The sequence below is a fragment of the Tamlana sp. 2_MG-2023 genome (genome assembly GCF_030548465.1).
Lineage (GTDB): Bacteria > Bacteroidota > Bacteroidia > Flavobacteriales > Flavobacteriaceae > Pseudotamlana.
Genome location: NZ_JAUOSF010000008.1, coordinates 1 through 57671, shown reverse-complemented (window position 1 = coordinate 57671; position 57671 = coordinate 1). Strand labels below are relative to the sequence as shown.

Annotated in this window: 40 protein-coding genes and 1 pseudogene (1 of these 41 running past the window's edge); 35 read left to right on the top strand and 6 right to left on the bottom strand. The window is 35.5% G+C overall.

Annotation, left to right across the window (positions count from 1 at the left end):
• The 3 genes and pseudogenes from Q4566_RS13570 to Q4566_RS13560 form a co-directional block, all read left to right on the top strand.
• Positions 1–120: the 3' portion of a hypothetical protein gene (locus Q4566_RS13570; protein ID WP_303422157.1), read on the top strand. It extends 1620 nt beyond the left edge of the window; the window shows 120 of its 1740 coding nt (coding positions 1621–1740); its start codon lies off the left edge, out of view; its stop codon occupies positions 118–120.
• A gap of 160 nt (positions 121–280) precedes the next feature.
• Positions 281–712, top strand: a complete 432-nt coding sequence (locus Q4566_RS13565; protein ID WP_303422155.1) for a hypothetical protein — start codon at positions 281–283, stop codon at positions 710–712.
• 133 nt (positions 713–845) lie between these two features.
• Positions 846–2331: pseudogene (locus Q4566_RS13560) on the top strand (IS1182 family transposase); the annotation flags it as partial.
• A gap of 144 nt (positions 2332–2475) precedes the next feature.
• Here Q4566_RS13560 and Q4566_RS13555 read toward each other — a convergent pair.
• Entirely contained in the window at positions 2476–3525 is a 1050-nt protein-coding gene (locus Q4566_RS13555) for a T9SS type A sorting domain-containing protein (protein ID WP_303422153.1), read from the bottom strand.
• Positions 3526–4132: 607 nt separating this feature from the next.
• On the opposite strand from Q4566_RS13555, the gene Q4566_RS13550 reads away from it, so the two are divergent.
• The 22 genes from Q4566_RS13550 (at position 4133) to Q4566_RS13445 (ending at position 34263) form a co-directional block, all read left to right on the top strand.
• The gene (locus tag Q4566_RS13550) at positions 4133–4996 is read left to right on the top strand and encodes an AraC family transcriptional regulator (protein ID WP_303422150.1); all 864 of its coding nucleotides are present in this window, start codon (positions 4133–4135) and stop codon (positions 4994–4996) included.
• A gap of 146 nt (positions 4997–5142) precedes the next feature.
• The gene (locus Q4566_RS13545; protein ID WP_303422147.1) at positions 5143–6537 is read left to right on the top strand and encodes a sulfatase-like hydrolase/transferase; all 1395 of its coding nucleotides are present in this window, start codon (positions 5143–5145) and stop codon (positions 6535–6537) included.
• Between the two features lie 171 nt (positions 6538–6708).
• Positions 6709–7029, top strand: a complete 321-nt coding sequence (locus Q4566_RS13540; RefSeq protein ID WP_303422144.1) for a hypothetical protein — start codon at positions 6709–6711, stop codon at positions 7027–7029.
• A 35-nt stretch (positions 7030–7064) separates the two neighbouring features.
• Positions 7065–7739 carry a bifunctional 4-hydroxy-2-oxoglutarate aldolase/2-dehydro-3-deoxy-phosphogluconate aldolase gene (locus Q4566_RS13535; RefSeq protein WP_303422141.1) on the top strand — a complete coding sequence of 225 codons (675 nt, stop codon included), beginning with the start codon at positions 7065–7067 and terminating at the stop codon, positions 7737–7739.
• 7 nt (positions 7740–7746) lie between these two features.
• Entirely contained in the window at positions 7747–8835 is a 1089-nt protein-coding gene (locus tag Q4566_RS13530) for a sugar kinase (RefSeq protein WP_303422138.1), read from the top strand.
• 3 nt (positions 8836–8838) lie between these two features.
• The gene (locus Q4566_RS13525; RefSeq protein ID WP_303422135.1) at positions 8839–9825 is read left to right on the top strand and encodes a family 16 glycosylhydrolase; all 987 of its coding nucleotides are present in this window, start codon (positions 8839–8841) and stop codon (positions 9823–9825) included.
• Between the two features lie 8 nt (positions 9826–9833).
• Positions 9834–10877 carry a family 16 glycosylhydrolase gene (locus tag Q4566_RS13520; RefSeq protein WP_303422132.1) on the top strand — a complete coding sequence of 348 codons (1044 nt, stop codon included), beginning with the start codon at positions 9834–9836 and terminating at the stop codon, positions 10875–10877.
• Positions 10878–10930: 53 nt separating this feature from the next.
• The gene (locus Q4566_RS13515; RefSeq protein WP_303422129.1) at positions 10931–11278 is read left to right on the top strand and encodes a hypothetical protein; all 348 of its coding nucleotides are present in this window, start codon (positions 10931–10933) and stop codon (positions 11276–11278) included.
• Between the two features lie 236 nt (positions 11279–11514).
• Complete coding sequence (locus tag Q4566_RS13510; RefSeq protein ID WP_216067774.1) at positions 11515–12645, top strand: mandelate racemase/muconate lactonizing enzyme family protein; 1131 nt, start codon at positions 11515–11517, stop codon at positions 12643–12645.
• Positions 12646–12672: 27 nt separating this feature from the next.
• The gene (locus tag Q4566_RS13505; RefSeq protein ID WP_303422123.1) at positions 12673–14127 is read left to right on the top strand and encodes an NAD-dependent succinate-semialdehyde dehydrogenase; all 1455 of its coding nucleotides are present in this window, start codon (positions 12673–12675) and stop codon (positions 14125–14127) included.
• Between the two features lie 2 nt (positions 14128–14129).
• On the top strand, positions 14130–15983 hold the full coding sequence (locus Q4566_RS13500) for a hypothetical protein (protein ID WP_303422121.1): 1854 nt from the start codon (positions 14130–14132) through the stop codon (positions 15981–15983).
• Positions 15984–16000: 17 nt separating this feature from the next.
• On the top strand, positions 16001–17890 hold the full coding sequence (locus Q4566_RS13495; RefSeq protein ID WP_303422118.1) for a CRTAC1 family protein: 1890 nt from the start codon (positions 16001–16003) through the stop codon (positions 17888–17890).
• Between the two features lie 12 nt (positions 17891–17902).
• Positions 17903–19468 carry a sugar porter family MFS transporter gene (locus Q4566_RS13490; RefSeq protein WP_303422115.1) on the top strand — a complete coding sequence of 522 codons (1566 nt, stop codon included), beginning with the start codon at positions 17903–17905 and terminating at the stop codon, positions 19466–19468.
• A 46-nt stretch (positions 19469–19514) separates the two neighbouring features.
• Positions 19515–21488, top strand: a complete 1974-nt coding sequence (locus Q4566_RS13485; RefSeq protein ID WP_303422113.1) for a glycoside hydrolase family 127 protein — start codon at positions 19515–19517, stop codon at positions 21486–21488.
• A 322-nt stretch (positions 21489–21810) separates the two neighbouring features.
• Positions 21811–23340: an energy transducer TonB gene (locus tag Q4566_RS13480; RefSeq protein ID WP_303422110.1), complete on the top strand. Its 1530-nt coding sequence runs from the start codon at positions 21811–21813 to the stop codon at positions 23338–23340.
• A gap of 359 nt (positions 23341–23699) precedes the next feature.
• The gene (locus Q4566_RS13475; protein WP_303422107.1) at positions 23700–24446 is read left to right on the top strand and encodes an HpcH/HpaI aldolase/citrate lyase family protein; all 747 of its coding nucleotides are present in this window, start codon (positions 23700–23702) and stop codon (positions 24444–24446) included.
• A gap of 233 nt (positions 24447–24679) precedes the next feature.
• A complete protein-coding gene (locus Q4566_RS13470) occupies positions 24680–26338 on the top strand; it encodes a sulfatase (RefSeq protein ID WP_303422104.1) in 1659 nt (552 codons plus the stop codon).
• A gap of 32 nt (positions 26339–26370) precedes the next feature.
• Positions 26371–28008, top strand: coding sequence for a T9SS type A sorting domain-containing protein (locus Q4566_RS13465; protein WP_303422101.1), 1638 nt, complete (start codon positions 26371–26373; stop codon positions 28006–28008).
• A gap of 4 nt (positions 28009–28012) precedes the next feature.
• Positions 28013–29863 carry a CRTAC1 family protein gene (locus tag Q4566_RS13460; RefSeq protein ID WP_303422099.1) on the top strand — a complete coding sequence of 617 codons (1851 nt, stop codon included), beginning with the start codon at positions 28013–28015 and terminating at the stop codon, positions 29861–29863.
• Between the two features lie 10 nt (positions 29864–29873).
• Entirely contained in the window at positions 29874–30899 is a 1026-nt protein-coding gene (locus Q4566_RS13455) for an SMP-30/gluconolactonase/LRE family protein (RefSeq protein WP_303422096.1), read from the top strand.
• Positions 30900–30961: 62 nt separating this feature from the next.
• A complete protein-coding gene (locus Q4566_RS13450) occupies positions 30962–33343 on the top strand; it encodes a beta-galactosidase (RefSeq protein ID WP_303422094.1) in 2382 nt (793 codons plus the stop codon).
• Between the two features lie 2 nt (positions 33344–33345).
• The gene (locus Q4566_RS13445) at positions 33346–34263 is read left to right on the top strand and encodes a family 16 glycosylhydrolase (RefSeq protein ID WP_303422092.1); all 918 of its coding nucleotides are present in this window, start codon (positions 33346–33348) and stop codon (positions 34261–34263) included.
• Positions 34264–34420: 157 nt separating this feature from the next.
• Here Q4566_RS13445 and Q4566_RS13440 read toward each other — a convergent pair whose 3' ends face one another.
• Positions 34421–36031 (bottom strand): hypothetical protein, encoded by a 1611-nt coding sequence (locus Q4566_RS13440; RefSeq protein WP_303422089.1) that lies wholly within the window; start codon positions 36029–36031, stop codon positions 34421–34423.
• Between the two features lie 137 nt (positions 36032–36168).
• Between Q4566_RS13440 and Q4566_RS13435 the strand changes: the two genes are divergently transcribed.
• The 9 genes from Q4566_RS13435 to Q4566_RS13395 all read left to right on the top strand — a co-directional run bounded on the left by Q4566_RS13435 (position 36169) and on the right by Q4566_RS13395 (position 48892).
• On the top strand, positions 36169–37809 hold the full coding sequence (locus Q4566_RS13435) for a sulfatase (RefSeq protein ID WP_303422085.1): 1641 nt from the start codon (positions 36169–36171) through the stop codon (positions 37807–37809).
• Positions 37810–37821: 12 nt separating this feature from the next.
• Complete coding sequence (locus tag Q4566_RS13430) at positions 37822–39744, top strand: FAD-dependent oxidoreductase (RefSeq protein ID WP_303422082.1); 1923 nt, start codon at positions 37822–37824, stop codon at positions 39742–39744.
• A gap of 55 nt (positions 39745–39799) precedes the next feature.
• Positions 39800–40861, top strand: coding sequence for a hypothetical protein (locus Q4566_RS13425; protein WP_303422079.1), 1062 nt, complete (start codon positions 39800–39802; stop codon positions 40859–40861).
• 18 nt (positions 40862–40879) lie between these two features.
• On the top strand, positions 40880–42319 hold the full coding sequence (locus Q4566_RS13420) for a carbon starvation protein A (protein WP_303422077.1): 1440 nt from the start codon (positions 40880–40882) through the stop codon (positions 42317–42319).
• A gap of 45 nt (positions 42320–42364) precedes the next feature.
• Positions 42365–43843: a sulfatase gene (locus Q4566_RS13415; protein ID WP_303422074.1), complete on the top strand. Its 1479-nt coding sequence runs from the start codon at positions 42365–42367 to the stop codon at positions 43841–43843.
• A 348-nt stretch (positions 43844–44191) separates the two neighbouring features.
• Positions 44192–46102 carry a sulfatase-like hydrolase/transferase gene (locus tag Q4566_RS13410; RefSeq protein ID WP_303422071.1) on the top strand — a complete coding sequence of 637 codons (1911 nt, stop codon included), beginning with the start codon at positions 44192–44194 and terminating at the stop codon, positions 46100–46102.
• A 502-nt stretch (positions 46103–46604) separates the two neighbouring features.
• Positions 46605–47630: an XdhC family protein gene (locus Q4566_RS13405; RefSeq protein ID WP_303422069.1), complete on the top strand. Its 1026-nt coding sequence runs from the start codon at positions 46605–46607 to the stop codon at positions 47628–47630.
• A gap of 17 nt (positions 47631–47647) precedes the next feature.
• On the top strand, positions 47648–48250 hold the full coding sequence (locus Q4566_RS13400; RefSeq protein WP_303422067.1) for a nucleotidyltransferase family protein: 603 nt from the start codon (positions 47648–47650) through the stop codon (positions 48248–48250).
• Positions 48251–48577: 327 nt separating this feature from the next.
• Complete coding sequence (locus Q4566_RS13395) at positions 48578–48892, top strand: cytochrome c (protein ID WP_303422064.1); 315 nt, start codon at positions 48578–48580, stop codon at positions 48890–48892.
• Between the two features lie 73 nt (positions 48893–48965).
• On the opposite strand, the gene Q4566_RS13390 is transcribed toward Q4566_RS13395, so the two are convergent.
• From Q4566_RS13390 to Q4566_RS13375, 4 genes are all read right to left on the bottom strand, one after another.
• Positions 48966–51152 carry a xanthine dehydrogenase family protein molybdopterin-binding subunit gene (locus Q4566_RS13390; protein WP_303422061.1) on the bottom strand — a complete coding sequence of 729 codons (2187 nt, stop codon included), beginning with the start codon at positions 51150–51152 and terminating at the stop codon, positions 48966–48968.
• 2 nt (positions 51153–51154) lie between these two features.
• On the bottom strand, positions 51155–51613 hold the full coding sequence (locus Q4566_RS13385) for a (2Fe-2S)-binding protein (protein ID WP_303422058.1): 459 nt from the start codon (positions 51611–51613) through the stop codon (positions 51155–51157).
• A gap of 222 nt (positions 51614–51835) precedes the next feature.
• Positions 51836–53548, bottom strand: coding sequence for a RagB/SusD family nutrient uptake outer membrane protein (locus Q4566_RS13380; protein WP_303422056.1), 1713 nt, complete (start codon positions 53546–53548; stop codon positions 51836–51838).
• 12 nt (positions 53549–53560) lie between these two features.
• Positions 53561–56767: a TonB-dependent receptor gene (locus tag Q4566_RS13375; RefSeq protein ID WP_303422053.1), complete on the bottom strand. Its 3207-nt coding sequence runs from the start codon at positions 56765–56767 to the stop codon at positions 53561–53563.
• Between the two features lie 529 nt (positions 56768–57296).
• On the opposite strand from Q4566_RS13375, the gene Q4566_RS13370 reads away from it, so the two are divergent.
• Positions 57297–57566 carry a transposase gene (locus tag Q4566_RS13370; protein ID WP_303422051.1) on the top strand — a complete coding sequence of 90 codons (270 nt, stop codon included), beginning with the start codon at positions 57297–57299 and terminating at the stop codon, positions 57564–57566.
• Positions 57567–57671: the final 105 nt, after the last annotated feature.

Below are 57671 nucleotides of genomic sequence, written 5' to 3'. Positions count from 1 at the left end.
GGAGATGCGAACAGTAGATCTACCTTACGTGTTCTAGATTCAGAAAATCCTGGTGTAACGGGGCCGCAATTAATGTATTTTGATGAATTATCATTAATAGCTGTAGAAGTTAGACCATAATTTAAATATAAAGAGGTGTAAAGCTTCCATAATTCTAAATTAGATCCTTAAGGAAATGATTATATGGAAGCTAATTGCCTTGCTGTGAAAGGCGAAGTATGTACACCGAAAAAATAAATATAAACACATGAAAAATATAAATAAAATAATAGGGCTGTTATTGCTAGTCGTTTCGATAGTGTCTTGCGAAGAAGAAAGCAAATTCCCAGAATCTAATATTGCACTAACACCAGTTTATAGTATTACTAATATTAGTAATGAATCGACTATTAAACAAATTAATGTTTATAAAGAGCAGCCACTTACCGTTGAGTTTTTGACAGATGTTAATTTACTAAGTTTTGAATCAACTGGTTATAACGATGCATCTACTGATACAGATTATGTAATTAGTTGGACGGTAGAAAAAGAGATAATCACAGAAGATAGTGATGGCAACGAAGTTGTTGAAAAATTTTCTGTTGAGCGCTTAGTGAATGCAAGTAAAATAGATGGTATTGGTACTATGGATGTTGTAATTAATTATGCCGATAATTCTACGGTTACTACATTGCATGATGTGACTGTACTTGAAGATGAAGTCTATAATTAACTATATATAATTAGAAATTAAAAGAGGCTGTCTGAAAAGACAGCCTTATTTTTTGTCTTTTTTCTACTCATTCATAAATTTAAGAATGAGTAGAAAAGTAGTTTTTAAGACCTATAAGCAAGACTAGTTAAGTCTTTTACCTCCCAATTATGATGATTTAGTTCCTGTTAATCATCCAGTTCGTGTTGTAATACGATTTCGACCATATTGACATTAGTGCTTTAGATAAAAGTTATAAAGGTGGTGGAACCTCAAGCTATCATCCACGAATGTTGCTTAAAGTTATTATCTATACTTTCTGACGTAATTTGTATTCTTCACGTAAAATAGAAGAGGCTTTAAATGAGAACTTCCATTTTATGTGGCTCAGGGGGCAAAATAAACCAGATCACAACATGATCAATGACTTTAGAGGAAAACGTTTACAAGGTCATTTAAAGAAAATTTTTCATCAAGTCGTTTTACTTTTAGTTGAACAAGGTGTTATTAGTTTAAAAGATATTTATGTAGAAGCGACTAAGATAGAAGCTAATGCTAATCGTTATACCTTTGTTTGGGACTAGTCAATATAAACAAGTAAAGAGCGTATTAAAAAGCAGTTGAATGAACTTGGTCTTATGTAGAAAAAGTATATAAAGACGAGCAATATATCCCAAATACATCAGATTTTGAAGCGATTGATGTAGATAAAATTGAAGTCACCATCAATCAAATTAATGATGCACTACAAAGAAAAGAGGTTGATAAAAAAGTAAAGCAAAAACTTAATTATGCTAAGAAAAATTGGCCAACAAACATGGCTAAATACCAAAAGCAGGAAGCTATATTAAAGGAAAGAAATAGTTACAGTAAAACAGGTCCTGAAGCCACTTTTATGAGAATGAAAGACGGCCATATACAAAACGGACAACTTAAACCTGGATATAATGTACAAGCTTCTACCAATAACCAATATCTAACCAATTACACCTTAGCTCAGACCACAGCAGATACCACCACGCTAAAAGATCAGCTAGCAGAGCATATTGAAGATTATGATGAAACACCACAAACATTAACCGCAGATGCAGGTTATGGTAGCGAAGAAAACTATACGAATTTAGAAGATAAAAAGATCACTAGTTTTGTAAAGTACAATTAGTTCCACAAATAACAACAAGACAAAAAGAAAGGAAAAATAAACACCTTTCATGCTCACCAGTTACACTATAATACAGAGACTGATACCTATTACTGCCCCATGGGGCAAGCCATGACAAAAATAGGTGTCTACAAAAGGAAAACAATAAATGGTTTTGAGCAAGAAATACATCGTTTCCAATCTCAAAACTGCCAAGGATGCCACTTAGTAGCCTCTGTCATAAATCTAAATACAATCGTATCATAGAACGTAATTACAACCTTATCCGCCTAAAATCACAAGCAAAACACGGCTTCTTAGTGCCCAAGGCATAGCTAAGAGAAAGTAACGATGCTGGGGTGTTGAGGCTGTTTTTGGTAATATCAAACATAACATGAACTTTAAACGGTTTATGTTAAGAGGGATTGAAAAAGTAAATGTAGAAATAGGACTAATTGCTATGGCACATAACCTTAAAAAGTACAGTTTAGTACTCTAAACAAACTTGACTAATATTAATCACCTTTTTTTAAATCAAAATTTAAAGAAAATCAGAAAGCAAAATATTTTACAAAAAGAAAATCGCCTAAAAATTGCTTTTTAGACGACCTCTTCGAACTAAATAAACTTAGTATAAACTAAACTATTCTTTTATGAATTTTTTTGTGGATACGTTACCATTATTTAAAGATAACTTTACAATATATATAGCGTTTTTCAATGAAGATACATCTAAGAAATCATTAACATCGCTAGCCTCTAAAACGATTCTTCCTAACGCATCAAGAACAGAGACTTTAGATATAGTTTCTTTTGTGTTGATAAATAATCTATCTTTTACTGGGTTAGGATACATTGAAAACTCAAAAGAATTTTTACTGCTAGTTGATAATAATGCATCATTCTTCGTAATAGACAGATGTCTTAAGTCTAAGCGACTTATCTCACTGGATGCAAAACCAAATCTTAATGCCCAGTTAAAAAAGTACGCTCCACTTCCAGTAAGTGCATTATATACTTCTGTCGAGATCCCTGAAGATACTGTAGATGTAGAAGAACCATTTGAGCCATTGATACTTGAAATTCTAGCAACTTTTGAAGAGGTGCCTTCATTAGTTCCAATGGTATACTCAATGACAACTTCGTATATATGTGCAGCATCTTCAGTTGTTAAAATTGCCGAGGCTTCATCAAAACCCGTTCCTACTCCATTATTTTTTAATGCAATCTGATTAGTAGACCCTTTGTTAACAACCATTACGCCTTCTCTATGTACGCCATTCCCATCTGCTCCTGAAGCCGGGGCATTTTGATCTAAAAGTCCTGTAAAGATCATGGCTTCATCGGCTTCTGTTCCATAAGACTGCCCAGAAAACCCATAATCAGTAACCGTTCTAATTGTAATAACGTCACCAGCTATTGCTGTAATAGGTTTACTATCAACAATAGCATAAGTGAAAAACGCTCCAGTATTAACAACATCTTCGCCACTAATGGTTTGAAAAGCCGACCATGTACTAACATTAGTAAAATTACCTGCATTCCAATCTGCATGGGCATTCAAATCTGCTTCAACAGCAGTAACGCCTGTATACGTTCCGTCAGAAAAATTGGGTTCAAAAATGGTTTCTTGAGCGGTTCCTATAGCTGTGAAAGCAATAGTAAACAAATAAAGTGTGTAAATTTTTTTCATAATAAAAAGTTTTATGTTAAGTGTTAGTTTAATATGTTGCTAATTTACAGTTGATTATCTTGATTAGGTTATTCGATTTTACCCCATACCTATCGTAGTTTATCTTGAATAATTGTTTGGCTGCTAATTGTGAAGATTATAAAACTTGGAGCGTAATAAGAGCTTATTTATAACCAATTTGAATTCTAGTTGATTCTATTTCTACATTGAATTAAATAGCTAAACACGGCTTCTTATTTTTTTAAGTAATGCCAATTATTGTTTTGTTAACTCTGAGTTTTTTTCGAGAAAGACACATAAAGTAGTAAAAGTTCTACGAGGCAGGTATATTAATGTTAATGTCGTTGATAAAATGTTATGAAATCATTACTTTCGTAAGTAATACGTCTTAATAACCTTATCCGCTGTTTTTTTCGGTTAAGTGTGTTTGTAAAAACACATCGATGTTACATTTAGGATGTAAGTTTTATAATTATGAATCGTCCATTTCTATGGTGCTATTCTTAAGTGAGTCATTCTCTAGAGAGTAACATGCTTAGGTGTTGAGTACTTACACTGTGTCTCAGTATAGGCTCTTTTAGGGATGAACAAAAAAATAGTTAGCCCCGTGAAATTAGTTTTAAAAAACCTAGAAGGCTTTACAAGCCAAAGAATAAATATTATTAAAAAGGAGATGCCTTGTTTGGATACGGCATGGCATTACCACTCGGAATATGAGCTTTTGTATATTTCAAAAAGTACAGGCATTCGTTTTGTGGGTGATGATGTGTCTCCATTTTCAGCAGGCGATTTAGTTTTAGTTGGTTCTTATTTACCACATTTATGGCGTAATGACGAAGTGTATTATGAAATGAAAGAGGATTTAATGGTGAAAACCATTGTAATGAAGTTTACAAAAAACTTTATGGGAGAAGGTACCTTTGATGTTCCAGAATTTACATCTATTAAAAATTTATTGGAGCAATCTAATTTTGGCGTTAGTTTTAATAATTCTATTGGGAAAACTCTGCATGATGATATCATGGGAATAAGCAACCTTTCTGAAGGTGAGCAGTCCATAAAATTAATGGATATTTTGTATAAATTATCACAATACGAAGATGATCAAAAAACCATATTATCTTCAACTGATATGCGGCAATTTACTAAAGATAGACCAGATCGTTTGGATAATGTTATTCGATATATTTCAGATAATTATAAAACAGAAATTTCTCTTAGTGATGTCGCAGATGTTGCCTGTATGACAACCAATTCATTTTGTAGGTTTTTCAAAAAAATGACAAACAAATCATTTACTGAATTCTTGAATGAAGTGCGTATACGAAACGCCTCTAGAATGCTTATCCAGGAAGATATACCTATTTCCGAAATTTGCTTTAGCGTTGGGTATAAATCGATTCCAAATTTCAATAAGCAATTTAAAAATATTATGGGCGATACCCCTAAAGCCTATAGATACAAGTTGTAAAGTTATTCTAGTTTTTTTTGATGCTTGCCATTTGGGTAATCTAGTAGGGTTATTGGGTAAGTTTTGGGATGGAAATTGTTTTCTTCTCGTGTTATTTTGCGTGATCAGTTGATAATAATTTTAGCTGGATGTAAAAAATACGAATTATGGATAGAATTAAACTTGTTGTATTGATTTGTTTGAGTATGCAATTAAGTGTTTTTGCTCAAGATCAACCTAACATTATTTTATTATTTGCAGATGATGCTGGATATGCAGATTTTGGATTCCAAGGAAGTAAAGATTTAAAAACTCCCAATCTTGATAATCTCGCAAAAGACGGCGTCATTTTTCAACAGGGTTATGTTACAGATGCCGTTTGTGGCCCTTCGCGAGCCGGTCTTTTAACAGGTAAATATCAACAACGTTTTGGGTATGAGGAAATAAATGTAGTAGGGTTTATGAGTGAAAACTCTGGTCTTAAAGGGGAAGATATGGGTTTGCCCTTAGATCAATTGACCATGGCAGATTATTTAAAAAAGCAAGGTTATAAAACCGCTTTATACGGCAAATGGCACCAGGGCGATGCCGACCGTTTTCATCCCATGAAAAGAGGTTTTGACGCGTTTTATGGTTTTAGGGGCGGTGATCGTAGTTATTGGGCTTATAAGGATGTGTTGGCCGAGAATCACAAGGATAAAATGATGGAAAGTGGATTTGGTGATTTTCAGGAACCAAATAGATATGCTACCGATATTTTTGCTGATAAAGCCATTGATTTTATTGAAAAAAACGAAAACAACCCCTTTTTTATAATGCTTTCGTTTAATGCGGTACATACACCTTTAGAATCAAAACCAGAAGACTTAGCTAAATTTCCTAATTTAAAAGGGAAGCGAAAAGAACTTGCCGCCATGACTTTAGCCTTGGATAGAGCTTGTGGTAATATCATTAAAAAATTAAAAGACTTAGGGTTATATGATAATACTATTATTGTTTTTACAAACGATAATGGAGGGCCGTCAGATAAAAATGCTTCTATCAACTTGCCCTTGAGTGGCACGAAATCAAATTTCTTAGAAGGAGGAATCCGTGTGCCTTTTACCATGAGTTGGCCAAAACAAATAAAGAAAAATTCAACCTACAACTATCCAATCAGTACTTTTGATTTGTTACCAACTTTTTATGCCGCTGCAGGCGGAGATGTAAGCGAATTAAAAGATATTGATGGAGTTAATGTATTACCTTTTATAAAAGGAGAAAACAAGAACAGACCCCATCAAAAACTTTTTTGGAAAAAGGAAAATCGCGCTGCCTATAGAGATGGCGATTGGAAGCTGATTCGTTTTCCCGACAGGCCAGCTATGCTTTTTGATATTTCTAAAGATACAGCTGAATTACATAATCTCGCCAATGAATACCCAGAGATCGTAAAAACCATGTACAAAGAGCTTTTTGAATGGGAACTTACCTTAGAAAGACCACTATGGTTATTAAAAAGAGAGTATGAAAAGTACGATATTGATAGGATGGACAAATACTGGGACCTTAAATCCGAATAAATCCGCTTGAATTTGTAAGAATTTAAGCATTATACATAAAATTATAAGGTAATATTATGTATGAAAGAGGTAAATTATGCCTAAATAAAATTCGGAATTTTTTCTTTTTTTGTATACCCCAATATGTTTTGAAGGAGCAAAGTGCCTTCAATATAAAAAAAGATAACGATTATGGATTATAAATTTAGTCACATTGGAATCCCTACAACCGAAGAAAAAAAATGGGATGGTTATTGTGCGTCTAGAAATTTCCACTACACGGATTTTTCTAAAGACGAATATAAAGTGGAATGGGTGAAGTTCGATGAAAATAGTGATGCTCATGTTATGGTAAAAACATTCCCCCATGTATCATATTTTGTAGATGAAATCGAAGATGCTATAAAAGGGAAAGAACTTTTAGGAGATATATTTTCTCTAGCTGAAGGTATACGTGTAGTTTATGTAAATCAGTTGGGTTTTCCAGTGGAGTTTTTAGAAATTTCTGAATAGTATAAAGTAGAATAAAATAATTTTAATAAAAGAGAATGCAACCAGTTACACAACAGGCCATGCCTGAAAATATGATTAAAAAAATTGACGATTCAGGCGTAATTGCTGTATTAGTGATAGATGAACTTAAGCATGCCGTTCCGTTAGCAAATGCTTTACTTAAAGGCGGGGTTGATTCTATTGAATTAACACTTAGAACCCCTGTAGCCATTGATGCTGCTAAAGCGATAAAAAAGGAAGTGCCTGAAATAACGCTAGGCTTTGGAACTGTGCTCACCACGGATCAGGTGAAGGCTGTTGTAGATTTGGGTGCAGACTTTGCTGTAGCGCCAGGGTGTAATCCAAAAGTAATTGCTGAAGCAAGAAAACAAGGCTTGCCTTTCGCGCCAGGAATCATGACACCTACAGACATTGAAATGGCATTAGAAGAAGGGTGTCGTGTATTAAAATATTTCCCTGCCGAAACTTCTGGTGGTATGGAAAATTTAAAAAGTATGGTGGCGCCTTATCAGTATCTAGGGCTCAAGTTTATTCCGTTAGGCGGATTAAATATAAATAATGCAAGTACCTATTTAGAGTCATCATTAATAACAGCAATAGGCGGTTCATGGATTGCAAAAAGCGATCTTATTCATGCTGAAAATTGGAGTGAAATAACTAAGAACGCTCAAGAAATAAGAGATTTAATAACAAGTATACGATCTAAATAATATAAAAATGAATATAGTAGTAACCTTTGGAGAAATAATGGCAAGAATTGCAGCTCCAGATAATTTAAGATTAAGACAAACCCGTCAATTTGATGTTACCTATGCAGGAGCAGAAGGGAGTGTGGCTGCTTCAATTTGTAATTTTGGAGGTAAAGCACGTTATGTCACAGCATTGCCGAAGCACGCTTTGGCAGAAGCTACTATAGATGCAGTTAGAGCAGTTGGTGTAGATACCCAATATGTTTTACGTACAGATAAGGGGCGTTTAGGACTCTATTTTTTAGAAACTGGTGCTAATCAAAGGCCAAGTAATGTCATATATGATCGTGCTGATTCCGCGATAGCGATTACGCCAGCGGAGTCTTATAACTGGGATGCCATTTTTAAAGGCGCTAGCTGGTTACACTTGAGTGGTATTACCCCAGCACTTTCTAAAAATGCTGCAAACGCAACATTGGTTGCTGCTCAAAATGCAAAAAAAGCAGGCGCTTCGGTGTCCATTGACTTAAATTTTAGAGGAAAACTTTGGGATTGGGATGACTCAAAATCGGCTCGTGAATTGGCACAAGAAACCATGCGCGAAATTTTACCTTTCGTTGATGTGGTTATTGGAAATGAAGAAGATTGTCACGATGTTTTGGGTATCAAAGCTGGTGATACTGATGTGCATGCTGGAAAATTAGATACGTCTCGCTACCCAGATGTCGCGCGTCAGGTTGTTAAGCAATTTCCTAATGTGAGCAAGGTAGCCATAACATTACGTGAAAGCTATTCAGCATCTCATAATAATTGGGGAGCAATGCTTTATGATGCTAAATCGGACAAACCGTTTTTTGCACCCCTAGACGGTGAGGGTAATTATGAATCCTACAAAATTAAAAATATTGTTGATAGAGTAGGTGGAGGCGATTCGTTTGCTGGGGGTTTAATATTTGCTTTAACTACTTCTGAATTATCTGAACCTCAAACAGCTGTTAAGTATGCTGTAGCAGCGTCTTGTTTAAAACACTCTATTAAAGGTGATTTTAATTTTTCAACACGTACTGAGGTTGAAGCGCTTATGGGTGGTTCTGGTTCTGGACGAGTAATACGATAGAAAATGATAGATATAAAATTAAATTACAAGTGGATTTACATTAGTACAGCCGTTTTTTTTATGGCATTTACAGGTTGCTCTAGCAGTGATTCTGATGAGCTTGAAATACAGGATGATGTTGAGGTAAAGGATGAAGTTGAAGTTGAAGTAGAGGAGGAAACAACACCTCCAGACAATACTCCAAACGATAGTTACCCATTGTCTGACCAGTCAAATTCAGGAAATTGGATTTTGAATAATGAAGTTAGTGATGAGTTTCAAGCGGATTCTTTAGATGAAGAAAAATGGCTTATTCAAGGTAGAGATGGCGTCTATCAATCTAATTTTGTAGGACGTCCGCCATCTCAATTTTCAACCGATAATGTGCGTTTGGAAGAAGGTAAATTGAAAATTCAAACCAGATGGGAGCCTGATTACAATTTTAATCCAAAAGTGCATCCCAGTACTGGAGAAGCTTTTGAAAATATTACAACGGCAGCAGTTATTACGAAAAAGTTATTTCAGTATGGCTATATGGAAATAAAATGTAAATCTGCAAAAGCACAAATTACTAGTTCATTTTGGACAACAGGTAATAAGTCTGAACTTGACATGTTTGAAATGTTTGGAGGACACAAAACAAGTGGTTCTTGGAGAAAGCGATTGAAATTTAATATGATAAGTTGGGATCCTGATAATTACTATTATTTACCTGACGGAAAAGGCCCAGCATATTCAGACAATATTCAAGTTGAACATAATACGGCAGATGATTTTCATGTGTATGGCTTTGAATGGACTTCTGAATATATTAAAATTTATGTAGACGGAGAACTGCACCCAGACGGAACAATTTTAAAATCAACATTAGGTGAAGAAAAATGGGTTACAGATGTGCCATATAGAATATGGTTTGATTCTGAAACGTTCCCTTGGTTAGGCATTCCCGAAGAAGCTGATTTGCCGGTTGATTATGAAATTGAGTATATAAGAGTTTGGCAAAAAAGCTAAAACATTAAATGAATAAATTTATAAGCATGGCTTTAATAAAGAAAACAACAATTTTATTGACACTGTTTTTTGTTTTTGGACTATATTTTAACTGCAAAAGTAAAGATGTATCTAAATCAAAGAATAACGAAATTCATTCTGTCCTTCCTTTTTCCGATCCTTCTAACGCCGGAAATTGGAAACTTAATACGGAAGTAAGTGATGAATTTGATGCGGCTACGATTGACGAAAATAAATGGTACATAGTTGGTAAGTTTGAAAATGGAGCACCGTTTTATAAGCATCCAGATAAACCAAATAAAAAGGTTTGGACGGGTCGTGCGCCATCGCAGTTTTCTGGTCGTAATTACAGATTAGAGCAAGGTAAACTGATTCTTGAAACACGATGGGAACCCGATTTTCCTTTCATAAAAGAGGTTAGAAAACCTGTGTTTGGAGAGGCATTGCCTTATGAAAATATTACCACAGCATGTTTTATTGGTCGTAAGGAATTCAAATACGGTTATATTGAAATTAAAAGTAAAGCTGCAGACGCCCCTGTTTCTAGTGCATTTTGGGCTATGGGAGACATGCTTGAATTCGATTTTTTTGAATTATATGGTGGTACGATAAACCCAAACAAAAAACATTTAGACAGTCAGTTATGGTGGTCAATAAGAGATTGGAACAAACCCGTTGGTGGAAAACCTACTTATACTGAACGAAAAGATGTTGGATTTAGAGTGGCAGACGATTTTCATATTTGGGGTATTGAATGGGACGAAAAAGGTGTGAAATATTTTATTGATGGTAAACTGTTTTCGCAAGTTTCTAATGATGAAGTAACCGCTTGGGCCAAAGAAAACAGAAAAAAAGTGTCTTTGCCGGATGATTATAATGGTTATGTGGCTACCAAACCCATAAGTCTTTGGTTGGATCAAGAAACTTTTCCTTGGAACGATATCCCAAAAACAAAAGCTGAACTGGAAGCTAATAGTCCAGTTGGGCAAAAGGAAGATGGAGTGGTAGATTTTGAAATCGAGTATGTAAGAGTTTGGCAAAAAGTCAAATAAAAATGTGCTGATAAAAAAACGAAATATTTTATTAACATTAAAAATTTTAAATTATGAAACGTGTTATTTTAGGAATTTTATTTTTACTTACCATAACTGTAACCTTCGGTCAGAGTAAATGGGACCAAAAAAAGATTGACTATTTTGTAGATGAAGCCGTGAAAGAATTCCATTTGGATAAGAATCAACAAAATGAACTTTTTAAGGAACGCACAAATTACATTCTTGACTATAAGGCAGTTAGCAAAAAAGCGAAAGCAGGAGAAATCACAGGAGAAGAGAAAAAAGCTCAGCTTAATGAGTACAACAAAAATTTTGTTGAAACCTTAAAAACAATTTCAGGAGAGGATAACGTTCAACCATTTTTGGCACGAATGCGAGACGAACTGAAAAAGGTTTAGTGTCAGAAAATTTTAATATCGATTTTGGTATTAAAAAAGAAATCGTCTAAAAAGTTAGGTTTTTAGACGATTTCTTTGTTTTCTAATTTACGGTAATAAGGTAATATTGGTTATTTTGTAGGTAAATAAAGAAGGCTTTAAGTACCGGTCAAGAGGTATCTTAGACAAGAAAATTAGGGTTCAATTATGTTATATAATTGGTGTCAATTTAAAAATAAAAAATTAAATCATATAAAATGGTAATTGAGAAAATAGAAACCTTTATACTTAAAGATAAACTATCAAAAAGCTTTTTCTTTTCCCAGTGGGAATATTCAGAACGTTGTATTTGTGTTGTTAAAGTGACAGCTTCAGATGGTACCTATGGCTGGGGAGAAGGCTATGGTCCTGCAACGGTTCTAGAAGCAGGAATTAAACTTTTAGCACCTTTTGTAATAGGCGAAAATGCCTTGCAAAATGAGGTGGTATGGAACAAAATGTATCGTAAAACATTAGATTTTGCTAGAAGAGGTATTTTGGTAGCTTCAATGAGTGCTATTGATATCGCTATTTGGGATTTAAAAGGAAAAATTTTAGGCTTACCTGTTTCAACTTTATTGGGAGGTGCACACAGAAATAGGGTGCAACCTTATGCGACTGGTCTGTATTTTACAGATCATAGTAACCCTTCAAAAGATTTTGAGGAAGAAGCAAAATTATATATTTCTCAAGGGTTTAAAGCTATGAAAATGAAAGTTGGATTAGGTATTAAAGCTGATGTTGAGAATGTTGCTAAAATGCGAAATGTTATCGGTCCAGACATAAAATTAATGGTAGATTCTAATCATGCTTACACTTTAAGAGAAGCAACAGAATTGGCTAGAAAAATAGAGCAATATGATATTGGTTGGTTTGAAGAACCACTATCCCCAGAGTTTTATGAGCAATATAGTGAGTTAAGGCAGAAAACCTCAATTCCAATCTCTGGAGGAGAATGTGAATACTTAAGATTTGGGTTTCAACAATTGATTCAAAATAAATCGGTAGATATTATTCAACCAGATATTTGTGCGAGTGGTGGATTAACCGAGGCAAAGCGTATTTCTGCTATTGCCAGTGCTAATGGTGTAGATATTGTTCCACATACATGGGGGACCTCTATAGGTATTCATGTAGCCCTTCATTTCATATCAAATATAGAATCTGTTCCAGGGCGTATGTATCAACCAGACTTCTTAATGGAGTATGACCAAACAGAAAATGGTTTGAGAGAAAAACTTACCTTTCCTTCAATTGAAATGAAAGATGGTTTTATTGCGGTTCCAGACAGACCGGGTCTTGGAATTGATGTGAATGAGGATGTACTGAAAGAATTCTCAGAAAAATAATTAAAATTATTATTAAAAAATAAACGAATGAATACTGAAAATTTCGGATATAAAAAATTATATATAGATGGTGAGCTGGTAGACGCCGTTAGCGGTGAAAGAGGTGATGTTATTTGTCCAGCAACAGGTGAAGTTATTGCACAAGTTGCAAGGGCAGGAAAGGAAGATGCAGAAAAAGCCTTGAAATCTTCGCAAAAAGGATTCAAATATTGGTCTAAATTATCTTTGACAGAGCGTACCCAATGGATGAACAAATTGCGTCTAGCTATTTTGGAAAAAGAGCATGAACTTAAAACGGCTATGGTTCATGAAATGGGAAAAACCTATGCAGGTGCTCAAGAAGATATAGATAGGTTAACCGAGGCACTAGAGTGGTATCCAGCTGCGATGCAAAACATGAGAGAAGAACAAATTCCTGATTATGATAATTCTCATACGCATAAAATGATAGCCAAACCAGCAGGTGTTGCCGTGGCTTATTTAGCCTGGAATTTTCCATTACTTAATGTGGGTTATAAAATTGGACCTGCGCTTGCAGCAGGTTGCTCACTAATTATTAAGCCTTCTGACATGTCGCCATTATCTGCATATATGGTTGGCGAGATTATGCATAGTATTAATTTTCCAGCAGGCGTGGTGAATATTATATCAGGCCCAAGCAGTGAAGTAGCAACAACGATGACTAAAAGCCATATTCCAGCTGTTATAACGATGATTGGTTCAACGCAAACAGGTTTGCGTGTTATTGCTGATAGTACGACTTCTATTAAAAAATTCGGATTGGAATTAGGTGGAAATGCCCCTTTTATTGTTTTTGAAGATGCCGATTTTGACAAAGCTTTAGACCTAGGTATAGCCCTTAGATATGGAAATTCTGGACAGGTTTGTGTTGCTGCAAATCGAATATTTGTTCATAAAAGTATCTATGATAAATACGTTAAAGCCTATGCTAAAAGAGCGTCTGAAATTAAACTCGGATTTGGAGTAAAAGAAAATGCAGAGGTGTTTATGGGGCCAGTTGTGAGTAAAAAAGATAGAGATAGAATGTTTGATTTGGTTGAAGACGCGGTGAGTAAAGGCGCTACTTTAGAATATGGCGGAAAAATACCGGAGGGTTTCCCTGAAGGAGGAAACTGGATTGAACCAACAGTAGTCTCAGGTGTCACTACAGACATGAAACTATTTACTCAAGAAACTTTTGGACCGGTAGCTGGTATCATGCCATTTGAAACAGACGATGAAGTTCTGGAATTGGCTAATGATACGGAATTTGGATTAGCATCTTATATCTTTACTAACGACCATAAGAGAATTGAACGATTTACTGAAGACTTAGAATTTGGTGAAATTCAAATTAATGGTGTGAAATATGCTATTTATTTACCTCATGGCGGTTATAAAAATAGTGGTATAGGTCACGATTGTTCACATTTAGCACTAGAGGATTATTTAGTAAAAAAACGTGTTTCTACAGCTATTTAATTATGATGGAGCCATTAGCGAAAAAAGGGCGATTTCTGTTTGTTTGGTTATTTCTAATCTGTGGATTGGGTATTCAGGCACAGGAATTTATTTCCATACCTAAAAATATTAAGCCACAAGACAGAATAGCTTTTGCGCTTTATACGGTGCACGAAAACACCTTGAAGCTAAACGCTCAATTTTATCCAATAATAAATTTTGAACCTTTTGAAGCGATTTTAGAAATTGAAGAAAATGGTGAATGGGTAAAACGAGCGACATCGCCTATTCGATATCCAGGATATACCTCGTTATTTAGAATTGAGAACTGGGATGATACTAAAGAGGCTAAGTATAGGGTAGTTCATAATAATAAGGCCTTTTATGAAGGGCTTATTCGTAAAAATCCTATTCATAAAGATACATTTGTACTAGCAGCCTTAACTTGTAACTCTGTTTACCCAAGACACGGTGGTGATATTTCTAGAGAGGATATCGTAACAAATTTAAAAAAGATTCAACCCGATTTAATTTTCTTTTCAGGCGACCAAGTTTATGACCATAGCCAGCATTATATATATTGGTTGAAATTTGGGATCGACTTTGGTGAGTTATTAAGAAACACACCAACCATTTGTATTACGGACGATCATGATGTTGGTCAAGGAAATATCTGGGGGGCAAACGGTAAAAAAACAGAAACTAGAAGTGGTGTGTCTGGCGGCTATTACATGCCAGTAGAATACGTTCAAGAAGTGGAAAGGGCACAAACGAGTCATTTACCAGATCCTTACGATCCTACACCAATTGAGCAGGGTATTGGGGTGTATTATACCGATTTGAAATGGGGCGGATTGAGTTTTGCCATCTTAGAAGATAGAAAATTTAAGTCAGGTTTACTGGATTTACCCAAGTACGCACCAGACATTTTTCCTGACGGCACGAAAGACGCACTTTTTGATCCTAATATTGATACTAGAAAACTAGATATTCCAGGCGCGAAATTATTAGGAGATCGTCAATTAGAGTTTTTAGAAGATTGGACAACGGATTGGGAAAATGCCGAAATGAAAACGGTTTTAACTCAAACGGTGTTTGCCATGGTAAATAACTATACTGGAAAACACGACCGTGAAATTATAGCAGATTTTGATACTAATGGTTGGCCACAAACAGGCAGAAATAAAGCTCTGGCCACCATAAGAAAAAGTTTTTCTCCTATGATTGGTGGTGATCAACATCTGGCAACTCTTGTAAAACACGGTATTGACGATTGGGGTGATGCAGGATATTCTTTTATTACACCAGCCATAGCAAATTATTGGATGCGTTGGTGGGATCCTAAAGAACCAGGGAAAAACAAAGCTAAAAACGCGCCTTATTATACTGGTGATTTTTTAGACGGTTTTCAGAATAAAATTACGGTAGAAGCGGTAGGAAACCCTTCCGAGGAGCAAAAAAGTGAAGGCGGTAAATTATCTACAAGAGTGGCCGGGTTTGGTGTCATAAAATACAACAAACCTAAAAGAAATATAACTTTTGAATGTTGGCCAAGAAATGTTGATATCACCAATCCGGAGAGCAAACAATATCCAGGGTGGCCAATAACCATTTCACAATCGGATAATTTTAATCCTAGAGACGCTTATTATTTACCAACCATTCAATTGTCAAAAGAAAATCAAGTGGTTACAGTAAGAGACAGTAAAACACGAGAGGTTGTGTCTTCAATAAGAACAAACGGAAAAAACTATCAACCAAAGGTTTTAAAATACGGGACTTATAACATTGAAATAGGAGAAGGCGATACACCAATCACTTATTTTGAAATCCCATCAGAAAAAAAGAACAAAAAATCCTTAAAAGTAAATTTATAATTACAATTAGTAAGTCAATGAAAAAGAATAAGTACATAGAATTTTCATTTGTAATGGCCTTGGCCTTGTATTGTTTAACTCCTCTGATTGGTGAGGCTCAAACAATAAATACATCTAAAGTAGCTTTTACAGAAGTATCCAAAGATTTTCCGATAAAGGAGAAAAACCTTAGAAAATGGGATGCCCCTGTTATTGCCGATTTAGATCAAGATGGGTACCCAGATTTGTTAATAAATGATCATGGTTATGGCGTTCAGGTTTGTTGGAATAATAAAGGAAAATTTGAAAAACCGTTTGATATCATTATTGGCGATATACACGGTGTTTCTGTTGGTGATTTTGATAAAGATGGCATTTTAGAATTAATCGTGTCACGCGGAGGCGGTTCAGGTAGCAATGCAAGAAATTCAAAAATATTTAAGGTAAATAAGCAACGGGAGTTTACCGATTTACCTGACTTTAAAGAACCTTTGGCCTTAATGAGAGGTCGAACGGTTAAGTTTTTAGATGCCGATAATGATGGCGATTTAGACTTATTGAATTTTGCGTTTCCTGATAAAGACAGAAATGGCGAAAGTGAGAATTATATTTATAAAAATAATGGACAGGGTGAACTAATATTACATTCAACATTACCCGCTATTAAGGCAGACGGACAAAAAATACTGGTTACAGATTTTAACGGCGATCAGGTTTTTGATCTTATCATGTATGGAGATGGTCATGTAAAAGCATACCAAGGAAAAGAACATATGACCTATGAAGATGTAACCGATAAAATGTTTCCATATAAAATTGATAAGACCACTAGTGTTGTACAAATAGACTATGATAATGATGGTGATTTGGATCTCTTTTTTACACGTAGCCAAGAATTTGAAATAGGAGAAACATTCTATGATGGTGATTCTGAAACCTGGGGCTTTTTCACGAAAAGAGGTGCGTTTAAATTCGATGATTTAGAGATTGGTGATGTTTTGGATATTGAGAATTTTCAATCGCAATGGCCTAATAATGACACATTTTTTATTGGTGAATCGGCTTACGATTATGAGTTTCCAGGTGAAACACATTCAGGGAAAAACATAAGATTGGTCAATAGTAATGCATTGGGTTTTCCAGATGATTACAGTGAAAAAACAGGAACATATATTGGTTATGTTGGTAATAATAACTGGAGAATTGCAGGATCGCTTTGGGCACCAGCAACAGGTGTGGTTCATGGCGTGAAAGATTATCCGAAATATGATCACCCTAAGGCTCCACATGATATTTTATTGGAGAATAAAGGAGGAAGGTTTGTTGATGTTACAAAAAAAGCGAATATGTTTTTTGAAGATTTTACCGAAAGTGCCACAGTGGCCGATTTTGATAATAATGGTTTTCAAGATATCTTGATGGTTCGTCGGGGGAATTTAATCCATAAAAATAAATCTGTCATATACTTAAATCAAGGAGATGCCAGCTTTGAACTTTTAAAAGAGCATGGTGTCATAACAACAGAGTTGGGTGCAATTGGAATGGCTGTTGGTACTGTTGATTATGACTTGGATGGTAAAGTAGATGTCGTCATTGGAAACGAAAGAGGAAAATGGCATCTGTTTAAAAACAATTTGAAAAGTACGGATAAAAATAATTTCACTACTGTAGTTGTTGGAAACTCAAAAAAAGGAAATGCAAGTCCGCTTGGTGCTTTAGTCACCATAAAATCGTGTAATAATACGCAATCCTATACCATTGGAGATACAGGAGCTGCTTATTCATCAAACTACAACACTTTTGTTCATTTCGGAGTGGGTTCCTGTGATAAGCCAGTAAAAGTAAAAATAACCTGGACTAATGGAGAAACAGAAGAAACGACTATAAAATCATTGAACACTAAAGTTTTCATTGGGACTAACAACTAAATTAAATTAATTATGAGATCATATAAAAAGAATGCCTATATCTATTCAACCATCGTCGCTATTGGAGGCTTTGTTTTTGGATTGGATGCCGCACTTATTTCGGGTACTGTTAAATTTATTTCTCAAGAATTTGCTTTGAATGAAATCCAATTGGGAATGGTTGTTGGAGCACCAGCCCTAGGGGTTTTATTGGCATTATTTTTTGCTGGATATGCTTGTAATAAATATGGACGACGAAAAACACTACAAATAGTGGCTTTGCTTTATGTGGTTTCTGCCGTTGGTTCATCTCTGTCTCCAAACTATTGGAGCCTCTTATCTTTTCGATTTTTAGGCGGATTAGCTTTTACATCCATTTCATTAGCGGCCATGTATATTGGTGAAATTGCGCCGCCTAAACTTAGGGGGAAACTGGTAACAATGATTCAAATTAACATTGTTATAGGTTTATCTGGGGCTTATTTTATAAATTATTTAATTCTACAATTAGGAAGCTCTGATGCCGCATGGGTTAGAGGTTTAGGAATAAATGAACATACCTGGCGTTGGATGCTCGGTTCAGAAATATTACCTGCACTATTATGGTTAATATTATTGTTTTTTGTGCCTCGTAGCCCAGCTTGGTTGTTTTACAATGATAAAGCTGACGAAGCCAGACAAACCTTAAGAAAACTTTTGCCAGAAGACAAGGTATCTGAACATATGGAAGAAATGAAAATTAGCATGGATAGTAGTTCAGGCGATAAGTCGGTGCTTTCTCAGTTATCAGAAATATTTAGTAAGCCGCTTAGGGTAACCTTTATAATAGCTATGACCTTGGCTATAGCTCAGCAAACTTCTGGTATTAATGCCATCTTGTTTTATGCACCTACTGTTTTTGAGCAAATTGGTATCGGGACCGATGCTGCGTTCATACAAGCCATTTGGACGGGTTTAACCGCTTTAGTATTTACCTTTTTAGGCTTGTTATTGATAGATAGATTAGGTCGAAGACCGATGATTATTGGTGGTATGGCCTGGATTGTTGTAAGTTTAGGAATAGCCTTTTATGGTTTCAATACCGCAACTTATACGCTTACAGAAGAAGCTATTTCAGAAATGACCGAAATTCAAAATACCGATAGGCTAAGCAATATGATTGATATACAATATGACAGTGATATCGCCCTCAAAAATGCACTTATAAAGTCTTTGGGAGAGGAAGACACTAGAGAACATTCTAGCTTATTAATTCAAAAATCTGCTGATATCAACGCAGTTTTAGTTTTAATTGGTATTCTCAGTTTTATAGCGGCATTCCATTTTTCAATAGGGCCTGTCATGTGGGTTCTGTTTTCTGAAATTTTTCCAATTTCCATAAGAGGTATCGCTATTCCTTTCTTTACCTTGATAACTAGTACTGTAAGTTGGTTGATTCAAATGCTGTTTCCAACACAATTGGCCACATTCGGCATAAGCAATACCTTGCTTTTTTATGCAGCAACCGTTTTTATTGGTATGGTTATTTTATATAAATATTTAATAGAAACGAAAAATTTGACGATTGAAGAAATTCAACTAAAACTTGAAAAAAAGTAAAAAGATAATATAAGATCAACGGGATTAAAAAAAACGAATACAACAAATGAATACGCATAATAAAGCAATAACAAATACTACAGAAAGCCCCTTTGTGAAACTTAAAAGCATCAACTTTGGTGACTGTGCATGGACTTCAGGGTTCTGGGCTGAAAAGGTGAATACGGCAAAAGATAAAATGCTTCCTTATATGGGAGATTTACTTTGTGGTGACATAGGTCATGGCTTAAATAACTTTAAAATTGCAGCAGGAGAAAAAGAAGGTGTGCATAAAGGGTTCTATTGGCATGATGGCGATTTTTTCAAATTCATGGAAGCTAAAACCTATGTTTATGGGTTGACTGAGGATGAAACCATTTTAAAAGAGCTGGACGAATATATTAGCCTAATTGGTAGAGCGCAAGAGGACGATGGCTACATTCATACTCACGTTCAAATTACTGAAGGTGTAGACCGATTTGAAAACCGTAAGTACCATGAAATGTATAATTTTGGGCACTTATTTATTGCGGGTTCTGTGCATTATCGCATTACAGGGCAGCGTAATTTTTTAGATATTGCTGTAAAGATGGCAGATTTACTATACACGTATTTTATGCCTGATACCAAGCATTATCAACGTTTCGGTTTTAATCAAACCCAAATAATGGGCTTGGTGGAGTTGTATCGAACAGTAAAAGATGAACGCTATTTAAAATTAGCCGAAAAATTCATAAATAGACGAGGTACTTTTGAAATTGAGCATGATTCAACAACCATTGGATACCCTATTGGTGATATGGTACAAGAAAGAACGCCTTTTAGAGAATCAAAAGAGGCTGTAGGTCATGCTGTTTTAGCTTTATACTATTATGCAGGAGCTGCCGATGTTTATGCAGAAACAGGAGAGACCGCATTAATTGATGCCTTGGATAAACTATGGGAAAACGTTACGGGTAAAAAAATGTACGTAACAGGAGCTGTTGGTCAGGCGCACTATGGCGCTTCAACCAATTTAGATATGATTGAAGAAGGCTTTATAGACGCTTATATGATGCCAAATATGACCGCTTATAATGAAACCTGTGCCAACCTGTGTAATGCCATGTTCAGCCATAGAATGATGGGTATTCATGCCGAATCTAGATATGCTGATATTATAGAACTTGTATTATATAACAGTGGACTATCTGGTATAGGAATAGAAGGAAAAGATTATTTCTACTCCAATCCATTACGCATGGTGAATAATTCTAGAAATTATGACGCCCATGCCGATGTGACTGAAAGTCCCGTAAGACAACCTTATCTAGAGTGTTTTTGTTGTCCGCCAAACTTGGTGAGAACCATTTGTAAAAGTTCTGGATGGGCATACAATTTATCAGAAAATGGTGTTGCAGTAGTGTTATTCGGTGGTAATAATCTAGACTCAACTATGTTGGATGGTGCTCCAATAAAACTTACTCAAGACACAGAATATCCGTGGAAAGGATTAGTGAAAATTACTGTTGATGCGTGTAAAAATACCGCTTTTGATATTCAAGTTAGAATTCCTAAGTGGGCCGTTGGTAGTACCTTAAAAGTAAACGGAGAAGACGCAGGTTTTGAAGTTATTCCTGGGAAATTTGCAACAATTAATCGTGTTTGGAAGGCAGGAGATAGCATTGTTTTAGATATGCCAATGGAAGTTCAGCGTATTGAAGGTCATAATAGAATTGAAGAAGTAAGAAATCAAATAGCTGTAAAAAGAGGGCCTATAGTATATTGTATAGAATCTCCAGATTTACCAAAAGACACCTCAATATTAGATGTCTATATCAAAGGAGATGCGGTCTTGGAAGCCGAACATAAAAAAGATTTCTTAGGCGGGGTTACTGTGGTAAATACGGAGTTACTCTTAAGGGAAGACAAACATGATGATATGTACCAAACGGTAACACAGCCAGTTTTAAAATCATTCAAAACACAACTCGTGCCTTATTTTGCATGGAGTAATAGAGGGCAAGCAGAAATGACTGTCTTTATGCCAGTGGTTTGGTAAAGATGAATAGCAAATAAAAAAGGTTGGGTTTTTAATTAAATTCAACCTTTTTTTTATCTGGTTTTTAATCTTTTTTTTGATTAACTGCTTTGCTAGCGATCGTTTGTAACGAGTGCTAGATCGTTACTATTCCCTTTACTATCATTCATTTGTAACTAGAACTAGACATGAAATCAACAGTGAAAAAATATAGCTTTTTATGTTTTTGGATTATCAATAGAAATTATAAATCACGAAAGCGATAATGCTCATTTGTAACGTGTCCGATTTCAATAGACAGCGTTTCATTTAAAGCCTTTAAATAATAGAATATAGACTAACTATGAAAACAAGCCTCAGCATCACTTTATTTCTGTTTTTTTGTTTCGGATTTGCACAACCAAAAGTTACAAATTTTAAAGATAAATATGATGAATTTGATTACTATGCAGAACCAAGTCCCAATAGTGATTTAACTACTTTCTTCAAAAAACACATAGATTTAAGTCTCCTCGAAAAAGTAAAAATTAATTATAAAGAGGACTACCGAAAACGTTTGTTTTTAACTTTTCGGATAGAAGACGGAAAAGTGAAATATATTAGAACCACCGCGATATATTCCGAATTGTCCCAACAATTTGTTGAAGCATTTAAAAAATACGATATAAATAAATTAAACATAGAAGACCTAAATGCTTTAAATATGTATTCACTTCAGTTAACGTCATGGCAAGATGGAAAAGCTATTTTAAATTGCAGCCAAAATGCTGTTGTAGATCGATTTCCTGTTTTTGAAGGCTGTGAATCCGTTCCTTCCTATTTTAAAATGGCAGCTTGCATAGGCAAAAAAGTTGAAGACCATGTTGTAAAACATATCACTGCAAAAGATATTAAAAATGCCAAGTTAATAGGTGTCATAAACCTGAAACCCAATATTGTTTTCGACGAGAAAGGCCAAGTACGTTATTCTACATTTAAAACGGCATCTGATACTTTAAACCTGACGCTTCGGAATATGATGAGATCGTTTCCACAAGCTATCCATCCACCCACGCGAAATGGTAACCCAACCGTGTTATTCCATAATTATAGAGCTGTTTTGGAAGTTGATGATATTGGCGGATCATATACCGACGATGTTATTGAGGATAATCAATCGGAGTTCGGTTTAAGTAGCACTAATAAGTTTGCAATGCACTTTAAAAAGTATTTGGGTAAAGAGGAGCTTGACTATATTTTAAAGCATGTACACCAAAAAGCTGTTTTTTTAACATTTAACCTCGATAAGAAAAATAGACCGATAAACATATCAACTACCGTTTTTAGAAATGAAGACATCAATGATAAATTAGTTCGTGCGTTTAAAAAATTCCCCGAGGAAGCATTAAATATTGAATCGCCAGATGTTCTAAATCGCTATTCTATACACCTCATTTCAAATATAAACGGCATAAAAACTTTTGAGTGTAGTAATAAACCGTCAGTAGGAAGACCACCAGTATTTGCTGGTTGCCAAAAATCTAAAAAGTATACAGACCTTACGGAATGTTTATATGCGCAGGTTGCTGGTGAAATTCAGAGAAAGTTTGATGTTGATCTCGGGAAAAAAACAAAACTCACGGGTACCATTAGGATTTTAAGTCGATTTAAAGTGAATGCCAAAGGAGACATTGTAGGTGTTAAAATCCAATCTCCAAATCCCTTTTTATCAAGTGAAGTAGAAACTATACTAAAAGAAATGCCTAAAGCGATTTCTCCTGGGTTATTGGATGGAAAACCTGTAAGTGTGCCATTTTCATTGCCCGTCGTATTGGAAATTGAGCCTAATAAACCTGAGGAGGATCCTTTTAAAGGCCTTCGAAAAGGAATGTAAGTTCACTCACGAATGACTAACTACTCCCCAAGATAAAAAAGAGAAGAGGTGGCATTCGTCTTTGTGACCTGTCTCATCTAGATGCTCAGCTTAATAAAGTTTGTTTTTAATGTCCTACGCGTCATCAAGTCTTGTCTTTAGCTATATTAACACAGTGCTCAGGTTTCTTTAATAGGGCCGTATTAGATAATAAAATATTGGGGTAATATTCGATTGTGACATGGTAATTTTAAATAGCACAGAGCTTGATATATTCATTTAGTTTGTCATATGAAATTTTGTTCATTATAGCTAAGAAATAAAGCTATCCTAGTTATTATGTTAGGGGTAACAAAATAAATATAATAATACACTTGAATATGAGTTTCTTTGAAAAGAAAAAATTTGTTGTGGGACCATTCATGAAAGTGAGTGACCCTGCTTTAGTTGAAATAGCTGCTTTTTCCGGCTTCGACTTTGTTATCTTAGATTTAGAACATGGCCCAAATAGTATAGAAACGATACAAGGTCATGTTAGGGCAGCACAAGCTAAAAATATTATACCAGTAATACGTGTGCCTGAAATTAACGAGAATGTGATTTCTAAAGCCTTGGATATAGGGGCAGATTATGTGCAAGTACCACAAATAGAAACAGCCGAAGATGCTAGGCGGGTGGTAAAAGCGGCAAAATTTTATCCAGAAGGGGCGCGAGGTGTTTGTCGTTATGTGAGAGCTGCAGACTATGTAGCTATGCCTAAAGAACAGTACTTTGGACATGCCAATAAGGCTACAGGTGTAATCATACATATAGAAGGGAATATAGCTTTCAAAAATATTGATGAAATACTTAAAGTAGATGGGGTAGATATTATTTTTATTGGGCCTTATGATATGTCGCAATCATGTGGCGTACCAGGTCAAGTTGATCACCCGAAAGTGATTTCTCAAATGAAAGAAATTGTAGATAAGGCGGCCTCTCTCGGTAAAGTCGTAGGTACATTTGTAGAAAGTCCAGAGTCAGCAAAACAATGGATTGATTTAGGTGTAAAATATATTGCCTATGCCGTTGATGTAGGCATATATTATGATGCTTGTAAAACCATTGTGGATAAGGTTAACGCCTAAATTACTTATCGTATTTATTGTTTACTACTTCGCTTGTTAGATGGGGTGAAATTCCCCTAATCGTATTTTTTTAGAATAAAACCCATTGTAATTTAAAAGGCAAGATATAGTTTGGGTAAAATTCGATTGTGATTAGGTAAATTATATTAATATGAATTTTGTTAAATTCATTTAATTTGATTAACAATTTGGCATTGGTGGTCAAATACATTTTAATTAAACCTATAATAGTAATGAAATTACTTAAGATACTTATTCTATTGGCCATTTTTGTAGGCTGCAAATCGAAAGAGGAACAAAAAGAAGAAATAAAAAAACAACCAAATATTTTGTTTCTTGCTGTTGATGATTTACGACCAGAAATTGGTGCGTATGGTTCTGATATAGCACTGACGCCTAATATTGATAAGTTGGCTTCAAATGGCTTGTTGTTTAATAGGGCCTATTGTCAAGAACCTATATGCAGCCCTTCAAGAGCTAGTTTAATGACTGGTGCAAGGCCTGAGTCAATCAATGTTATTGAAAACTTCACATATTTTAGAGAGGCCAATCCAGATATTGTTACGCTAGCGCAGCACTTCAAAAATAATGGTTATGAAACCGTGCATACGGGTAAAATATTTCATAAGCCAGCTTGGTCTGATAAAGAATTGTCATGGAGTAGAGAACCTGCCTATGATAAAATGACAGTAGAAAAAAGTAAAACTCCAGGAGGGTACGCACTTCCTGAGAATCAGGCTTATGCTAAAAAAAGCCAAGAAGAGGTCATTGCAAAATATGGTCCTAATGCTCCTAGAAATGGGTTGGGTAAAGGGCCTGCCTATGAAAAAGCCGATGTTCCAGATTATTTTTATGAAGATGGTTATAATGCTGAATTAGCAATAGCAACGCTAAAAGATATGCTAGAAAAGGACCCAGAAAAGCCGTTTTTTCTAGGTATGGGTATGAAAAAACCACATTTAGAATGGTTGGCACCAACGAAGTACTGGGATATGTATGACCCTTCTAAAATTAAATTAGCAGCACAAAAGCAGGGACCTGAGAATGGCGCTTCCATGGGGTTACACCCATCATTCGAATTAAGAGCCCGATATGGTATTCCTAAAAAAGGCCCTATTGATGATGAAATGGCCATTACTCTTAAACATGCTTATCTGGCCTGTGTTAGTTATGTTGATGCTCAAATTGGTAAAATGATTGATGCTTTGGATGAAGCAGGTCTTCGAGAGAATACCATTATCATTTTATGGAGTGACCATGGTTGGCATCTAGGTGATATGGGTATCTGGGGAAAAGCGACCAATTATGAAATAGCAACACGCGTACCGTTGGTTATTTGGACTCCAGATATGCCAGACGAAAACAGAGGCAAAAAAACGGATGCCTTAGTAGAATTGGTTGATATGTACCCAACACTTGCAGAGCTTGCAGGCTTGGATAAGCCAGAGCATTTAGAAGGCTATAGTTTTGTACCACTTCTAGAAAACCCAGAAAACCCATGGAAAGAAGCTGTTTTTAGCCAGTTTCCTAACCCGGCATTGAGAGAGTGGGCTGCAAATCCATTGTCAGAGGGAATGCGAGAAACCTATTTTGGGCCATTAATAGAAGAGGTGGAAGGCCGTATAAAAAAACAAATGGGCGATAAATGGGATAGAGATTTGTTTGAAAACAAAGTTATGGGCTATGCTATGCGTACGGCACGCTATAGATTTATTGTTTGGAAAGACTATACAAAGCCGGATAGCGAACCTTTGTTTTATGAGCTGTACGACCATAAAACAGATCCAAGTGAAACCAAAAATATAGCAGATGATAATCCGGAGCTTGTAAAAGCGTTGCTAGCACAATTTAATAAAGGTTGGCAGGGAAACCTACCCAAAGTGTCGTCTTAAGAAAACGATTGTTGATAATTAAAAATTAGAAGATGTATAATAAAGAAATATTGAAGGTTGTTACTGTACTTATTTTGGTGCTTACTACAACTAAAATACTGGGGCAAAACCCTTTTACAGACCCGTCAAATACAGATGGTTGGGTTTTAAATACGACCATTAGTGATGAGTTTAACGGAGGGGAATTAGATAAAACTAAGTGGTGGATTCTTGGAGAGCATGGCGATTATAGAAGCAAGTGGAAAGGAAGAGCTCCTGGTCAATTTGTTCCTCATAATGTAAAAGTAGAGGGCGGAGATTTAGTTTTAACAAGTCAATGGGAGCCTAGTTACACATTTGCCAATGCGAAACAGGATGGTACGTATTATGGAGGTACTTCAACTAATGCAGATAATAGTAAGCCTATTACCCAGGCCTGTGTCATGAGCGAAACATTTTTTAAGTATGGTTATATGGAAATTAGGGCAAGAATAGCCGATGCGCCAGTAACTTCGGCTTTTTGGACAACCGGTTACCATTCCGAAATAGATATGGTTGAAAACTATGGGAAGCGCCCGATAGGAAACCCCCAGGGTACAAATGCCTCAATTGAAAGAAAACAGAGAACTAATTTGATTAATTGGGATCCAGATATTCCGGCAAATCATGAAAATTGGAAGGTAGATAATGATATGGGCATTCGATTAGCAGAAGATTATCATGTATATGGTTTTGAGTGGGACAAAGATTATATAAAAACTTATCTAGATGGAGTTTTGTTAAGACACGTTACGAGACAAGAACTAGAAGCTAATGATCAATGGAGGCATGATGCACCTCAGGAACTGTGGTTTGATTCTGAAGTGTTTTCTTGGTACGGACTACCATCTCAAGCTGATTTGTCTTCTCCTGCGGAGTATAAAATAGACTATGTTAGAATATGGCAAAAGGAAATTAACGGCCCAAGTTTTAATGCTTTGGGTTTCGAGGGACCTTTCTATTTTCAAGGCAGAAGTCAAGCTTGGTGGAACTCACCAACAGCGGAATGGCGTATAAAAAATGAAAAACCGGCATCGGGCGATTTTAGTATAAGATTTCAACATTCAGGGACGTTTTCGGGTAACTACACAACCTTTACGCCTTATGGCTCATTAAGTTTGCCTGCTGGTAGTAATCGGGTAAGTTTTAAAATTTGGATAGACCCTAGTACGTCTATTAGTGAGCTCAGAATGGTTTTGGAAAACCCGTCGGCTGCTATTAATATTGATGTTTCTGGTGTGCAAAAGGGACAGTGGGTAGAAGTGTCTAAAACGTTCAGTAGAAGTGCAGCTTCGAATCCAAGTATTGAAAACGGGGATAGAATAAGGTTAATGTTACAATCTGATAAAGTAACCGGTTCGCAAGCCTTGTTTTATATTGACGATATCTTATTTGATAACACTTTAAGTACGGCAAAAGTAAATGCTGTTGATTTTTCAATTTATCCTAATCCAACAAAAAACACCATAAATATAAAATCACCTTTAAACGGCGTTGTGCAAGTGTTTGATATGGCTGGAGCACTGGTGAAAACTTTCGAAAAACAAACGCTTACTACAAGTGTAGAAGATTTAAAGTTAGCACCAGGCGTGTACCTATTTAGAATCCAATCTGCTAATACGTCAGCATCAACAAAAGTTGTAATTAAATAAAGCCATGAATAAAACAATTAATACATATAGCTTGTCTTTTGTTTTGTGCCTGTTTTGTTTTGCGGGAATAGCACAGAATAATAAAGATTTATCCTTTTCTGAAAATACAGAGGTGGTTCAATTTGAAGAACGCTCGCGTAGAAAATTTGACAACGCCGTTATAGCCGATTTAGATCAAGATGGTTGGATGGATTTACTCTTAATAGAACACTCTCGTAGAGTAGAATTGTATTGGAATAACGAAGGGAAATTTGAGCGTGGTGAACCATTCATTTTTGGGGATACTCATGGCATGACGGTGGGCGATTATAACCAAGACGGCCTATTAGAAGTTTTGGTCCAACCCGGAGGAGGTGATGGCAAGAACCCGAGAAAATTAAGAGCTTACACGATAAATCTTGACAGAACCATTTCCAAAGAAACAGAATTTAAACATTTTGAAGCTAGTCGTGGTCGTGCAGTTAAATTTTTTGATGCTAATAATAATAGCAAGTTAGATTTAATTTTATCAGCCTTTCCTGCTCAAGGTAAATACGAAAGAGCCCATTTTTTATACAAAAGAGACGACGCACAAGATTTTTCGTTTGAAGATTTATTGCCTTATGCTGATAGATTTAATATGAGAACCACCATAACAGATTTTAATAATGATAATATTAAAGATTTCTTGTTTTATGGCGGAAGTAAAGTTATAGCCGTTCAAGGCAATAAGGATTTTGGTTTTTCAGATGTTACAAATACGGTTTTAGGCGATATTTCTAAAACCAATTTGGTGAGTAGTATTTCTGAAATAGATTTCGATAATGATGGTGATTTCGATTTGTTTCTAACCCGAGCAAAGCATCCGTTTGATTCTGAAGCAGATTATAATAAAACAGATAAAACCTTTTACTTTCTCGATAGAAGGAAACCATTTATGCATGATAGTATAAAAGTTAAAGGCGATTTTAAAATGGAAAACCTTCAAATGGCATACCCACATTTTGATGTGTTTATTGGAGCCAAAAAAAAGCTGTTTAAACGTACAGAAGACCAACATGGGCATCATGATTTAACACTAACAGCCAAAGAGGCTCAAGGTTGGCCTGAAGACACTTCTAAAAAAGGGTTATATATTGGTTATTTAGGTGATGGTTATTGGCGTATTGGTGGCTATACAAATGCCCCAACAACCGGTGTAATTCACAATGTCATTGAAAAACCTGAAACCATAGAATTGAGAGCACTACCTGCCAAATTATTAGAAAATAAAAACGGAAAATTTGTAGAGGTAACATCACAATTCGGTATTCATATAAACGAACAAACCACAAGCTCGGCAGTAGGCGATTTCAATAACGATGGCTGGTCAGATCTTTTTGTGGCACGTTATGGAAAATCGGCATCTATTATTGAGCAATTCTTGTATTTAAATAATGAAGGTAAAGGATTTCAACTTTCAAAAAATCATGGTATTGTTAGACAAGAACGTGGTAGTACGGGTATGGGAGCCGAAGCTTTTGATTATGATAAAGATGGTGATTTAGACATTATTTACGCCAATGAACGTGGCCGATGGCATTTGTTTACCAACGCGCTTAATTCCAGTAATAATTTTGTGGTGGTTCATGTGGGAAGTTCGCCTTCGGGTAAAACTTCAGCTATTGGTGCGGTTTTGCAATTAACGGTTAACGGTAAGGTGTATAAACGTGTAGTAGGAGCTACCTCATCATCATATTCACAAGGGTTAAATACTTATTTACATATCGGTTTGGGCAAAAATAAAACCATTGATAAAGCTGAGGTTACCTGGAGTAATGGGGAAACTTTAAAGTTAAATATATCTGAAATTAATAAAACATACCACACAAAATAATATGAATAAAATGAGAAAGATTCAATCCATACTGTTTATTGTTTGTATAACTTTAACATGTTCGGCACAAGATAATATGCTGTTAACCGCAAAACTATTTACGGAATTACCAGACAGTTGTCCAACACCAGATGCTTTTGATGTGGCACCAGACGGTAGTTTAACCTTATCTTGTCCTAATTATGCCGACAAAACAAAACCAGGAGTTTTAATGCGTATTTCTAAAGATGGCACGGTTACAAAATTAGTGGAGACACCGGTGTTAGCAGCTTCTGGTATGTCTAAACCTATGGGCATTGCCTACGATGATGAAGGCGTACTCTATGTTTGCGATAACCAAACAAATAAAGGAAGGATTTTAAGGATGACTTTCAATGGTAACAAATTAATGTCTACCGAAATTGTGGCTTATGGTTTCTATTCAATAAATGGAATTCGTTATCATAAAGGACATGTTTATATTACACAAACCAATTTGCCAAAGCTTAAAACAGATAAAGTAGTTGGCGCGGTGTACCGTTTTAAAACAACCGACCGTGATATAAAAGTGAATAATGATACTAAGGATACTAACTTAATTTACACATCGACAACTCAAAATACAAATCGTCAAGTGGGACTAGATGGATTGGTTTTTAATAAAAAAGGTGACCTGTTTGTTGGAAATTTAGGGGATGCTACTATTTATAAACTGACTTTAAATGCCGATGGAAAAGTTGAAAACGAATCCGTTTACGTAAAACTTCCAATAAACTCAGCTCCAGACGGCATTAATATAGACGCTGAAGGTAATTTATATGTTGCGGGTTTTTCGCAAAACCAAATTTTTAAAATAGATACCAATCAAAATGTAAAACTTTTAGCGCAGTATCCAGATAACAACGGGGCAGATGGTGGTTTAGATCAACCAGCAGATGTTATTGTTTATAACGGTAAACTAATAATCTCAAATTTCGATTTAATGGTAGCAAAAGGCATGAAAAATTCTAAACACGGCAAACCGTACACCATTTCATTTATAGATTTAAAAGAATAATGTACCAATTCTAAATTTAATAAAAACATTCAAAATATAAATACTAATAAAATTTTGCAAACATGGATATTTTAAAATCTAATTTCTTAAATCTAACTATTGGCATGTTTCTAGTGGCAAGTATGTGGTCTTGTGAGTCGAAAAAAACACTCGAACAAGACGCTTTATCTAAAATTGAAACCCTAGAAGGACTTATGGATAAAGCCAAAGCCAAATCTATAGATGTTACTCGAGAAGAAACTACACTATGGTTTGCAAACGAATTTTTAAAATTCGCCAATTGGGATGAAAACAATCAAGAAGCTGTTTCAAAAACATTTGGGTATGAGCGCTTTTATGCTGAAGATAAGGATTCTCTGGCTAAAGCATTACCAGATTTTGAACGTGAAAAGGTTATTCAGATTTTAGATAAAAGTATTGCAGATTTAAATAAAGAACTTAATGGCGAAATTAAGCGTCGTCCAGTACATAAAGTCGATTGGCAAAATGCCAAAACAAGCGATAATATGATTGTAAGTAACGGTAAACCATCGTTTCCATACGATTATTTCTCTAAAACAGTTGGACAACCCTTAACTAACACGCAGGTTTATAATGACCACCTTGGAGCGCTTTACCATGGTGGAGAAAACTTATACCCGGTAGACCACGATCGTGCTATAAACTCCTTTTTATTAAAAGAGGATGGTACCTTCGATGAAGAGTTATTGAAAGAATTAACAGAAATTCCAGACACCAATATTGGCTTTTTATACTATTGGTCTATGGGGATTCCAGAATGGGTAGAAAAGCAAGAACCAGAAATTAGAAAAGGCCGTTCTTTATTTACAGGTTTCGATATCGATAATCCAGTTGCAAGAGATTTATGGGGGAAAATAATCCGTAAAACAGGTGAATTAACCAAAGGAAAAAAAGTGACCGAATTAGGCTTTGTTTTTGCCAACGAGCCGCACTGGTATTCTGAAAAGGACCACTGGACGTACCGTTATAAAGAAATGAATGGTATTTCAAAATATACTTTAAATAATTTTAGAAGCTGGTTAAAGGAAAAATATAATAATAACATTACCGCACTAAATGCGAATTGGGATACCTCATTTGCTAATTTCAATAGCATTGAAATAGAAGTTCCTATCGATTCGGCATTACAAGGCCAACCGGTATGGTTTGATTGGTGTCGTTACAATATGCACAGAAGTACATCGTGGTTTAAGTTTATGCAAGACGAATTGCATGCTGTAAATCCAGATGCCGATACTCATATTAAATTATTCCCTCGAACATTTTATGAAGATTCGCGTTCACACGGAATGGATTTTGAAGCCTTAACCGAATTAACGACTATGATAGGGCACGATGCTAAAGCTCTGGGGAGCCCGAGTATTCGCCCGCATATCAATTCAGATTGGCACAAAAATTACGCCTACAAGTGGGATGGAATGGCTATTTTACACGACTTTTTAGAATCGGTAGGTCCAAATAAAATTAATATAAATTCAGAATCTCATTTTCTGTCTTCAGGAATGTGGCGCGATTTAGATACCAGAACCAGCTATGTGCGAAATGTGTATTGGTTGGCAACATTAATGGGCATGGATGCCAATATGGGGTGGTTTTGGGCACGCGATCCAGACGGTTCTCCAGAGGATAGGTTAGAAGGCGATTTAGATTTCTTCGATCCTGGTTTAGGAGGTGCTTTTGCAGGTTCAAACAATATGCAACCTCATGTTTCAAATGAAGTAACTCAAGTCATGTATGATTTGAATTCGTTTTCAGAAGAAATCATAGAACTACGTAAACAACCACGTCCACTACGTTTGTTTTATTCTGAAACGTCAGCTATTAATACCCCTAATTATATGACGCAAACAGGTAAATTGTACAAATCGCTGTTTTTTGAAGGATTACCATTAGGGTTTGTAACCAAAAATATTATCGAAAAACAAGATAATAACACTTGGAATACCGTAATGGTGTATAAAACTAAATTCGTAACAGATGCCGAATTCAACGCTTTGCAACAATTTTTAAACCAAGGTGGTACCGTTATTTTAGATGCAAAGGAAAGCCTTTCTATGAACGAATATGGTAAGAAACGTAGCCAAAAACTAGCAGCAGAAAACGGGAAATTAATTGTTTTAGAAAATGCAAGTTTGTCGGAAATAAAAGAAATTGGATTAGCTGAAGTCAGTAATTTAATGCCAGATGTTATTGTAGAGTCCGATAACGGACAAGATTTTAAAACCACCATTTCGCGAGTGGTAGAACAAAAAGATGGTTCGTATTTGGTGAACTTATTGAATGTTGGGCACAATACAGCTAAAATTAAAGTGTCTTTAAAATCGGGAGCGCCAATTAGTATCAAAAATTTAATGACATCGAACCCTGTTGAATCGGAGTTTAACTTAGCTTCAGAAGAAGTGCTGCTGCTTGAAATTAAATAAGTATGAACAGAGTCGCTTTTATATTTACCTTTATTTTGTTGCCTATTTGTTTGATACAGGGGCAGAACCCTACAGTGTCTTCAAAACCTGATAGTAAATGGCAACTAGTAGATGATTTATCAGATGAATTTGATAGTGATAAAGTAGATTGGAATAAATGGTATAAATCAAATGCTTTACCTAATACTACCGGTTGGAAGTGGAATAATGAATCGAATGTTAACATTAACAATGGCGTAGCAGAATTAACTATGCGTCATAATGAAAACAACTTATCCGATAATGGAACATATTTTAAATCGGGTATTTTAAAATCTAAAGGCACATTTACTACAGGGTATGTCGAAGCCAGAATTAAAGGGGCAGTAATCGATGTACCCGGACCAAAAAACGGCTATGGCGTTTGTCCTTCGTTTTGGTTGTACAGTGATTTTGATAGAACCGTTGCGGAAGGTAAAACGGTGTATTGTGAAATTGATGTGGTGGAGCTGCAACAGTTCGATTGGTTTGATGGGCACCAAGATGACATAAGGGATACCGACCATAACCTGCATCTTGTTAAAAAGATTGACGGAAAAGATGTGTGGTTTCGCCCAAAACAGCATGAAGAAACACAATTGAATAAGTATAGACTTAATGATGATCCAAGCCAAAATTATCATGTGTACGGTTGCGAAGTGAATGAAAATGAAATTATATGGTATGTTGATGGTGTGGAAATAGCCCGAAAACCAAATACAGATTGGTACAGGCCAATGCATGTCACGGCGTCCCTCGGTTTAAGACGTCCCTTTGTAAAGTTTTTCGATAACGCCAATCGAGCCGTAAACCCTTTAGAAGATGAAGAGGCAAAAAAACAACTGGAAGGCATGCCAACCACTATGTTTGTGGATTATATTAGGATTTGGAAAAAGAAATAATAGTATCATCTAAGGTTGTGAAAAAAGTGTTTTCCAGCCTAATTATCGTAGTTGCCATAAACAGTTTAGTTAGCGCACAAATTTTAACAGTACTAAAGATGACACTATTCTAAAAAATGTAAACTTTACAATTTTAGATTTGAAGTAATTGCAAATATTAAATTGAATTTATAAAGTTGGTTAAGTTTATATTTCTCTTTAGCTTCATTTTTTTTCTCAGTCTATGACGTGCTACATGTACACTTCCTAAGGAAATGCCTAATAAATAAGACATTTCTTTTCCAGTAAAATTTAATTTTATTAACGCACATATTTTAAGGTCTGCTGCACTTAAATTGGGCACTTTTTCTTGTAAGCGTTCATAAAAACCAATATTTTGAGACACAAAACGTTTATTAAAAGCATCCCATAAGCTTTCCGACTGATTTTCAATTGATTTAATTAAAGGTTTTGAACTAGCGCTTTTATCATTGTTTTTAATATAATTGCTGAGTTTATTGATGATTTCTTCTTTTTCAATAAGCTGAAGTGTGCTTGTAGTGAGTTCTTTATTTTTAATATCAATTAGATCTTGTGAGCTTCTTTCAATTTTTTGATGTTTTTGTTGCTTTATTCTCGACCTAATAATCAATCCTATTATGACGCTTACAAAAAGCACTATGAATAATAAAACCTTTGATTGTAAAGCTTCTTGTGTTCTTTTGGCTAACGCTATTTTCTGAGTATTAATTTGTTTGTTTTTTGCATCAATTTGTTCTTTGTATTGGTCTTTAACGGTTAAAAAACCAGCATTATTATCATTTCTAGGGTTTAAATACTGATCATTAATTAAGCTAGCTTCTTTAAGCTTTTTATAAGCTTCGTTATAATGTTCTTGGTTAAATAAAACTTCGGCGTATTGCGTATTAATAAAAGCCCTGTAAAAGGTTGCTTCGTTAAAGTAATCCGGTGCATTTAGTGATTTTTCAAAATATTGTTTAGCTAATTCAGGGTTGTTTTTCTTTAAGTAAATACTCCCAATTCTTGCATAAAGTATAGTTAAAAAATTTTTGTGAAAATGGTATGCTTTGGGCTTTAAATTTTGAATTTTTGAAACCGAGTTTTGAAGAAGCCCTAAAGCAGTATGGTAATTGTTATTGCGCTCTTCAATACTTGCACGTTTTTCATCTAAATAAATTTGATAAACATCAAATTTATTTACTTCCTTCGCTATGGAATCACATGTGTCTATAAGTATTTTAAGTCTTCTGTCATCACTAATGCGTTGGTTATACATTATTAAATTATAATAAGATCTTAATACGTCTAATGTGCTACATGTTCCTTGATTAAAAGCAACATTGTAAAATTTATTTGCTTTTTTAAAGTTGAACCCTGCTTCGGCATCTTGCTTAAACATATAACTTAAAACACCTAGTTCTTCGTGAGCTTTGGCTATTAAAAGAGTGTCTCTTATTTCTTCAGACAAAAATAAAGCCTCACCAGCATTTTTAAAAGTATCGTCATAATTAAGCGTAAATCGTCCATAAGCACTTTTGGTGATTAAATAATGGATTAACTTATGTTTGTTGTTTGTGACTTTAGCTTCTTTTTTTACGTTGTTTAAAATGACTGTAACGGAGTCTAAATCTGTGTTTTTTTGTATGATCCCAAAGTCATAATATGTTTTAAATTGTTGTCCATGTAATAGTGTTGTAATACTTAAATTAAGTATTATAATAAATGTTTTTAAGTTGTATTTAAGGGTTAGTTTCTTGAATATTAACAAGTTGTTATGATTTATTTTTTGTTGTTTGTTAAGTTGTAAATTTAGTGAAATTAATCGATATTAAGTTTTTGTAATGGTGTTTTTTGTGTGTTAATTACCTTTTGATTGTATGTTTGGTATACTAAATTAAATTTTAAATGAAACCACTTATCTTGTTGATTTTTATAATTACTTTTTGTAGTTGTGAACATAAATCAAATGTAACCCCTTCAAAGCCAAACATACTATTTATAGGTATAGATGACTTACGTCCAGAATTAGGTTGTTATGGTTCTGATATAGCTATCAGTCCGAATTTAGATAAGTTAGCAAGTCAAGGGATATTGTTTCAAAATGCTTATTGCCAACAAGCTATTTGCGGACCAAGTAGGGCGAGTTTATTAACAGGTATCCGACCAGAGACTAGTGGGGTTTTTCATAATTATATAAAATTTAGAGATGTTAACCCCGATGTGGTGACACTGCCACAACATTTTAAGAATAATGGTTATGAAACAGTTTATACTGGGAAAATTTTTCATCACGGCGATTTAGATGATGAAAAATCATGGAGCAGATTACCTGCTATAGACAGTATGACTTCAAAAGGAATAAAATCTCCTGTTGGTTTTGCTTTAGAAAAGAACATTAAAGAACGTGCTGAAACTCGTAAGGATATGATTGCCAAATATGGTGATGTGGCCAAATATGGCTTAGCCATGGGGCAAGCTTATGAAAGTGCCGATGTGCCTGATAATACCTATAGTGATGGGTATAATACCGAATTGGCCATTGCAACCATGAAAGACATGCTATCAAAAGGAGATACCCCCTTTTTCTTAGGCTTAGGTTTTAATAAACCACACCTCAATTGGGTGGCTCCAAAGAAATATTGGGATTTGTATGATAGGGATAAAATTACATTAACAGCTCAAGATACCATGCCTCTTAATGGTGCTCAAATGGGGCTGCACCCATCTTTTGAGTTACGAGTTCGGAGCGGTATACCTAAAAAAGGCCCTATTGATGCCGAATTGGCTAAGACTTTAAAACACGCCTATTTAGCCTGTGTGAGTTATGTAGATGCCCAAATTGGAAAAATGATATCAGGCCTAGAAGAGGCTGGAATTAGAGACAACACCATAATTATCGTGTGGAGTGACCATGGTTGGCATTTAGGTGATATGGGTATATGGGGAAAAGCAACAAATTATGAAATTGCAACGCGAGTCCCCATGATGATTTGGACACCAGATATGCCCAAAGGCAGTCAAGGGAAAACAACCGATGCCTTAGTGGAATTAATTGATATGTACCCAACTTTATCAGAATTAGCAGGTTTAGATATTCCAAAACATGTTGAAGGCACTAGTTTTGTGCCTTTGATAAACGAACCTGATGTACCTTGGAAAACAGCCGTTTTTAGTCAGTTTCCATCTCCTGCTTTAAGAGAATGGGGTGCATATCCTATTCGTCCAGCTATGCGGGAAACCTATTTTGGTCCTTTGTTGGAAGAGGTTGAAGCACGTATTATTAAGCAGCAAGGAGATACATGGGATAGGGAGATGTTTGAAAATACATTAATGGGTTATGCGATGCGAACCGAGCAGTATCGCTTTATTCTATGGAAAGACAGAGAGGAATTAGAAAAGGAGCCCGTGTTTATTGAGTTGTACGATCACAGTACAGACTCAAATGAAACCAAGAATATAGCAAATAATCATCCAGAATTGGTAGCTAAACTGATGGCTCAATTCAATAAAGGATGGCAGGGCAATCGCCCTCATGTAAATCAATAAAAAATTAGGAAGATGAAAAGAAGAGAGTTTTTTAAAAAAGGTTCTAAAGCAGCTATTGCTGCAGGTGTTGTACCTATGATTGCGAGTTCGTGTTCTGGCGCTAAAGACATGGTATACGATAGAGATCAGGACAAGTGGTATCATTTGGGTACGGGAAAAACAGGCATGCCAAACCGAAAGAAGACTGTTGGATATGATGTTGCGGTTATTGGTGGTGGTGCGGCAGGTATTTGTGCAGCTGTTGCAGCCGCACGTAATGGGTCTAAAACGGTTTTGATTCAAGACAGACCAGTCCTTGGCGGTAATGCGTCTAGCGAAATGCGTGTGCATTTAAATGGGGTTAACGATATTGGTGGTCAAGCAGAACGAGAAACGGGTATTATAGAAGAGATATTATTGCATAATAGATTTGAAAACGAACAGGAATCTTTCCCAGTTTTTGACCATGTGATGTATGATTTTGTGGTGAGAGAACCCAATATCACATTGATGCTAAATACACAGGCTATTGAAGCAGTAATGGATGGTGATAAAATAAAGTCAGCCTTATGCTGGCAGGCTACTACTGAAATGCTGTACACCATAAATGCGCCTATTTTTATTGATTGTTCTGGTGATGGTTTATTGGCGGCTACCGCAGGAGCCGAATACAGAACGGGTAGAGAAGGAAAGGCAGAATTTAATGAAACCTATGCGCCTGATGAACCAGATGGTTGGCAGATGGGAGCAACACTCTTAATGTCTTCAAAAGATATGGGGCGACCTATGAAATATTCTCCACCATCATACGCCATAAAATATACTCATGAAGGCGCTAGTAAAAGAAGAAAATTTGCTGGATATCATGAAGGAATTTGGTGGATAGAAGTTGGAAGCGACGATGATATTATTGCAGATTTTGAAGAAAATCGACATAAATTAATGGGGTATTTACACGGGGTTTGGGATTATATTAAAAACTCTGGTAATTTCCCTGAGGCAGAAAATTTAGCGTTGGATTGGGTAGGTTCTCTACCGTGTAGACGTGAATCTCGTCGTTTTATTGGCGATTATTTTGTTTCAGAAAAAGACATGACAGGGCATAAGCACTTCTTTGATGCTGTGGCTTTTGGTGGTTGGTCCTTAGATGAGCATAACCCCGGAGGTATCGAAAATATATCAGAACCGCCAAGTTATTTTCATTACCATTTTAAGAATGTTTATGAGTTTCCTTTTAGAGCCTTATATTCAAAAAATATATCTAATTTAATGTTTGCTGGGCGTAATGTTAGTCAAACTCATATTGCGCTATCTTCGTCTAGAATTATGGCCACCTGTGCATTGCAGGGACAGGCTGTGGGAACGGCAGCAACCATTTGTAACAGCGAAAATATTTTGCCTAGAGAGGTTACAAAATCTCATATTAATGAGTTGCAAGAAATGTTACTTCGTGACGATGCATTTATTCCTAATAGGCCCGCAAATGATGCCAATGACTTGGCAAGAAAAGCAAATTTGATTTTTGGATCCACTACGTCTTCAGGAGATGCTAAAAATTTAACTAACGGGATGTCTAGGGATATTGATGGTGCTATTAATCATTGGCAATCGGATGGATTGTCCGCTGAACTTCAACTGGAATGGGAGTCGCCTCAGTCGATATCTAAAGTAGAGCTTAAGTGCGATACCAATGTAAAACGTAACATAATGATGCGTAAAGATAGTAGGAATGATGATTTGTATTATAATGGTGTGCCAAAAGAAATGCTGAAAAGTTTAAGTTTGCAAGGCCGTATTAATGGTCAATGGCAAAATTTAGGTCATATAGATAATAATAGAACACGCCTGATTAAGTTTAATTTTGAAAGTAAATCAGTGACTGCTATCAGGATAAAAATGACAGAGACATATGGCGCCGAAAGCGTGAAGCTATTTGAGGTAAGATGTTATGCTTAGTAAAACCTTTATATATGTTTTTTTTATAGTTCCTTTCTTGTTTCTTTTTCAAAACGTGTTTGATTTTGATGAGAAACATGAAATCATTCACACTATTTCAGTAAAGCATCCTGGAGAAAAATTACCAATTACAGTGCAGCTTACTGAAGTTCATGACGAAACAGGGCTTCCAATAGGTTACCACACTAATGTAGAATCAGTAATATGTCTTGAGCAGGTTTGCAAAGTGGTAGCAGTTAAGTTATATTGGAACAATATTGGAACCTATCAAAAATATGAACTGAACCCTGGAGAAACTCTTGAAAAATATGAGGATGATTTTTTTGAAGCTGAAGATTACAAAAAATTACATACTATTTTATCCAATACGGCATCGCCTTATGGGGAAGTCAGGCTGGATGAAGTCTTAACCGTTGTTGATGAGACTGTTGAAGAAGTTGATGCTGTTTCGGGAGCTACGGCTTTAGAGCTGGATGAAAAGGATACGGTTCCAGGTGCAGCCTTAACCTGTTTCACGTTATGGCATTGGGCGCAAGGCGATTTAGTTTCCGTTATGAAAAATATAACAGCTAAAACTATTAACGGTGACCATATTTTGGAGTTTCTAAATCTTGAAAGTGACACACATTATTTATTGGCAATTGAGGAGCTGCAAAAAAGAAAAATATATTCAAAAGTGTATGTAGAGGCCGTACTGAATAGAATTTCTAATGATAAAACATTATTACGAAAATCACTAGAGTATATACAGTCAGCACCTAAAGACGTATATCTTTCTTTTGCAAAGCGATTAGTTGTAAATGGGGGTGAGGCGGAAAGGATAGCCGCTTTAAAATCGTTACAAAACATAGGTTTTAACGTGGAAAAGTCTTTTTTTGATGATTTAAGCAGCGCATTAAAACATTTCAATACGTATCAGGAGTTTTCTGGTTTTTTAGAATTAATGCAAACTAGAAATCCAGATTCTGAAATAATTACAGCGGCGGTTGTTCCGATTTTAAATGAAGATTTTTTAACGGCACGACGTGCGTATTATTTTCTGCTTAATCAAAATTTAACGGAAGAACAAAAGCATAAAGTAGAAGTTTTTAACCAAAAATATAGTGGTAAATTATAACCAAATAAAAACGCAACAATGATAAGTTTTATAGTATGTATAGTGGTTTTAGTTGGTGGTTATTTTGTTTATGGAAACTATATTGAGAAGAAATTTGGTATTGATACTAACCGGCCAACACCAGCCATTTCAAAGCAAGATGGGGTAGATTTTGTTCCTCTGGCTTTAGGCAAAATATTTCTCATTCAGTTTTTAAATATAGCTGGGTTAGGCCCTATATTTGGAGCAATTGCCGGTGCGTTATGGGGTCCAGTGACCTTTCTGTGGATTGTATTTGGTTCTATTTTTGCCGGAGCAGTGCACGATTATTTCTCTGGCATGTTATCTATAAGGCATAATGGAGACAGTATTCCTGAAATTGTTGGGAAATATTTGGGGACAGGTGTTAAATATTTTATACGCGTTTTTTCTGTTGTGTTGCTTATTTTGGTGGGTGTTGTTTTTGTAAAAGGGCCAGCCACCATATTATATGAGCTTACAGGTGTAAGCGTTTCAGTTTTGGTTATCATCATTTTTGTTTATTATTTATTAGCAACCATGATTCCTATTGATAAATTAATTGGGAAAGTGTATCCGTTATTTGGCTTATCGCTCTTGGTTATGGCGATAGGTCTGTTTTTTGCTTTGTTATTTCAAGATTATTCAATTCCAGAATTATCGCTTCAGAATTTAAAGAATATGCACAGTAACCCTGAAATTTACCCTGTGTTCCCACTGCTTTTTATAACCATTGCCTGTGGTGCCATTTCAGGTTTTCATTCTACGCAATCTCCCTTAATGGCGCGGTGTATTTCTAATGAATCCCAAGGAAAAAAAGTCTTTTTTGGCGCCATGATTACTGAAGGTATAGTCGCATTAATCTGGGCAGCTATGGCTATGGCGTTCTTTGGTGGCGTAGAAAAGTTGGGTGAAACTATGGCACTAGAGGGGCATAACGCGGCATGGGTTGTTAATATTATTTGTAACACTACATTGGGTAAAATTGGTGGTGTTCTTGCCGTTTTTGGTGTGGTTGCTGCACCTATTACTTCGGGTGATACGGCTTTTAGAAGTGCACGATTAACCATTGCTGATGCTTGTAACTTCAATCAATCCAGTATCTTTAAAAGATTAATGGTGACCGTTCCTATTTTTTTAGTAGCCATTGGGTTAACGCAAATTGATTTTGCCATTATTTGGAGGTATTTTGGGTGGTCTAATCAAATGTTGGCAACCGTGGTGCTTTGGGCTATTGCTGTTTATGTGAAACAACAAAATAAAAGTACTTGGTTTATATTAATTCCTGCAGCGTTTATGACAGCCGTGGTAACCACTTATATTTTAGTTACTCCAGAAGGACTGCAGTTGGATTATAAATTGTCGTATACATTAGGTATTATTGTTGCTTTAGGATTATCATTTTGGTTTTTGTTTTCAAAAGGTAAAAATGAATTTGTTTTAGGTAAACGCGAACAATAGTCGCGATGCTTTACTTGGTAATTTTGATTACTTAAATTTTTAATTATGATTAAGAGATATCTTTCATTAGCTTTTTTATTACCATTAGCCTTAATCTTTTGGGCTTGCTTAGGTGCAAAAAATCAACCAACAGAATCTAAAAAAACGGCGCAATCAAGACCAAATATTGTTGTTGTTTTGTGCGATGATCTAGGGTATGCCGATGTAGGTTTTAATGGATCAAAAGACATCATAACCCCAGAATTGGATAAATTAGCCAATAATGGTACTATTTTCTCATCTGCTTATGTGCCTCATGCGTTTTGTGGCCCAAGTAGAGCAGGAATAATGACCGGTAGATATCCTCACGAATTCGGTTCGCAATTTAATCTTCCTGCCAATAGTTTAGTTTACGGCGATGAAGGGATTCCCGTAAGTGAGACCTTCTTTAGTTCGGTGTTACAAGAGTCTGGTTATTATACTGGTGCTATAGGGAAATGGCATTTAGGCGATAAACCACAATTTCATCCTAATAAAAGAGGTTTTGATGATTTTTACGGATTTTTAGGAGGTGGTCATAATTATTTTCCTAGTGAATACCGACCTAAATACGAAAGGCTAGTTGAAGCAGGAAATACGAATATTTGGGATTATCTATTACCATTAGAACATAATGGCGTTGAAGTTCAAGAAACAGAATATATTACAGATGCCCTATCTCGAGAAGCTTCACGTTTTGTAAAAGAAGCTTCAAAAAAAGAGGAACCGTTTTTCCTTTATTTAGCATATAATGCACCACATACGCCTCTGGAAGCCAAAGAAGAAGACATGAAGGTGTTTGATAATATAAAAGATAAAAATAGACGTACCTATGCAGGTATGGTATATGCCGTAGATAGAGGCGTGGGCGAATTAGTGAAAACATTAAAAGAAACCAATCAATTTGACAACACCCTGATAGTCTTTTTAAGCGATAATGGAGGTAGACCTGATAAAGGCGCAAATAATGCACCATTAAAAGGTAGAAAAGGGGATACTTATGAAGGTGGTTTTAGAGTGCCAATGTTTTTCCATTGGCCAAATAAAGTACCTTCGGGGAAACACTTTGAATACCCAGTTTCTGCACTTGATTTTTATGCCACCTTCACAGGATTAGCAAATGCTAAAATACCAGAGGGCAAACATTTAGATAGTAAAAATATTTGGGATGATGTTGTGGCAGGTAAAAACCCACGTGCTGGCGATCCTATATTTTCTATGCGTCATCGTAGTGGCTTTTCAGATGTTGGAGTAAGACAAGATGAATGGAAAGCAACAAAAGCTTATAACTCGCCATGGAAACTTTATAATATTAAAAAGGATATTGGTGAAAAGCATGATTTAGGAACTAAACATCCTAAAGTTCTTAAGGAAATGGTTTCTAAAGCGGAGGCTTGGAGTAAAACCCATACAGAGCCACAATGGTTTGATCCTGAAAACCTGAGTAAGGTTTGGAAAGAAGACCATATGGGGGCGTTTTTAACGACGTTTGAAATTTCAGAATAAAACGTACCTGTTATGTTTTAACTATAATAAATAATTGTCAGTTCGAGAGCCAATTTAAAAATTTTGAAAAACGGCGATATTGACGAGAATTAAATTTTTGCTTTATAGTCCCTTCAGATTTTAAAACCTGAAGGGACTTATCATTTCAATGATAGGTAAGAGATAAAAAATACTATCAAGCAGTAATTATTGTAAAGAAGAAGGAGTTTTAGCTTTTTTATTCCATTCTTGAATTATAGTAAAGAAAATCAAAAGAATGAGGTAATATTTTACAAGTTAGAGGTAATATCCTAATAGCACCTTTGGTTTATTCAATTTATTTTTATCTAACCAAAACTAAATTGAATAATGACTCAAATTTTACTTAACAACAGAACCCTTTTTAAATTAATAATTTGCTTAATATGTGCTTCCTATTCATTTGGACAAACACAAGGAAGTAGACCCAATGTCATAGTGATTTTAGCCGACGACTTAGGCTATGCCGATGTTGGTTTTAATAGAGATTCTAACTTTCCTGAAGATCTAGGGGTTATTCCAACACCAAACATTGATGCATTAGCAGACCAGGGTGTAATTTTAAATAATGCCCATGTAGCGCACCCATTTTGCGGTCCAAGTAGGGCAGCAATCATGTCTGGTGTGTTACCACATAGATTAGGTGCACAATACAATCTACCTAACGATGTAACCACAACATTGGGGCTTCCTACAAGCGAAACGTTTTTTCCAGAAATACTTCAAGATAGTGACTATAACACTGCAGCCTTTGGAAAGTGGCACTTAGGATTTGTTGAAGGACAACATCAACCTCTAGATAGAGGGTTTGACTATTTCTTTGGTATGTTAGGAGGTGGTAAAGGTTATTTTGAAGAAAAATATGAAGATTCCTTTTACAGAAGAACTGGAAATGGTGTTGTTGTAACCAATGAATACCAAGACCCATTATGGAGGAACAGAGCTTATGTTGATGAAAATGAATTTAGCGATGCACCAGATGAAGATTACTTAACGGATATTTTAACTGATGATGCTATTGATTATATAAATACTAATGTAGGTAAGCCTGATCCGTTTTTTATGTATTTAGCATATAATGCACCACATACGCCTTTGGAAGCGCCCTCTGATGAAATAGCTCAATTTAAGCTAGATAATCCAAATTTTGAAGATTTAATAAGAAATAGCGCCTATATAAGAGAGTCAAATCAGGTAACGAAGTGGCCAGAGGCAGAGCACCCTGCTAAAATTGAAGAATTTGTTGAAGATCGTGTTATCTATGCTACTATGGTAACCAATATGGATGCCAATATAGGTAGATTAGTTACTGAATTGAAAAAAGATATGGATGTGTTTAATAACACAGTCATTATATTTTTAAGTGATAATGGCGGTTATACCTATAGTAAAGGCGCTGTAAATTACCCACTTGACGCCTTAAAAGGAAGTGTAAATGATGGTGGACATAAAGTACCTATGTTTGTGCATTGGCCAAATGAAATTTCTGGGAATACCACGTATGACCATCAAATAAGTTCTTTAGATTTATACCCTACACTTGTAAATTTGGCAGGTGCAGCGGTGCCAAATGGAAAAATAATTGATGGTGTTGATTTTATGGATAAGTTAATTGCTGGGCAAGACGCTAGACCAGATGAACCATTGCTTATTATGAGACCGTATAATGGCTTTCATAATGGAGGTATCGCTTACGGGAAATGGAAAATAGTTAAGACTGGAGGTAATGGTGACTGGCGTTTGTATGATGTTTTAAATGATCCAGGTGAAACCACAAACCTAAGAAGTTCTGAACCTAATGCTGAACAAATAATTCAAGATATTTTAGATAAAGCGGTTACCATTGTGGCAGATTTCAAAGATGTAAAACCTGCTTGGTATGACAATGATGGTGATGGTAGCGGTCACACTCATAGTTTTTTATGGGACGATGGTACTTTGCCAGGCTATGATAGGCTCTTAGAAAGCTCATCGTTAACACTTGGTGTTGAAGAAATTTTAAAATCGGAATTAAGTATTTTTCCAAATCCATCATCAGACTTTTTTAACTTGAATTTTAATAAACCAATTAATGATTTGGAAATAGAAGTATTGTCTATGTCCGGAGAGATCATAAAGAAAGTATCAGGTAAACTTATTAATAATCCCAGAGTAGATGTTTCTAATTTATCTCAAGGCATGTATCTCTTAAGGGTGAAAGCCGATGGTGTTGTTTCAATTGAAAAGGTTATGAAACTTTAAACTGCTTTAAGAAAATGCGGACGAGTTCTATTCATATAAATAAGGACTCTATTAGATACTAATTTCGACTTCTATTCGTGAGTAAAAGTTGTTTTGTGTCTAAAATTATCTTTAATACCGGTAATTTCTATTGTAGACTTTACCGGTGTTAATATTTTTTGAGCTAAAGTTGTTTTTATTATTGAAAGTAAATTGGGTAACAAAGTCAGTTTTATAATTGATCAAATTACAACTTAAATCTGTGTTAGCTAGGGATTCACATGCTTTCTAAACTTTTTTTTGTTACCAATGTTTTTGTGAATGTAGTACTGCGTAATTAAAGGCAACTAAATAGGTAATTATAAGGAATATGGGAGTTTGTTATTTCCCTAAATTCATTGGAAATTCGCTACATACGAAGAGGTTATTTAATTAAATATTTTTGTTGTCTTATTCTGAATTTTTTGTCAGATTTTTAATGAAATTGCTTTTTAGTTGTAATTAATAATTTTAAATGCCAGTAATGACTTTTGAATTTAAAAAAATAATAGACGCTTATTTTGAAGCAAAGTCACATAAGCTTGATTGTGTTTTGGCTACGGTTGTACACCTAGAAGGATCGTCTTATCGCAGGCCAGGCGTTAGGATGTTAATCCAGTCCAATGGTAAAATGATTGGAGCTGTAAGCGGTGGTTGTGTAGAACAAGAAGTGAAACGTCAAAGTGATTCTGTTTTTGAAACATCGATTTCAAAAGTTATAAAATATGATGGTCGTTATAGATTGGGATGTGAAGGTGTACTCACCATACTTATAGAGCCTATGAGGTTGGATGATTCATTTTTAAATATTTTCAGAACTTTTTTAGAGGAACGACAGCTTTTTAAAATTAACACCTCTTATATGATGGAAGTTGGTGTAAATCAAATATTAGGGTCTTCAATAGTGTTAGGGGGTAAAATATATCCACTTTCAAATAGAAATGCCAATGAACATGATGTGGAAAGTGTTGAAGTATTTTCGCAAATTTTAAAACCCTGTTTTAGACTTGTTATTTTTGGATCAGAGCATGACGCTGTACAATTGTGTCAGCTTGGGCAAATAATAGGTTGGGAGGTTATTGTTGTTTCAGATATAAAATCGAGTAAAACTATAAATGATTTCCCCGGAGCTTCTGTTTTCTTAACCGTTGAAAACGGAGCCTTTGATGTTAGCCTGATTGATAGCCAAACAGCTATTGTTTTAATGTCTCATAATTTTGCTGGCGATTTAAAAAACCTTTTAAGTTTGATTCATTCCAAACCTGTATATTTAGGTTTGCTAGGGCCTGCAAAAAGAAGAGATCAACTTTTATCTCAAATTTTTGAGTTTTCAACTGAAGCTATTTCGCATGACTCTTTTTTCGATCGTATTCATGGTCCAGCAGGACTCAATATTGGAGCAGAAACACCACAAGAAATTGCAATTTCTATTATTTCTGAAATATTAGCTGTAGTACATCAACAAAATCCAATGTGTCTTTCAGAAAAATTGGGAAGTATTCATGCATAGATAATATATACCTCTTTATGGCTTCTTCAAAATTACCGATTATAATATTAGCGGCGGGTGAATCAAAGCGAATGGGGACTGCTAAACAGTTGTTACCTTGGGGGAATTCTACCTTAATTGAGTATGTTTGTAAAACGGTTTTGAAATTAAGTCCGGTGGAAATCTTTGTTGTTTTGGGGGCGAATTATTCGAAAGTGAAAGCCGTGTTGGAGTCATATCCAGTTACTATTCTTAAAAACGAATCTTGGCATTTGGGGTTGGGTACATCAATAAGTTGTGGTGTACAGCATATAGTAAATTCAAAAAAAGAGCATGATGGTTTTCTAATGGTTTTAGGAGATCAACCTTTTGTAGATGTTTCACATTTAGAACGACTGATTGATGCATACAAACCAAATTCTAATCAAATTGTAGCAACGTTATATCATAAAAATAAATTTGGAGTACCTGTTGTTTTTGATGCTTCATATGCCAATTCTTTAATTAGTCTTGTGGAAGATAGCGGAGCTAAACATCTTTTGAAAGCACATTCAAATTTTGTACAAACTGTTGTTTCAGATAAGAGGACCGTTGTAGATATAGACTCAGAAGCTGATTATAGAGCGTATTATAAAAAATAGATGAAGTTTAATGTTATGATCAACTTTTTATGTTCAGTTAATTATAGCTTTGAGATCTAGTTAATTTTATAAACAGTGATTATATACAAGTTTTAGGAAAATAAACAGTGTTCTAATTTGGGGAAGCTTACATAGCCGATTTAATGGGTATTACTCTTGTTATGTGCATAACAGATAGTTATTGCTAAAATGTAACATAAACTTGGATGTTTTTTCGGTTGAAAATAATTATTAATTAATAATATTAAAATGAAACAAATTTTTATGGTTTTGGGCATGTGTTTATGCTCTAGTTTTGTAATGGGTCAAAGTGCCTTAGATGATCGTATGAAACGCGGTAAGGAAATTTATAATGTACAATGTATTGCTTGTCATATGGAAACAGGAGACGGTATAGTAGGTGCATTTCCTCCTTTGGCTAAGTCCGATTACTTATTAGAGAACATTCCACGTGCTGCTAAGGAGATTTTAGGTGGATTAAGCGGTGAAATTGTTGTTAACGGTGTGACTTATAATGGTGTGATGCCTAGTCATGATTTAGATCCTAAAGCATTGACTGATGTGTTGAACTATATAACAAATAGTTGGGGGAATGACCATGGGTTAATTCCTGAGTCTTTAGTGAAAAAGGCAATTAATTGATTTTATTAATTGAAATAAAAAAAAACCTTAAGAACATAAGTCTTAAGGTTTTTTTATGTGTAAAATTTTAATTTTAAACAATTCCGTGTTTAGAAAGCGGAAGGCTTCTATAACGTTGCCCTGTTGCTTTAAAAATGGCGTTAACTAGGGCAGGAGCAATTACAGGAACACCGGGTTCTCCAACACCAGTTGGTGCAGATTCACTTTCAATAATTTCAACATGTGTTTTTGGGGCTTCTGGCATTCTAATTATTTTATAATCATTAAAATTGTTTTGCTCGACCTGCCCATTGGTTGTTGAAATATTACCATAATACGCTAGTGATAAACCAAAGATTACCGCGCCTTCCATTTGTGCTCTCACAGAGTTTTTGTTAACAACGACTCCACAATCAATAACCATATTAACATTGTGGATTTTTACTTTGTTGTCTACAATGGATACTTCTATCGCTGCAGCCACATACGAGAAGAAGCTATAGTGTACTGCTAAACCAATGGCATGTCCTTCAGGTAAACTATTACCATAGCCTGCATTTTTAGCGGCTTTTTTTAAAACATGTTTTAATTTGGCAGTATCGTATTTAAACTTCTCCTTAGTCTTTTCAATACGATCGGAGCCTATAAGTTGCAGCCTAAACTCTAAGGGGTCTATACCAGCTTCATAAGCTAATTCATCAGAAAAAACATTAATACAAAAAGCGTTTGGAATATTAACTACCGAACGTAACCAACCAATTCTAAGGTGGGCATCTGCTTTACCTGTTTCAAATTGCATGTTGGGTATATCATATGGTACATTTAATGCGCTTCCTATTTCGCCTCCTAAAGGATAGTTTGCTCCTGGCTGAAATGTTGATTTTATAGTAGGTAAAGCTAAACGATGTAACCAACCAGTAACCCTGCCGCTATTATCTAGGCTAGCTTTTAAATACTGAGCTGATGTGGTGTGATAATAACTATGTTGAATGTCGTCTTCTCTTGTCCAAACCACCTGAACTGGGCCTTGAATTTCTTTAGATAGAATTGTGGCTTCTACTACATAATCTGGTTTTGATTTACGACCAAAACCACCACCTAATAGCGTTACGTTTACAGTGACTTTTTCCTGATTGATACCGAGGTAATCGGCAACTTCTTTTCTTGCAGCTTGCGGTGTTTGAAGAGGTGCCCAAACCTCACAAGTTCCGTCTTTAACCCATGAAATGGCATTAGGTACTTCCATAGGGGTGTGTACTAAATGTGGTAGTTGGTAAGTGTGCTCAATAAGCTTGTCACCTTTGGTAAAAGCTTGATCGATGTTACCTTTACTTTTATTTACCTTTCCTGGCTTTTGAACCGTTTCTGTAAGCTCCGTTATAAAAGTGTTGGTGGTGTATTCGGCATTAGCTCCATAATCCCAATCAATTTTTAAGGCTTCTTTGCCTTTAAAAGCAGCCCAGGTACTGGTTGCGATTACCGCTACGCCACCTAAGGCCCCAAACGGTTTGATAATACGTGGCACCTCAATAACATCTATAACACCAGGTATTTTTAGGACATCTGTTTTATCAAACGATTTTACAGTTCCAAAGGTTACAGGACAGCGTTTAATTGCAGCAAATTTTAAGTTTGGAACGCGTTTGTCTAAGCCAAAAATAGCTTTACCTGATATGATATCATGAATATCGATACTTGGTAGTTCTTTTCCAATGTATTTAAAATCTTTAGAAGATTTTAATTTAACATTATCTGGAATATCTAATGTAATAGCAGTTGAAACCAAGTCACCATACCCTATTTTTTTACCAGAGGTATGTATGACAAAATGATTTTCAGCTACACATTCAGTTTCAGGAACTTTCCACGTTTTTGAAGCGGCAGATATTAACATAGCTTTTGCGGTGGCACCCATTTCTCGCATGCTTTGGTATAGGTTTCTAACACTTTTGGAGCCGTCTGTATTTTGGTCTCCGTAAATGGCATTACCTGTAGCTTGTTTTACAGTTACTCGACTCCAATCGGCTTCCATTTCATCTGCAATTACAGAGGTTAGAGAAGTACGAATACCTTGTCCCATTTCAGAACGAGATGCCACTAAAATTAAACGGCCATCAGGTAATAATTCAATAAATAAATTCGGATTGAAAGTCTCTTTTTTTAAATGGTCTTCCGTTAAATGAGAAAATGAAGACAACGATGTTGCCAAAATTAAACCTCCAGAAGCTAGGCCCATATTCTTTAAAAAATGTCGTCTACTTATGTTTTTTATAGGAGCCATAATTATTGTTTAATTTTTATTTCAGCCGTATTTTGTATGGCTTTTTTAATGCGTTGATACGTGCCACATCGGCATATGTTTCTGGCCATAGCGTTGTCTATGTCTTCTTCAGATGGTTTTGGGTTTTTGTTTAATAAAGCTGTTGCTGATATTAATTGACCTGGTTGGCAGAATCCACATTGAGGAACATTTAAATCGGTCCAAGTTTGCTGAAGTTTTTGAAGGTTTTCTGTTTCACCTTCTATAGTTATTAATGCTCTGCCTTGCATCGCAGATATGGGCATTAGGCAAGAATTTACCGCGTTGCCATCCATTAAAACCATGCAGGAGCCGCACAAGCCTTTTCCGCAACCGTATTTTGTTCCAGTGTATCCTATTATATCGCGTAAAGCCCAAAGAAGCGGCATGCTTGGGTCCGCATCTATTTCGTGGTTTTTTCCATTTATATTTAACGTTATCATACTAAGTCCTATTTGATTGCTTTATGTTTGAGATTTACTTCTTCTAAGTTTAGAGGTTGTTTTATTTTGATACTTTATAGTTCGTTATTTAGAAATAGCAAACTTAGATTAAGTTATTAATGTAAATAATTATTTATCTAAAAATAAGGCTCTACGGAATTTGTAGAGCCTTAAAACTTAACTAAATTAAACTAAAGAACTTACGGCTTTTATTATTATATTTTAGTAACCGTAATTTGGTTTTATAGACGGCGCTTTCTCCACCTCAGTTTGAGGTATTGGGAGATAGTACATTTTGTCACTCCAAGGTCTGGTAACGACAGGTTCAATGTTGTAATACTCCGTGCCATCTGAGGCTTTTTTCCATTTTAAACCGTCAATTTGCATCCCTAAATGCGATTCGATCATCCAACGTCTTTCATCAAAAAAGTTATGGCCTTCAAAACATAACTCTACGCGGCGTTCTCTTCGAATAGCTTCTAATAAATCGGTGCCGCTGGTGTTAATTACTGGTTGCAATGCTCGTTTAGAGACTTTATTAAGTGCTTCTAAAGCTAATGCTTCATTTCCTAAATGATACTGAGCTTCAGCATAATTAAGATAAATCTCGGCCAAACGAAATAGAATAAATGGACGTTGTGGTGAAATACCACCAGCAACTTCTACATTTTCATCTTGGAATTTTCTAATATTATATCCGGTTTTAGAGGAGTGAAGTGCATTTCCGGTGCCTTCAGGTGAATCTAACCCATGCGGGTAAGCATTTACATCGTCTGATAAATAATATTGCACGTTTCTTCCTCTAAAGTCAGCACCATTAAATAAAAGATTAGCGTAATAACGCATTTCTCGGTTTTCATTTATTTCATCTGGATTAAAAGCGCTGCTTGAAGTACTGCTACCATCATTCATGTTAAATTGCATTGTAAAAGCAGGAGTAGGTGATGACAGTGCCCAGCCACCATAACCGTTAGGGCTTTGTGTTAAATCCCAAAGAGAATTGGCATCAAGTCCAAATTCATAATATTCAGCACCATAAGGTCTAGCAAATAGAATGTCTTGATTAGGCGATAGAAACAAATCTTGGTAATCTTTTGCATTTGCTACTGAAATAAGATCTCTATACCCCACCATGTCAATGACTGCCTTGGCAGCATTAGAGGCATCCAACCATTTATTAGGTTTGTTGTAGGTATACAGCGGGTCGTTACTAGGTGCGTAACTAGGATCATGTAGTTTACTTGCTGCGTAGAGTAACGTTCTAGATTTAACAGCTAAGGCTGATAATTTTGTAGCTCTTCCAAACTCATCATCTGAACGGTCTGTAGGAAGGTATACGATAGCTTCATCGAGCTCGTTAACTATAAAATCGACACATTCCTCATAACTATTACGTACTAGGTTGAAATCATCATCTAAACCTAAGGCATGCTCCATGATAGGAACACCTCCGAAATAGTTAATAAGTTTTCGGTATACATTAGCACGTAAGAAACGCATTTCTGCTTTTAAAACATTGGTCTGGTCAGGATCTTTTGCCATGGCTCCACTGTTATCTATGCGATCTAAAAATTCGTTTATTGAACGTACGTAATCAAAATAGTTTTGCCATTTATCTGCTAAAACACCAACATTACTAGGTGTCCATTCTGCTCTTAAGCGGAATTGATCTAAATCATTAAAGTTAAATTTAGCTTCAAATGAAGCGGCCTCAATATTGAATCGTCTACCCCACCAATTAAATCGGTTTACCGACCAACCTTCGGTGCTATTATATGCAGTGTAAACTAAGTTTTCTACTTGGTCGGGGTCGCTATAAACCAGATCTTCTGAAAAGGCATCTGATGCTGTTACATCTAATGTGTCTTCACAGCCAAGTGAGGCAAAGAGTGATAGCGTACAGATAAATTTTATTATATAAGTTTTATATTTCATAATTAATACGATTTAAAAATTAAGATTTAGACCTAATGTGAATGTTTTTAAAGAAGGGTAAGTGCTTCCTCTAAAGTTATTATAGCCTAAAGCCTCTGGGTCTAGGTTTGCATCTGCGATGTCTGAAAACATGGTAAAGAGGTTGAATCCTCTAACAAAAAATCGGATATCAGCGAAGGTGCTTTTTTCTTTAGTTAGCGTGTATCCTAATTCAATTTCTTTAAGTCTTAAAAAAGAGGCGTCTTTTAAATACAAGTCAGCACCTTCGAAGTTCTCTTGATCTCCACTTTGGTTGCCGCTGTATTCGTCACTTTGTCCAAATGCTCTTGGGTAGCTTGCATCTCTATTATCTGGAGTCCAGCGGTCGTTGTAAACAAATTCTGGTCTTGCTCCTGCTTGATCAAAAAACACTAAGGTTTCTGCTTTAGCTTGGCCTTGGAATAAAAAACTAAAGTCTAAGTTTTTGTAGGTAAATCCTCCAAACACGCCGTATTGTATTTCTGGTGTGGCTGAGGTATAAGCTCTAGTTCTATCGTTAGCATCAATAACACCGTTACCATCGGTATCTACATAGTATGGTTCACCTTCTACGGTCCCGTCAAGTTTTGCTGGTGCGGCATTGACTTCGTCTTGATCTCTAAATACCCCATTTGTTGGGTATACGATATAGGAATCCATTGGGTGGCCTTCTTGTTGTCTCCATTCTGGAACATCTGCAGCTTCGTCTAGGTATACAATTTCATTTTTTGCTTGAGTAAAATTACCTCCAATATTATAATGGAAGTTTTCATTTATGCTAGCGCTCCATGAGGCTTCAGCTTCCCAGCCAAAATTATCTACTTTACCTAAGTTTTCTTCTGGTAATGTGAGTCCGGCGGCTTCAGGTATAGAGGCATTTCGTGTAATTAATATATTTTCACGCTTCTGGTAGAAGTAGTTAAAATCGGCATTAAATTTACCTTCGAATAAGGACATATTAAGACCAATGTTTTTCATGTCGGCCGTTTCCCAAGTAATATCTGGATTAGGTACATTAGTACTGTTATAACCATTGTGTCTGGAGCCATTGGTTCCAAAAATGTAGTAGTTAGGTTGTGCGGCATCTGTTGGTCCACCATAACTGTATCGTGTTAAATATTGAAATGCGTCAATTCGATCGTTACCCATTAATGCCCAAGAAGTTCTTAGTCTTAAGGCGTTTATCCAATCGGCATTATCCATAAAACCTTCTTTGTCAATTGCCCAAGATGCAGCTACACCAGGAAAAGTGCCAAAGCGATTGCCTTCACCAAAATTACTTGACCCATCACGTCGTATGGTAAAATCTACGAAATACTTCTTCCTAAAATCATAAGAAAGTGATCCGAAGAAATTTAAACGCGCCCATTCTTGAGATGTTCCATAAGATATTTGACCATCATCGCTTCCCGCAAAAAGTTCTGGGTGGTTGTCTGAAGGGAAATCTCTACGCTCAGCCCAAAAAGTTCTTTGGTTTGTAGTAGCTTGTTCCATACCTACAAACCCGCTTACCGTATGCTTCTCGGCAAACATATTGTGGTAATGAATGGTGGCGTTAAACAATGTATTGTTCCTTTCCCAATAGGTTTCACGAAGTATGCTTTTGTTTCCTTGTTGTGAATAGCCTGCTTGCTCGATATAGTCACCAGTACCTTCTTGGTAGGTGTATACTTCCCATGGGGTGTACCATGATTTTTCATCGTAGCTTTCTTTTTGTACACTGGCAAAACCTTTAAGTTCAAGTCCTTTTACCCAGTTGTTTAAATTGATATCATAAGAAAACCGACCTCTCAAATCGTTATTGTCATTTTCTACAAAACCAGATTCAGAAGTTGACATGATATACGGGTTAGATCCGTTTTCTCCCCCCCACGCAACAAGTCCGTTAGGGTAAATACCTACTTCAGTTGGTAAATTGGTGTAAATGTGTTTGTAAATATAATTTGCATTAACACCAGGTTCTTTATTGGTTCCAAAACGACCAGAAAGATCAACTCCTATTTTGAGATTTTCAACAATTTTGATGTCTAAATTAGAACGAATTTGGTTTTGCTTAAAATTTAGATCGCCAGAGTGAAACATTCCAACTTGTGAAATAGCATCTGCGCCTACAAAATAGTTTACGTTCTCACTTCCTCCAGAAATAGATAATGAGTTTCTAGCTTCTGGAGATGATTTTGCAAATGTTAAATCAGACCAGTCTGTACTTGGGTAAAAGGGATCGTTTCCGGCAGCATATTTATCGATGTCCGCTTGCGAATATGGTAATGCTTGGCCATAACGTTCGGCGATTTCGTTGTTGTAAATAGCGTATTGTTCCGAATTCATAAATTTAGGCTCTACAGAGAACTTGGATACATTATAAGTGGAATTAAAATTTATTTTTGGCTTTCCTGATTTACCACGTTTAGTAGTGATTAGAATAACACCATTGGCTGCTCGAGCACCGTAAATAGCTGCAGCACCATCTTTTAATACTGATAATGATTCGATATCTTGTGGTGATAAATAAGAGAATGACTCAGCAGGTACACCATCAATTAGTATTAGCGGGTTATTATTATTTAGAGTAGCTTTACCACGAATTAATATGTCAACATCCCCTGTAGACCCTGGGTAACCACCTCTATCGGAGATAATCATACCTGGTACTTTTCCAGACAAAGATTTAGCCAAATCTTTACTTCCAGATTTTTCTATGGACTCGGAGTCTACAGTACTTACTGAGCCTGTAATTTCACCTTTTTTTCTGGTGGTATAACCTACAACGACTACCTCGTCTAAAGCTGCGGTATCGGGTTCTAAAAGAATGTTAATGTTAGATTGATTTCCAACTTTAATTTCTTGGGTGATATACCCTACATAAGATATTACTAGAGTCGCATTACTGTCTGTCGTTGAGATATTAAATTCACCATCAAAATCGGTTACAGTTCCTGTAGATGTACCTTTAATCATTACTGAAGCTCCTGGTAATGGTCCGTCTACATCAGAGACGGTTCCTTTTATGGATTGTTGAGAAACCTCGACTTTATTTGTTTTAGTTTCGTTGTCAATTGATTTTGTAGCAGCAAATACAGGAGTGGGTGATATGGCTTGACAAATAAACAGAGAAAGTATACCATACTTATGTTTTTTGTATAGAAATTCACTCCAAATACTAGAATTGGTTTTTGTCTTATTTAATTTGTTTAATTTCATAAAATTGTTTGTTAATGTAGTTGTTTGTTTAGTTTTTTTTGTTTTTTGTTTTTTTCATTGGCATTTAGATTAGTTGTTTTTTTGATGTAAAAATTTTGTTATTTGTATATTTTTGTGAGTAATTTTGAGTTTATGCGAAAGCAGGCACCTACAAATTAAATTATATTTAAAATGCCTTTCTTGTTTAAAATTATCCCTAACTGAATAGAATTTACCCGAATTGTGACTTATTACGATAGTTTTTGTAATAGGAATGTATAATTGAAATGTCTTTTTATATTATTGATTTTTAGATAGGTATATTTAGTTTGAATTGAGTATTGGAATTTTAGATACGACCTTTTTAATGAGTATTTCTTTTTTTGAGGACTTTTTTAGTTTTGCCCTTTATTCAAAAAAAACAATTCTACTAGAATTGGGTGGCAATTCTGTGAAGTGCTGATGATCAATTGACCTTATAGGTAAAGAGGGGTAATTCAAAAAATAATTTATCGATGTTTATAGGGTGTTTCAAGCTATCTGAAAAATTATGCACCGAATTACTAGAATAACAACGAATCAATCGGTTTTAAGAATTCAAACTTTTTACACAAATTCAGCACATTCCTTGATCCCTTTTAACACCATAGCAAATACCATTACTATAAACTACAGGTCTATTCTTAACTATTTTGTAAACAGAAGTACCAATGCTTCTGCAGAATCTTTTAATGCTAAAATTAAAGCCTTCAGAAGTCAATTTAGAGGTGTGAAAAACCTAGAATTCTTTCTTTTTAGATTGACTACAATTTTTGCATAAACACAACTTTTAGGAATGATCCGAATTCGGATCAATGCCAAAAGTTGTGTGTGAAGATTAAAAATAGTTAGATCTTTGCACTAAAAAAGACATTGGATCATTACT

Excerpts from the sequence above, each read along its gene's own strand:
- Q4566_RS13375 (WP_303422053.1), bottom strand. The coding sequence starts at position 56,767 with ATGAAATTAAACAAATTAAATAAGACAAAAACCAATTCTAGTATTTGG.
- Q4566_RS13435 (WP_303422085.1), top strand. The coding sequence starts at position 36,169 with ATGAAACCACTTATCTTGTTGATTTTTATAATTACTTTTTGTAGTTGT.
- Q4566_RS13410 (WP_303422071.1), top strand. The coding sequence starts at position 44,192 with ATGACTCAAATTTTACTTAACAACAGAACCCTTTTTAAATTAATAATT.
- Q4566_RS13475 (WP_303422107.1), top strand. The coding sequence starts at position 23,700 with ATGAGTTTCTTTGAAAAGAAAAAATTTGTTGTGGGACCATTCATGAAA.
- Q4566_RS13515 (WP_303422129.1), top strand. The coding sequence starts at position 10,931 with ATGAAACGTGTTATTTTAGGAATTTTATTTTTACTTACCATAACTGTA.
- Q4566_RS13395 (WP_303422064.1), top strand. The coding sequence starts at position 48,578 with ATGAAACGCGGTAAGGAAATTTATAATGTACAATGTATTGCTTGTCAT.
- Q4566_RS13470 (WP_303422104.1), top strand. The coding sequence starts at position 24,680 with ATGAAATTACTTAAGATACTTATTCTATTGGCCATTTTTGTAGGCTGC.
- Q4566_RS13525 (WP_303422135.1), top strand. The coding sequence starts at position 8,839 with ATGATAGATATAAAATTAAATTACAAGTGGATTTACATTAGTACAGCC.
- Q4566_RS13465 (WP_303422101.1), top strand. The coding sequence starts at position 26,371 with ATGTATAATAAAGAAATATTGAAGGTTGTTACTGTACTTATTTTGGTG.
- Q4566_RS13450 (WP_303422094.1), top strand. The coding sequence starts at position 30,962 with ATGGATATTTTAAAATCTAATTTCTTAAATCTAACTATTGGCATGTTT.
- Q4566_RS13370 (WP_303422051.1), top strand. The coding sequence starts at position 57,297 with ATGCACCGAATTACTAGAATAACAACGAATCAATCGGTTTTAAGAATT.
- Q4566_RS13495 (WP_303422118.1), top strand. The coding sequence starts at position 16,001 with ATGAAAAAGAATAAGTACATAGAATTTTCATTTGTAATGGCCTTGGCC.
- Q4566_RS13555 (WP_303422153.1), bottom strand. The coding sequence starts at position 3,525 with ATGAAAAAAATTTACACACTTTATTTGTTTACTATTGCTTTCACAGCT.
- Q4566_RS13520 (WP_303422132.1), top strand. The coding sequence starts at position 9,834 with ATGAATAAATTTATAAGCATGGCTTTAATAAAGAAAACAACAATTTTA.
- Q4566_RS13385 (WP_303422058.1), bottom strand. The coding sequence starts at position 51,613 with ATGATAACGTTAAATATAAATGGAAAAAACCACGAAATAGATGCGGAC.
- Q4566_RS13540 (WP_303422144.1), top strand. The coding sequence starts at position 6,709 with ATGGATTATAAATTTAGTCACATTGGAATCCCTACAACCGAAGAAAAA.
- Q4566_RS13455 (WP_303422096.1), top strand. The coding sequence starts at position 29,874 with ATGAGAAAGATTCAATCCATACTGTTTATTGTTTGTATAACTTTAACA.
- Q4566_RS13485 (WP_303422113.1), top strand. The coding sequence starts at position 19,515 with ATGAATACGCATAATAAAGCAATAACAAATACTACAGAAAGCCCCTTT.
- Q4566_RS13505 (WP_303422123.1), top strand. The coding sequence starts at position 12,673 with ATGAATACTGAAAATTTCGGATATAAAAAATTATATATAGATGGTGAG.
- Q4566_RS13430 (WP_303422082.1), top strand. The coding sequence starts at position 37,822 with ATGAAAAGAAGAGAGTTTTTTAAAAAAGGTTCTAAAGCAGCTATTGCT.
- Q4566_RS13480 (WP_303422110.1), top strand. The coding sequence starts at position 21,811 with ATGAAAACAAGCCTCAGCATCACTTTATTTCTGTTTTTTTGTTTCGGA.
- Q4566_RS13530 (WP_303422138.1), top strand. The coding sequence starts at position 7,747 with ATGAATATAGTAGTAACCTTTGGAGAAATAATGGCAAGAATTGCAGCT.
- Q4566_RS13500 (WP_303422121.1), top strand. The coding sequence starts at position 14,130 with ATGATGGAGCCATTAGCGAAAAAAGGGCGATTTCTGTTTGTTTGGTTA.
- Q4566_RS13405 (WP_303422069.1), top strand. The coding sequence starts at position 46,605 with ATGACTTTTGAATTTAAAAAAATAATAGACGCTTATTTTGAAGCAAAG.
- Q4566_RS13415 (WP_303422074.1), top strand. The coding sequence starts at position 42,365 with ATGATTAAGAGATATCTTTCATTAGCTTTTTTATTACCATTAGCCTTA.
- Q4566_RS13420 (WP_303422077.1), top strand. The coding sequence starts at position 40,880 with ATGATAAGTTTTATAGTATGTATAGTGGTTTTAGTTGGTGGTTATTTT.
- Q4566_RS13510 (WP_216067774.1), top strand. The coding sequence starts at position 11,515 with ATGGTAATTGAGAAAATAGAAACCTTTATACTTAAAGATAAACTATCA.
- Q4566_RS13535 (WP_303422141.1), top strand. The coding sequence starts at position 7,065 with ATGCAACCAGTTACACAACAGGCCATGCCTGAAAATATGATTAAAAAA.
- Q4566_RS13445 (WP_303422092.1), top strand. The coding sequence starts at position 33,346 with ATGAACAGAGTCGCTTTTATATTTACCTTTATTTTGTTGCCTATTTGT.
- Q4566_RS13400 (WP_303422067.1), top strand. The coding sequence starts at position 47,648 with ATGGCTTCTTCAAAATTACCGATTATAATATTAGCGGCGGGTGAATCA.
- Q4566_RS13460 (WP_303422099.1), top strand. The coding sequence starts at position 28,013 with ATGAATAAAACAATTAATACATATAGCTTGTCTTTTGTTTTGTGCCTG.
- Q4566_RS13380 (WP_303422056.1), bottom strand. The coding sequence starts at position 53,548 with ATGAAATATAAAACTTATATAATAAAATTTATCTGTACGCTATCACTC.
- Q4566_RS13545 (WP_303422147.1), top strand. The coding sequence starts at position 5,143 with ATGGATAGAATTAAACTTGTTGTATTGATTTGTTTGAGTATGCAATTA.
- Q4566_RS13390 (WP_303422061.1), bottom strand. The coding sequence starts at position 51,152 with ATGGCTCCTATAAAAAACATAAGTAGACGACATTTTTTAAAGAATATG.
- Q4566_RS13490 (WP_303422115.1), top strand. The coding sequence starts at position 17,903 with ATGAGATCATATAAAAAGAATGCCTATATCTATTCAACCATCGTCGCT.